Genomic DNA, 46,838 nt, shown 5'->3' on the forward strand with positions numbered 1-46,838 from the left:
AGGCTTGCAAAATGTACCTCAAGATATTCTTGAAGCATCCAGTGTAGATGGTGCAAATAGTTTAATAACTTTATTTAAAATTAAAATACCAATGATTGCTAATACATTTACAGTTTGTATATTCTTAACCCTTGTTAATTCGTTTAAACAGTTTGATTTAAATTTGGCAATAACTAATGGTGCTCCTAGTAGAATTCTAAGTGGTAATGTTGTACAATCTACAGAATTTTTAGCTTTAAATATTTATAATACTGCAATTGGTAAAAATCAATACGCTCTTGGTCAAACGAAAGCGGTTATATTCTTTATTATTTTGGCAATTGTATCATTAACTCAAGTATATATAAGTAAAAAGAAGGAGATAGAAGTATGATGAAAGTAATAAAAACGAAGACTTTAATCGGAGAAATTATTGGTATTATTCTTGCACTTGTAATTCTTTCACCTTTCATTTTGGTAATACTCAATTCAGCTAAGACTAGTGCTGATATTGTAATTAACCCTCTTTCTATACCAAGTAAATGGGGACAGATATTTACAAATTTTAATAATGTTATGCATAATGATAGTTTTAATTATTGGAAATCCTTTTTCAGCTCATTATTTATTACTATAATTTCACTGGCTGTAGTCTCAACATTCTCTGCAATGACAGCTTGGGTGCTTTGTCGTAATAAGACTAAATGGTCTGGTTTCATTTTTATGCTTCTTGTGGCCGCTATGGTTATTCCTTTTCAGGTAGTTATGCTTCCTTTACTTTCAACATTCAGAAGCATATCTGACTTTTTTGGAATTCAAATGCTCCAAAGTTATCAGGGAGTAATATTTGCATATCTAGGATTTGGCGGAAGCATGTCAGTATTTATTCTTCATGGATTTATAAAAGGTATTCCACGTGAATTGGAGGAAGCAGCATGGATTGATGGCTGTAGTCCAGAAGGTACTTTTTTTAGAATTATATTTCCGCTATTAAAGCCAGTGCAAATGACAATTTTGATTTTAAATGGTATCTGGATTTGGAACGATTATCTTTTACCATCATTGATGCTTGGATTAAATGGTAAAATAAAAACTCTTCCAGTAGCAGTAAGTGCTTTTGTAGGATCTTATGTAAAGCAATGGGATTTAATTCTTTCAGCTGCATTTTTAGCAATGATACCGATTATTATATTATTCTTATTTGCCCAAAAACAGATTATTAAAGGTATAGTAGACGGAGCAATAAAATAGGACCCTGGGTTTTTGATTAAATGATTGATGTAGGAGGTAACAAAATGGAAAAAGCATGGTGGATGGATAAGGTTGTATATCAAATATATCCAAGAAGTTTTAAGGATAGCAATGGAGATGGTATAGGGGATTTAAACGGAATTATAGAGAAATTAGATTATATTAAAGAATTAGGAATTGATGTTATATGGTTATCTCCAATTTATGAGTCTCCTAATGATGATAATGGTTATGATATTAGTAACTATCAAAATATTATGAGTGAATTTGGGACAATGGGGGATTTTGACAGGTTACTTCAAGAGGCCCATAAACGTGATTTGAAGATTATGTTAGACTTGGTTGTAAATCATACTTCTGATGAACATCTGTGGTTTGAGGAAAGCAGAAAATCAAAAGATAATGAATATAGAGATTATTATATTTGGAGAAATGGAAAAGGAAATAATCCTCCAAATAACTGGGGATCAGATTTTAGCGGCTCTGCATGGGAGTATGATAAAGCAACAGATATGTATTATCTACACATTTTCTCTAAAAAACAACCAGATTTAAACTGGAAGAATCCAAAAGTAAGAAATGAAGTTTACACTATGATGAAATGGTGGTGTGATAAAGGAATAGACGGTTTCCGTATGGATGTTATTAATATGATTTCTAAGGTAGAGGGATTACCAGATGGGGAGAAAAAAGAAGGGGAACTTTATGGGGATAAAGCTCCATATGTTATAAATGGACCTCATGTTCATGAATATTTGCAGGAAATGAATAAGGAAGTATTATCAAAGTATAAACTTATGACAGTAGGGGAAATGCCACTTGTTACGGCTGATGATGCAAAACTTTATACAGGATTTAATAGAAACGAATTAAATATGGTATTTCAATTTGAGCATATGGATGTAGACAAAGAGGGAAAAGAACGTTGGACAGATAAGAAATTCAAGTTAGTTGAATTAAAAAAGATTTTATCAAAATGGCAAACAGAGCTACATGGATGTGGATGGAATAGCTTGTATTGGAACAATCATGACCAACCAAGAACAGTATCAAGATTTGGAAATGATAAAGAATATAGAATAGAATCAGCAAAAATGTTAGGAACCTGTTTGCATATGTTACAAGGAACACCATATATCTATCAAGGCGAAGAACTCGGAATGACAAATGTGAAATTTGACAAAATTGAAGAGTACAATGATATTGAAAGTGTAAATGCTTATAAAGAATATACTGAAAAGCGAGGCGTGGATCCAAGTGAAATGCTTCGATATGTTCAGATTAAGAGTAGAGATAATGCAAGAACTCCAATGCAGTGGGACAATAGCGAAAATGCTGGATTTACCACAGGCAAGCCATGGCTTAAGATAAATCCAAATTATAAAGAAATAAATGCTGCATCACAGATAAATGATCCAAATTCTATTTTTAATTATTATAAAAAATTAATTGAGCTTCGTAAAAAATATGAAATTATTATTTTAGGAAACTATGAATTATTACTCCCAGAAGATGATAAGATTTTTGCATATAAGCGTCACTATAATGGACAAACAATGCTAGTAGTATGTAATTTTTCAAAAGAAATCTTAAGTTTCCCTTTCGATGAAGTAATAAATAAAAATTGTATTATAAGTAACTATGATAAGAATGATGATAAAAAATTAAAACCATACGAGGCAAGAGTGTATTTATACTAATAATAAAGCACATTACAGATTAACATTATTTGATATGGAGGTAAATAAAGGGGAGGTATTTGCATGAATAATAAATCCCGAAAACAAAGAATTTCCAAAAAAAATAATAAAAATATTAAGAAACGATTATTTAAAAATGTCACTATTATTAGAAGTTTTATTACCATTTGTGTTATTTCAATTTTGACAACATTAGCTATTGGAACAGTATTTTTTATCACTATTAATACTACGCATAATAATGTTAAGCTTATGTATGAAAATTGTCTTCAGAGACAAATGCTATTAAGTTCTGTTAATACACATTTAAGTGTCTTGAGGAATAACATACCGAGCCAATTAGAGTATCCAAGTAATTCAAATAGAGGTGTTATCAGTAAGGAACTTGATGGTATTTCTGCAGATTTAGATCAATATAAGTCATTAGAATTAATAAGTAATAGCACTAAAGCGGATGCTTCAATAGAGGAAGTTTTTGCTGCTTTTAAAAATAGTTGTGCTGATATTACAAATATTAGAAATAATGATAGTCCTGAAGATAATACGAAAAACGCATATAAAACTAATTTTGAAGCAAATCAATTTAAATTTTTAAATGCTATTTTTGCAGGAGTTATGCAGAATAAAAGTGATGCTCAGCAATTATTCAATCAAATTAATAAAGCGTATTCAAATAATATTATTATTTTTGCTGCATTATTTTTTATTTCAGTTATATTAATATTCTTAATTGCAGTTGTAGTTATAAAATTGTTAAAGAAATCAATTTATTCCTTTAGTGGAATCTTAAATACTTTAGCTTTAGGAGATTTTACAATTGATATTGAAACAGAGGAAAAGTCTGAAATAGGAGTAATGAAAAAAGAACTAGCTGCAACTATAAGCTCAATTTCTAATATTTTAAAATTAATTAAGGAAGGTGGCTTATTAACTTTAGGAAAGTCTAAATCCTTAGCATCAATTTCAAAAGAAGTGGATTCCACAATGCAGGAGCTTTCTGCCGCAGTGCATGATATAACTGATGGTGCTTTAATTCAATCAAATGAATTGATAGTGATAAATAATACATTTTCTAAATTAGGGGATGAAATTGAAAGTATATTTAAATTAATCAAAGATGTAGATAAAAATACAAAATCAGTTAATAATATGGCTCAAAGCAGCAATGATAATATGTCTACTTTGATTGAAGCAACTAATGATATAAGTAACGCTTTTAATAATGTTAGTGAAAAAATTCGAGAATTAGGCGTAAAAATTTTGAAGATTAATAAGATTGTAGATGTTATAAATAGTATTGCAGAAGAAACAAATCTATTGTCATTAAATGCATCAATTGAGGCAGCTAGAGTAGGTGAAGCGGGCAGAGGATTTGCAGTTGTAGCTGAAGAAATTAGAAAATTAGCAGATCAATCGAAGAGTTCGTCTAATGATATTAATAAGTTGATTAAAGATATATCTGAAGAAACAAACACTGTCGTAAATACTACAAATGAAGTTAATGAAGATTTAAAACAGCAAATAGATATTATAGAAAATTCAATCAATGATTTTAGGCAAATAATTAATGCTATTAATGCTATTCTTCCGCAAATTGAGGAGATAAATTTAACGGTTGAAAATATAAATAATGAAAAAAATCAAATTGTTGAAAAAATAGATTCAACAGCTAGCATAGCAGAAGAAAATTCAGCTTCATCTGAGGAAATAGCAGCTTCCATTCAAGAGGTTACTACATCAACTGAAAGCTTAGATAATACGGCACAATTACTTGAAGAGAACTCTAAAAAGCTTATTAATCAAGTGAATAATTTTAAACTAAAAGAAGATACATAATGCAGAAAAAATCTGCGTTTTTGATTAAGTTCAAATAAATACTGAATTGAGCAAGGAGGTTTTAAATCATGAAAAAATGGTGGCATGATAAGGTTGCATATCAAATATATCCAAAAAGCTTTTGTGATGCTAATGGGGATGGCATTGGAGATTTAAGAGGTATAATAAGTAAACTTGATTACCTTAAGAATTTAGGTGTAGATATAATTTGGATTTCGCCAATTTATTGTTCTCCAATGGCAGATCAGGGCTATGATATTTCTGATTATTATAATATTGATCCAAGGTTTGGAACAATGGAAGATATGGACGAATTACTTAGTGAAGCTAAAAAAAGAAATATGTATATATTAATGGATTTGGTGGTTAACCATTGTTCAGACAAACATGAATGGTTTAGAAAAGCATTAGAAGATCCAGATGGAGAATATGCAGATTATTTTTATATTCGTGAAGGAAAAGGGGACAAACCGCCTTGCAACTGGCGATCTTACTTTGGAGGAAGTGTATGGGAAAAGATACCTAACACTAATAAATATTATCTTCACTTTTTCGCAAAAGAACAGCCTGATTTAAATTGGGAGAATCCAAAGTTAAAAAATGAAATATATAAAATGATTAATTGGTGGCTTGAAAAAGGACTCGCAGGATTTAGAATAGATGCAATTATTAATATAAAAAAGGATTTAAGATTTGAAGATTTTCCAGCTGATAGAGAAGATGGTCTTTGCAGCATAGGTAGAATGTTAGAGACTGTAGATGGCGTTGGAGATATGCTAAATGAATTAAAGGAAAAAACCTTCAAAATATATGATGCCTTCACAGTTGGAGAAGTATTTAATAGTAAAGAAGGTGAACTTGATAAATTTATAGGGAAAGATGGTTATTTTTCTTCGATGTTTGATTTTGAACTTGAGCTTTTAGGTAAAAGTGAACTAGGTTGGTATGATAATAAGAGTTTTACACCAAATGAAATAAGAGACAGTATTTATAAAAGTCAACTAGAAGCTATAAATGTAGGCTTTAAGGCTAATATCATTGAAAACCATGATGAACCGAGAGGTGTAAGCCGCTTTATTTTAGAGGAAGATTTAAATAATGAAAGTAAAAAAATGCTTGGAGCAATATCTCTTATGCTTAGAGGTATACCATTTATTTATCAAGGGCAAGAAATTGGAATGACAAATAATCATTTTAAATCTATAGAAGAATTCGATGATATTGCCACAATAGATCAATATAATGTGGCAATTGAACAAGGATACAGTGAAGAAGAAGCACTAAGGATTATAAATACATATAGCAGGGACAATTCAAGAACGCCATTTCATTGGGATGATAGTGAAAGTGCGGGCTTTACAGTCGGAAAACCTTGGCTCAAAGTTAATAATAAGTATAAAACAATTAATTTAAAATCGCAAATTGGAGACGAAGATTCATTATTTAATTTTTACAGAAGCCTTATAGCGTTAAGAAAATCAGAAGAATTTAAAGAGGCTATTGTATATGGTGAGTTTATACCTATATTACAGAATTACGATAATTTAATTGCTTTTTATAGAGAAGGATCATTAAAAAAAATAATGTTAATAGCAAATTATCAAAAGAAAGAACAAACAATTAAGTTGCCTAAGCCATATAGTCAAGTACTTCTTAACAATTATAAGGATGTAAAATATGAAAATGATAGTATAATTCTACAAGGATATCAAGTGCTTATTCTTGAAATAATATAAAGAAAGACAACTATTTTAATAATTTAATAGCATGAAATTAAAATATAATTAATATGCTCCCTTTTTAGATGTGTTCTTATAAAGGGGGTATTTTAATTTTAATAAGAAAGTATTTTAAGCTAAAAATTAATTCTATATAGATTTGTAAAAAATGTTTAGTATAATTATATACAGGTGAGGTGGTGTTTTGAACGTTAATAATTATTTTAGTTTGACTCTTTTAGTGTCATCAGTAGTATTGATTGTTATAGGGTATTTTTCATGGAAAAGGAATAAACTATATGTATCTATGTGTTTATTTCCTGTATCAATCTATGAATTCGGATATGCCTTTGAAATATTAAGTACAAGCATTGAAACTGTGAAGTTTTGGATAAAAGTAGAATATATTGGAATAGCGTTTTTACCTGTAGTCTGGTTAATGTTTGCACTTAATTTTAATGGCTATGAAGAGAAATTAAAAAAGAGTAATTTAATGTTACTTTATATTGTTCCCGTAATTACATTAATAATGAATTATACAAATGATTCTCATCATTTATTTTATACAAATTTATATATGAATAATAGTGGGATTTTTCCAATAGTAGAAATAATAAAAGGTCCTTTTTACTGGATCAATATTGCTTATACATATGCGTTAATGCTTATAGGGTTAATAATTTTTATTTTGTCCTATTTTAAAGCAGTACCAATTGTAAGAAAACAAATAATGCTATTAATAATAGCGTGGATAATTCCATGGATTTCAGATATTATTTATATGCTTAAATTAATACCTTTTAATTTGGATTTATGTCCAATAGCATTTTCTTTTTCAGGAATAATTTCTAGTTATGCTATATTAAATTTTAACTTATTAAAACTTACGCCAATAGCTTTGGAAAAAGTTTTTTCTAATATGTTAGATGGAGTTATAATAATTGATTCTGAAAATAATATAGTTAACTTTAATAATTCATCTAAAAATATTATTTCGGAATTGAAATATATAAAGGTTGGTGACAAGAAAATAGATGAGGTACTGAAGGAGTATGAAGAAGTACTGAAAGCTTTAAATAAAAATTCTTATGATGAAAGTTTAATAACAATAAAAATTAATGAACAATTGAGATACTTTAAGGTAAATATAAATAATATATATAGAAAAAATGGTGACATTATTGGGAAGATACTGATTTTCAATGATGTTACTGAAATTGAGCTTCAGAGAAAAAAGATAAGCGATAATCTTAAGTTCCTTCAAACACTTATGAATGCTATTCCTCATCCAATATATTCTAAGGATGAGCATGGAGTATATAATCAATGTAATACGGCATTTACCGAATTTTCAGGATTAAGGAAAGATGAATTTATAGGGAATACTTCTTATGAAGTGTTTGGAAAGAATCTTGCAGAAATCTATAATGAATCTGATAGAAAGCTAATTAAGAATAATGGAACTCAAGTTTATGAATCAAAGCTTATTCATAAGGATGGTACATATCATGATGTGATTTTTAGCAAATCAGTTGTTGTAGATGATCGCGAAAATAATAAAGGTTTAGTTGGAGTAATAATAGATATTACAGAAGAAAAGAAAAATAGAGAAAAGGTGAATAAGCTATTAAAGTTAAAGGAATCAATAGTAAAGATCGGCTATTCTATTAATGAAATAACTGATATTAATAATTTGCTCCAATTAATATTAGATAAAGCCATTAATTGTATTGATGAGAGAAATAGTGGTTCTATACTTCTTTTAGATGAAGATAAGAATCTGAAAATAGCTGTAGCTAGAGGTTATGATCTAGAAGAGATTAAAAAATTTTCAATTAAGCTTGAAGAACATCGGTTATGGTTTAATAACGGAGAAAAAATAAATGAAACTGTTATTTTTAATAATATTGATAAATTTGAAAATATAAAGATGTTAAATACAATAGAAGAAAGAAAAATAAAATCTGCCATTAGTTCACCGATTATTATAGATGGAAGATTATATGGATTTTTAAATATTGACAGTATTCATAATGATGCATTTAATGAAGGAGATATAGAATTGATGGAGTATATGAGAAATCAGGCTTCCATTGCAATTGCTAAGCATAAGCTTTATGAAGAAACGTTGTATTTATCTAGATACGATAAATTAACTAATATATATAATAGAAGTTATTTTGAACAATTAGTTTATTCAAATATTTATAATGAAAATGCAGTTGAAAAAGAATTTTTTGTAGTAGTTTTTGATTTAAATAATTTAAAATTAGTAAACGATAGTTATGGCCATTCAAGCGGGGATAGTCTAATAAAAACATTTTCCAGAGGCTTAAGCAGTTTAACTGGGAATTCTGACATTATAGGAAGATTTGGAGGAGACGAATTTGTAGCAATTTTCTTTGATGTGGATTATAAAAGCCTAGTGAATAAATTTGAAGAATTGGCTGAAAACTTTAGGAATAATCCAATAGTAGTTGAAAATAAGACAATTGTTTGCAGCTATAGTTACGGAATTGTTAACTTCCCGGAAGATGGAATAAAATTTGATAGCTTATTAAAACTTGCTGATGAACGTATGTATGAATATAAGCGTATAGTAAAAAGTAGAGAAGGTGTAACTAAAATAACGTGAATTTGGGAATAATTTAAAAATAGTAGATCAATATGCTTGACTATTATTTTTAGGTGTATCTGAATCAATATTTTAGTTTTTAAGGAATGTAGTTTATGATGAAAAAAATCAAATTATATTTAATAGCTTTAACAACTGTGCCTACATTATTGTTAAATGGATGTGCAAGTAATCAATATAATGAAATAAAAGTTTTAAAAGAAAGCACGAATGGAATTAATAGAAATATTCAATCGAAAATAATTGATTGCATTGATGATTATTCTAAAGATAATGAATTTAGTGGGGCAATTCTCGTAGCACAAGGCAGCAATATAATATTAAACAGAGCGTTTGGAATGGCTGATTATGATAACAATATAGAGAATACAACACAAACAGTTTTTGAAATTGCATCCATAACAAAACAGTTCACAGCTACAGCAATTTTGATGCTTCAGGAAAAGAAACTTTTAAACGTTGAAGATTCCCTTGATAAATATATCCCAGATTACCCTAACGGTGATAAAATAAAAATTTATAATCTTCTTAACCATACATCAGGGGTTCATGATTACGTTCAGTTAGCTAAATCTATAGAAAGCGGAGAGCATACATATACGTTAGAAGAACTTATTGAATTATTTAAAAACGAACCTCTTGATTTTGAGACTGGAACAGAATTTGGATATAGCAATTCAAATTACATATTACTTGGATATATAATAGAAAAGGTATCAAAAATGAAATATGAAGCTTATATAAAAGAAAATATACTAAGGCCTCTGAATTTAAGAGATACAGGATTTTTAAGTGATAAAGCTGCTGTAAAGAACAAAGCAATTGGATATTATACAATAGATAAGAATAACAATGAATATGAAAAGGCAATTGATACAGAAGGTCCAATTATAGCTTCAGCTGGAGAAATATATTCAACAGCAGAAGATTTATATAGATGGGAAGAAGCTTTATTTTCTGAGAAAATAATTAATAAAGAATCTTTAAAAGAAATGTTTACTCCTGGTTTAACAAGTTATGGTTTTGGGTGGTCTATTGATGAAAGCTCCGAGGGAAATAAGATTGTTTCCCATGGTGGAAATCTACCTGGATATACTTCATATGTAGGAAGAAATCTTAATAAGAAATACTTAATTATTATTTTAAGTAATAGAGATGACGATCCGTATGTTAGCTATATTTACGAAGGAATAACAAATGTTTTAGAAAATAAATAATATAAGAAATAGATGATCTTGAAGGCTGTGCCTTGCAACATTAAACTAAAGCAAATTCTCGACAACACTAATGTAGTGTTGTCGAGAATTTTCTGTGTCTTAACAATAAATTTTTTCATTATTATCATTAATTTTAGATGAAGTGACCATGTACAATAATAATTTAAATTATGATACAATTAGATAAAAATGTAATTTATATTACAGATTACAAAAGAAATAATAATTTATATTTACATTATGAATAGCAGATGGAGGGCAATATGGATAATACAATATCATTTATTTTAGGGGCAGTAGCAGGGTTTTTTATTAATAAATTTCTTGAGGTTGGTACAAAAGTTGCTGCTAGTAAAATTAAGCTTAGAAGATTAAAGAAAAAATTAACAGGTATTCAATCAATTGATGAAAAATTAAATATAGTAACTCTTTCGTCAGGAGTGCCCAAATATAACTTAAAGGACTGCATTACTATTAAAAATTCTAATAAGAGTATATACATTGATTTTCCTGAAGATAAGAAACTATTACTAGATAGGGAGATTAGCTTTCATACAGATATTTCATTTAATGGTCAAAGTAACTTTGAAGATATAGTTAAACAAACAGGTATAGAAAATTTAGTAGAATTAATCAATAAGCACCGAAATAAAGTTGCTGATGATTTTATTAATAAAAAGAATGGATGTCATTTCAATGGTGAAAAATATGGGGTTTATAGTATAGAGACTAATGATAGAAGGGGAAATGAGGAGGAACCTATTGTTAATTTAAAGACATTTACAACAGATTATTTTACTCATAAGATTTTTAAAGAAATCTATAAGGAATTAGTAAGTAAAAATCACGATATTTCAAAAGTAAATGATGTTAGACAATTAGGAAGATATAATGTATTTAATACTTCACTAGGTGTCAATGGAATAGTTAAAGTTAATTCCCAAAAAGGTAAATCTTTTATTTTAACAAAGAGATCCAATAAAGCGACAACTAATAATGGTGAAGAGTGGTATGGAACAAGCTTTACTGAAGGAATTTCCCAAACAGACTATGATTATTCTAAAAATGTTGTGAGTCTGATAACAGGAATAAAAAGAGGATTAGAAGAAGAAATTGGAATACCTACTGAAGGATATTATAGTAGTGATAACATAGAAGTATATGACTTTTTCTTAGAAAAAGAATTCTTTGAAATCGGCGTAACTTGTAGTATTACATTAAATGAAAATATTAATTTTGAAGAGCATGTGAAAGATCTACCGGCTAAGGATAAGTCGTTAGAGACAAGTGAAATTTTCACAATAGAAAATTCAATGAAAAGTGTAAGGAGATTTTTAGAAGAAAGAAAAGATGAAATTTATTCTAGGTCAGCATATACGATCCATTCAGTAGCTATCAGAGAGTATGTGAATAACATATTTATTTAAAATTAATTTATAGCTGAAGGTAGAAATTTTGCTTGTTATCCATAGATTGATATTGTTGTAAGGTTATGGTAGAATTTTAATTAAATAAGCAGTTTACAGTATTTTGTAGATTGTAAACTAATAATTTATTTAGGAGTGATAACATGATTTTAATTATTCTGGTCTTTGTAGTGGGAGTTATTACAATGTTTCCGCTAAAAAAATTAGCTCAGAAGATTTACAACGAAACTGGCTATAATGGAGTAAAAGGATTACCTAAATTTTTAACAATTTTATTTGGAATAATAAATATATTTTTAGCGTTTGTTTTAGATGTATCAATTGAAGAAAAGTACTATAGCTTTGCAGCAGCTTCAGTAGCAATGTTTCTATTATTAATTGGTGTGCTTACATTAGTAAGCAAGAAAGCTGGCTTAAAAAATGCTATTTTATTAGCAATTTTACAAACTATCAGCGGAGCAATTATGGTAGTATTATTATTTGTTCATCGTTGTTTTGGCGGGCTTTTATCCAGCAGCGTCATTGATATTTTATCAATAAATGAAAAACCTAGCAATTAAATAGGATGAGCTTTAAGAAAACAGAGTGGGTAATAATAAATAAAATAGGAATGAGTAATATATTTTTGTATAAAGTTTCATTGGAGACTAAACAAAAGTATATTACTCATTTTAGTAAGTTATATTATAGTAAAGCTTTCACTTTATTTATCAATATATAAAATAAAAATCTTATATTCTACTGAGCCGAATCAACTTCTTTATGAACTGAAATATTAAATATTAATGAGGTTAGCAGAGCACCAACTAGAAAAAGCAGACCCGCTGCAATATAAAGAATAGTTAATGAAAATTGACTTTTAAGCCAACCTGTAATTGACATAGTAATGACCATGAAGCCCATAAACATAGGATTTAACACCCCATTTACTCTTCCTACGAATTCCGCCTTTGTAAGTTGAAGAATTAATGTATTAATTCCAATTTGAATACAAGGCATAAAAAATCCAGTAAGAAATTGAAATAAAAGAATTATAGCCCAGCTTGACGATAATCCGATTCCAACCATAGAAATGGCATTTACTAAAAGCCCTATTCCTAGAAGTTTTTGAGGAGCTATTTTTTTCGATACGGTCATAATTAGGCCGCCTCCTATAAACATAGCTGCTCCATTCACCATAAGTAGTAATTGAAGGTTTTCTTTAGGAAGGCCTAGTCTTTCAACTATTATAAATACTCCAAGTGGCTGAATAATTCCAACAGCAAGACCTGCTGCAGCGAAAACTGTGCCTAGTATAGTGAGTGCTCTTTCCTGCCAAACATAACTAAAACCTTCTTTCAATTCTTCCAAGAAATTCGTAGTTAAATTTCCTTTTTCAATTTTCTGATCAGCTGGTAAAAAAGTTAATACTGAAGCAGAGAAAAAGAAAGCTATTCCCATGATTGATATAGCTATATCAATTCCTAATTTTTGATAAACAATGGTGCCTAAGGCTGGTCCTATAATCATAAAAATAGACAAAAGAGTTTGAAAAATAGCCATTCCAGTCTGCAAAAATTCTTCTGGTACATGAAGTTTAAATAATTTCATTGCAGAAGGCTGTGAAAACTGAGATAAAATAGATGAAATAAAAGTTACAAAAAATACAGCCTCCCAGGTTGCAAATATTATAGTAAGTAAAACTGCAAAAACTGAGACAGAACTTAACAGGTCACACCAAACCATTGTACGCTTAGGTCTCCATCTATCGGCAAAGGTTCCTCCTATAAATGAGAAAATAAATATGGGAGCAAACTCAGCAACTGAAATTAAAGAAACAGCAACTGGATTGTTATTTGTTTTATCCATTACAAATAATAATATAGCAAAATTACGAACCCATATTCCTATTTGTAAAAAAACAGAAGATATCATAATTACTTGAACAAAACGGTTTTTAAAAAAGGTAGATAGTGACATCGATGATTCTTTCATATAAACTCCTTTTAAACTGTTAATATTTTCATTGAATATTGCACTATAATACTATATCACAAATTAGAATTACATCAAGTTAAACTATTATAAAGATATTCTAAAGATATTCTTAAGTTGTATAAATAGTTTGCTATATATATAATTATATAGTCTAATTAATGAAGAAAATGTAGGAATTTTATAAGGAAGTGATTTTAGAAAATGAATTCAAGAAAGCGAAATATAGTAATAGCATTAATGGTAGCAATGTTTTTAGGAGCAGTTGAAGGAACAGTCGTAACTACAGCCATTCCAACAATAGTAAAGGATTTGCAGGGATTTGAAATTATAAGCTCAGTTTTTTCAGTATACTTGTTAACTTCTGCAATTTCTACACCGATATATGGTAAGCTATCAGACTTGTATGGAAGGAAAAATATGCTTTCAATTGGAATAGTAATATTTTTAGTTGGAAGTACTTTGTGCGGATTATCACAAAATATGTATATGTTAATTGGAGCTCGTGCAATTCAAGGGATTGGAGCGGGTGCAATATTTACAGTTACCTATACAATTGTTGGAGATGTATTTACTCTTGAGGAAAGGCCGAAGATTCAAGGAACGATAGGTACAGTGTGGGGGATTGCAAGCCTTGCAGGACCATTCTTAGGAGGAATATTAATTGATATGCTGTCTTGGCATTGGATATTTTTTATAAATCTTCCTTTTGGGATATTATCTGTTATACTTATTCAAAGAAATTTAGATGAAAATTTCGAGAAGAAAAAACATACCATAGATTTTGCCGGAATTATTACATTATCATTAGCAATGGTTATATTTTTAAACATTTTTTTATCAGGAGAAAGCATAACTTCAAGCTATAATATATTTATTTCATTATCTGTTGCAGCAACAGTTATATTATTGATGGCATTTTATAAGATCGAAAGGAAGGCAAAAGAGCCAATTATTCCTTTTGATATATTTACAAAGACAAGTACAATTGTTAACCTGATAAGTTTTTTAGTGTCAGCCGTATTAATAGGTGCAGATGTATATCTTCCAATATATATACAAAATGTACTTGGATATAGTGCTAAAATATCAGGATTAGCACTAGCTCCAATGTCAGCTTCGTGGCTTTTAGCTTCAGTATTTTTAGGAAGATATATTGGAAAGCACGGAGGAAAGATAATAATTTTAATATCCAATGTTATTGTGCTTATTAGTACAATTCTGCTTCCTACACTAGGAATAAATTCTCCATTATTATTAGTATTAATATATGTTTTTATAATGGGATTTGGGTTTGGCGGAGCTTTTACTACATTAACAATAGTTGTTCAAGAGTCTGTAGAGTATAACAAAAGAGGTGTTGCAATGGCCACTAATTCATTGCTTAGGACGTTAGGGCAGACAATAGGAGTCAGCGTATTTGGAAGTATATTTAATCTATATATAATTAAATACTTTACTAATCTAGGGATAAATGGAGTAGACCCAAGTAATTTATATAAAGCTTCGACATATAATACAACAGTAACTGTTGAGCAGATTAAACTTTCACTAAGCAGTTCTTTACATATCCTATTTACAATACTTATAGGTATATCTATCCTATCGTTAATTTTATCAATAATAATGCCTAAGATAAGTGGGAAGCTGGAAACTTGATAGGTAAAAAGTTTTGGCTTTGCTGCCTATTATTAATTTTATGTAAAGGCTATTTGTGTTAAAAGTATCAATTAGAAAGAAGCATTATAATACATTAGTGATAAATTTGTAGATAATTTAAGGAGATTTCATACTATATTTATTATAAAAATTCATTTAGGGGAAAAAGTATGAAAAAAAAATTATCAGCAGTAGTTATAGCAGTGGCTATGGTGTGTGGAATTCTAGTAGGGTGTGGACAGAGTTCTACAAAAAATGATGCACCAGCACCTGCTAAAACCGCAGATAGCGGAAAAGAAGGCACAGATAAAGCAAAAGAGAATATTGATACTGGAAAAGAAAATACTAATAAAACAAAAGAAGATATTGATAGCGGAAAAGAAAATAATGATAAAGAAAATGAAAACAGCGATACGTCTAAAGAAAATAAGAATAAAGCAAAAGGAGCCAATAATGGAGAGAAAAAAGGCACTTCATCCACTAATTATAGCGTGGGGTGTTCAAAAGTCATTTCGCTATTATTTTATTTGTGTTGACATGGTAACAATTTGGTAGAAAAAGTATTTTTAATTGCGGTATAATATTGTTATAAATAATTATAAGAAAAATTTCTAAAAATGAATTTAATTAGTATTCTTTATTTATACTGAGGGAGGTTGCTTGAGTTGAGAATATTACATACAGGTGATTGGCATCTAGGTAAGAATTTAGAAGGCATAAGCAGAATGGATGAGCAAGAAGAATTCTTAAATGATTTTGTTAAAATTGTAGAAGAGAATAATATAGATTTAGTTATGATTGCAGGAGACGTTTATGATAATTCAAACCCTCCAGCAAGAGCTGAAAAAATGTTTTATGATACCTTAAAGAGATTATCAAAAGATGGGGAGAGGCTTACTTTAGTTATATCAGGAAATCATGATAATCCTGACAGATTAGTGGCAGCAGGACCTTTGGCTCGTGATCATGGAATTATTATGGTTGGAACTCCAAAGACTATAGTTTCTTGTGGAGAATATGGAAAGCATAAGGTCTTAGATTCAGGAGAAGGCTTCGTAGAAATTCAAATAAATAATGAAAAAGCTGTTATATTAACAGTACCTTATCCAAGTGAGAAAAGATTAAATGAGGTAATTTATAATGGAATGGATGAGGAAGAAGAAAAAGTTAAATCATACAGCGATAGAATATTTTCTTTATTTAATTCACTAAAAAAGTATTATAGAGAAGACACGATTAATTTGGTAATATCTCATTTATTTGCCATGGGAAGTGAAGAAAGTGGCTCAGAAAGAAGCATTCAACTAGGGGGAACTTATATTGTTGACGGAAATTGCTTTCCAAAGGAGGCACAATATGTAGCCCTAGGACACGTACATAAACCACAAATAGTTCCAGGAACAGAAAGAAAAGCACGTTATTGTGGTTCACCAATTCATTATAATAAAAAAGAAATTAGTTTTACTAAGAAATGTTTTATAATTGATGTTAAGGCAAAGGAAGACTGCAACATAGAAGAGGTTGAATTAAAAGTATATAAACCTATTGAAATTTGGAAGTGTTCAAGCATTGAAGATGCTATCTTAAAGTGTGAGGAAAACAAAGAAAAAGATTGCTGGGTTTACCTCGAAATAAGTACTGATAGATATATTAGAGAAGATGAAATAAAGCAAATGAAGGACTTGAAAAGGGATATCCTAGAAATAATGCCGAAGGTAAAGGGTATAGATGAAGATATTGAGTTAAATATAAGTGAAAAGTCCTTTGAAGAAATTTTTAAGGAATTTTATCTTAAGGAAAGAGGAACACCTCCAGAGAGCGAAGTTGTAGAATTACTTTTATCAATTATAGATGAAGAAGGGGAAGAATATGAGACCAATCAAGTTGAGGATTAAAGGACTAAATAGCTTTATAGATGAACAGACTATAGACTTTGATAAATTAACAGATAGAGGTTTTTTTGGTATCTTCGGTCCAACAGGAAGTGGAAAATCAACTATATTGGATGGAATAACTTTAGCATTGTATGGAAATGTGGCTAGAAAAAGTTCTAACTATATAAATACTAATTGTGAAAGATTAAATGTTAATTTTGAATTCCAAATCTCAGGCACTGAAATCAGAAGATACACTATAGACAGAGAGTTTAGAAGAAAAAAAGATGGCGGAATAAGCTCTGGAAAATGTAAAATAGTTGATATAACAGATGTAAAGGAAGAGGTTTTAGCTGATGGAGTTAAGACTATAAATAAAAAGGTTGAGGAAATATTAGGTCTTAACTTAGATGACTTTTCAAGAACTGTTGTACTGCCTCAAGGTAAGTTTAGTGAATTTTTAAAGCTTGAGGGAAAAGACAGAAGAGATATGCTTGAAAGATTATTTAATCTTCAACAGTTTGGGGATAATTTATCAAGAAAGCTTAATGCAAAGATAAGTAAAGAAAAAACTGATAATAGTGTGCTGCTTGGTCAGTTAAGTGGATATAGTGATGTAAGTGAAGAAAAATTAAAAGAAAAAGAAGAAGTGCTAGAAGCATTAAGAAGCAATTTAGATGCTTTAAAAAGTGAATTAGATGCTGCCCAAAAGAATTATAAAGAAAATGAGGAAATATGGAAGTTACAGCTTGATTTAGTAGAATATAAAAACAAAGAAAAGGAACTGAAAGAAAGAGAAGAAGAAATAAGAAATCATATAGAAAAAATAAATTTAGGGGAGGCTGGAGCAAAGGTCTTACCATATATAAATGCCTATGAGAATACCATAAAAGAGTTTAATGAAAATGAAACTGAATTAGAGAAACTAAAGTCAGCAATTGATAGAATAAAAGAAGAAAAGGAAAACATAGAAAAGCTATGGAGCATGGCTAAAAATAATAAAGAAAACAAATTACCTCAGTTAATGTTACAAGAGCAAAAAGTAAAAGATGCAATGGAAGAGAAAAAATTATTAGAACTCATTCAAATAAATATAGATAAATTAAAATCACAAATTGAAATAACTTCAAAAAAGTGTGAAGAAAGCCAAAGTGAACTTTTAAAAATAGATACAGAAATTAAAGCTAGAAATACCCAAATTAAAGAAGATGAAAAAGTTTATAATGAATTAAAAATTGATGAAGCTTTGAAAGAAAAAGTTCAAGAAGGAATAGTTTCAGAAGAAAAGCTGGTTAATTTAAGTTTAATCATTACTAGAGAAAAAGAAAAAAAGGCTTTTATTGAAAAAGAAAATGTTGAAACAATATCGCAAGGTAAGGCATTAAGAGAAATAGTAGATAAAGAAGTTAAAGAATTAGAAAATAAAGAAGGTCAATATGACTATTTGATAAAAAATCCACCAGGAGATCAAAAAGACTTAGTTAACTTAAAGCAAATTATGGTTGAATGTGAGCAGAGATATAAAATTTTTAACAGGCTGATAAATGAAATAGATTCTTCTAAAAAAGAAATAGAAAAATTGAATTCTGAAATTAATAGTAAAAAAGATGAAGAAAAGAAGCACGAAGAAGAGTTAGAAAAGCTGAAGAATAGTGTGAAAGAAATTATGAGAGAAAACTTGGCTCATACTCTTAGAGTTGAACTTATAGAGGGGGAGGAATGCCCAGTATGTGGTTCTACTCATCATGTTAAAGAAAATATAGCTTCAAGTATTGTAGATCTTAAGCCTATTGAAAATGAAATCAAAAATAAAGAGAATTTTATAAAAGTAATTAGTAGCAAAATAATTGAAAATGAAACTAAGGTAAAGAATTACAATGATAAAATAAAAAATAATGAAGAAGAAATACGCACCTTAGGTATCTCCAGTGAAGATAAGTCTTTAGAAAAACTGCAGGAGGAATTTCTTAATTTAGAAAAAGTTTTAGACACATATGCAAAAAATAAAGAGAATTTAGAAAAAGATATCAGTAAATTAAGAAATGAAGTCAGCATTAGAAATGGGGAAATAAACGAACTGAGAGCTGTAGTAAGAACTAATCAAAGGCAGCTTGAAGAATTAGAAAAAAGCATTAATGATCATGGTGCAGAGTTTAATAATATAAAAAGCAGGGTGGATTTATTAAAAGCAGAAACTTTAGTAGAAAATTTCATCAAAAAAAATGATGAAATAAAACAAATTGAGAAGAAAAGAGAAGAGTTAGCTAAAGCAGTTAAATTAAATAGGGATTCAGTTGAAAAACTCGAAAAGCAAAAAGAACAATTAAGTAATGAACTTATTTTAGCGAAAGAAACTCTTACTAAAGATAAAGCGGATTTACTAAGTAATGAAAAAAATAAAGAAGAAAAATTACAATCCATAAGAAATAAAGTTAATGATGAGGCAGACTTAAATATGCTTCTTGATGAAATTCAAAAGAATATACACATTATAAATGAAGAGTTTGAAAAACTTGAAAATAGCAAAAGTAAAATTGAAGTAGAATTTACTGAAAGTAATGAGAAACTTATATGTGCAATTAGTAAATATAAAGAATTAAGTAAAAGAAAAAATGAAGAAGAAGCACAATTGGAAGTTGCAATTGATAGTGAGGGCTTTAGATCTTTGCAGGATGTTAAGAATAATCTAATTGAAAAAGAAAAAATTAGTGAATATAAGGCAAGGGTGGAAGCTTACAAAGATAATGTATCAAAGGTTAAGGGTGCAATTGAAAGTTTACAGAGTAAAATTAATGGTAAAGAAATAACAGAAGAGCAGTATATAGAAGTAAAATTACTGAGGGATCAAAAAGAAAAAGAAGTTAGTGATGCTAATGAAACAAAAATTAAAATTGAGGAAGAGTTAAAAAATATAAAAACTAAACTGGAAGAGCAAAAAGATCTCTTGGAAAAGAAAGCGAAACTTGAACATAAATTAGCTTTACTTAGTGATTTAGAAAAGTTATTTAAAGGAAAAAAATTCGTAGAATTTGTAGCTGTTAATAAATTAAAATATATTTCTATTGAGGCGTCTAAGAGATTAAAAGAAATAACTCATGGAAATTATGGTTTAGAAGTCGATGAAGATGGTAAATTTATAATTAGAGATTATAAAAATGGTGGAGCTAGAAGAGATGCAACAACCTTATCAGGAGGTGAAACCTTCCTAGCATCATTATCATTGGCTTTAGCGTTATCAGCTCAAATCCAATTAAAAGGAACAGCACCTTTAGAATTATTTTTCTTGGATGAAGGTTTTGGAACCCTAGATGATGAATTATTGGAAGTTGTTATGAATTCCTTGGAAAGAATTCATAATGAAAAAATGAAGGTGGGAATTATCAGTCATGTGGAAACTATAAAAAACAGAGTCCCAGTAAAGCTAATGATTACACCGGCAGAATGTGGTATGGGTGGAAGTAAAGTTAAAATTGAAAGAAATTAATAAAATTTTATAGGAATTTCATCCAAAATTATTATATAAAAAAGCATAAATGTTGTATTATGTGACAATTAATGAAAAAAGCTATTTTTTGGTTTGTATATGTGCATAATATTATAATAAAATAAATATGCGGAAAATTTAATTCATTTAATATATATTTAAAACTAATCTATTATAATAATATAAAACTGTTTTTTAATAGCGGTAAATATTGTATAATGGAAAAGAGAAAAACATGGAGAGGGGACTAAAAATGAATTACAAAGAAAAGTATAACACTTGGATTAATTCTGACATTATTAATGAGGAAACAAAAAATGAATTGAGAGCTATATCTGATGAAAAGGAAATTGAAGATAGATTTTATCAAGATTTAGACTTCGGAACTGGTGGTTTAAGGGGCGTAATAGGCGCTGGAAGTAATAGAATGAACATATACACTGTTGCAAAGGCTACACAAGGATTTGCAAACTATTTAAATGAAAACTTTAAAGATCCTTCTGTTGCAATAGCATATGATTCAAGAAATATGTCTAAAGAATTTGCAAAGGCAGCTGCGCTTAATTTATGCGCAAATAACATAAAAGTATATTTATATGAAAGCTTAAGACCAACACCAGTATTATCTTACACAGTTAGAGAATTAAAATGCAGTGGTGGTATAGTTGTTACTGCGTCTCACAACCCTAAAATATACAATGGTTATAAAGTTTATGATGAATTTGGTGGGCAAGTAACAGATGAGAAAGCAAATATAATCATTGATAGAGTTAATGCTGTAGATGATTTTTCAAAAATCAAAGATATGGATGAAAGCCTTGCTTTAGAAAAAGGTTTATTAATCTATATTGGAGAAGATGTAGATAAACTTTATTATGAAAAAGTTAAGGGATTAACAATAAGAACTGATTTAGTTAAAGAAAAAGCTAGTAATTTAAATGTTATATATACTCCAATACATGGTTCAGGAAATGTTCCAGTAAGAGCTGTATTAGAGCAATTAGGATATAGCAATGTTAAAGTGGTTAAGGAACAGGAAGCTCCAGATGGAAATTTCCCAACAGCATCTTACCCTAACCCAGAAAACCCAGATGTATTTGAATTGGCAATGAAAATGGCTGAAACAGAAAATCCTGATATAATCTTTGGAACAGACCCAGATTGTGATAGAATAGGTCTTGTTGTTAAAGACAGTGCTGGCGAATATAAAGTATTAACTGGTAACCAAACTGGTTTACTTTTAACTCATTATGTATTAAGCTCATTAAAGGAAACTAATAAGTTACCTCAAAATGGTGTTGTAATTAAGACTATAGTTACAACTGAAGGTGCTAGAAGTATTGCTGAAGACTTTGATATTGAGCTTATGGATGTATTAACAGGATTTAAATACATTGGTGAAAAAATAAGAGAATTCGAAGATGCAGGAAATAAGACTTATCTATTTGGATTCGAAGAAAGTTACGGATATCTTGCAGGAAACTTTGTTCGTGATAAAGATGCAGTAATTGCTTCCATGTTAGTGTGTGAAATGTGCCTTTACTATAAGGAACAAGGAAAGAGCCTTTATGATGCATTAATAGAATTATATGAAAAGTATGGATACTTTAAAGAAACTTTAGTATCTTTAGAGTTAAAAGGAAAAGAAGGTCAAGAAAAAATTGCTAATTGCATAGAAGGATTAAGAAATGATCCAATAAGCAAAGTAGATACTGTTAAAATTGTTACAAGACTAGATTATAAGTTAAGTGTTGAAGAAAATACTGTAAATAATACTAAAACTACTATTGACTTACCTAAGTCTAATGTATTAAAGTACATCTTAGAGGATGGTTCATATTTCGTAGTAAGACCATCAGGAACAGAGCCAAAGATGAAAATTTATTTAGCAGTAAAGAGTAACAGTTTAGAAAATGCAGAAAAAGATATTGCATCATTCAAAGAAAAAGTAATGGAAATAATTAACGCAAAGCTAAACTAAATTTCTAAGGTAAAACACACTAAATAACAAGTTTAAGATTAATTTGTTAGTTTTTGAGTGTATTGTAATTGCTATCATCTTTTAGGTGGTAGCAATTTTGCTAGTTAACAGTTAACAGTGAACAATTAACAGTTAAGGAACAAAGTCCTGCGGACTTTGAAATAATTGGTAGTTATTAAAGAAAGCTTAAGCTTCCTTAATTGATTGTTTAGTGTTAAATGTTAACTATAAATTATAGTTAACTATAATTTATAAAGAAAATCTAATAAAAACTGTTAACTGTTACCTGCTAACTGTTAACTGCTTTCCAGGGGTGTAGTATGAATAATTACAAGACAATGTATAAAGATAAACTAAGTAAATTATTATTTTTAGAAATTAATAAAGAAGGTTTTAAACGAAATCTTAATATACCAAGTGATGTAGAATTTAAAAATGATGATTTATATATGCCTATAAGTGCTGAATATGTCGTAAGCAATGTAAATGATGAAATAAAGTTAAGTAATTTACCTATATATTATTTTGTTGAAGGTATGTTTATTACTTTTGGTGCAGATAAAAATGTAAGATATATTGATGATTATGGAATAATTCTTTCTTATATTCCAGATGCAGAAGAGTGCGTAAAAAGTCTTATTGCAGATAGGATAAAGAAAGATAGATTAGAAGATGCTTATGTTTTACTAAAAGGATACTATAGATATACAAAAGAAGAAGATATACTAGTAAAACTATTATCTGTAGGAGAAACAATAAGAGAAAAAGATTCAAGCTTTGCTGAATTAATGTTAGAGGATATTGATGAATGCAAAGAAAAATTTGAAAAATCACCAGAACCTTATCTCTACAATTCTTTAATACTTAAAGATAATGGTGATTATAAAGGTGCAGAAGTGGAAATAAATGAATACATAAATAAAGGTGGAAAAAGAACACCTGAAATTGAACAAATAATAACCGATATTACTAATGTAAGTCATTTTGAAAAAGCTGTTGAATGTTTAAAGGATGAACCTAAAAAGGCAATTGATTTATTACTTCCATTAGGTGAAGAGTTTAAAGAAAATCCTTTAGTTTATTATTATTTAGGAGTTGCCTATAGAAGAATTGAAAACTACAATAAAGCTATTTATTACTTAAGCAAGAGTCTTGAAATTGAATCTGGAAGTCTTGAGACAGTAAATGAGCTTGGAATGAACTATGCATGTATTGGAGAGTATGAAGAGGCGATAAAATATTTTAGAAAAGCCTTTGAAGCATCTAAAGAAGTAGAGATTTGTACGAATATTGTAATGTGTTATATTAACCTAGGGGATAAAGAGCAGGCAAAACTTCATCTAGATATTGCTAAAAAGCTGGCTCCAGAGGATGAAATTGTTATAGAAATAGATCAAATGCTAAATAGAGTTGATAAATAGGAGATAACATGTTTACTAAAATACTTGATTTTGAAATTTTTAATAAAGATAAAAGAGCATTAATGGATTATATAGATAATTTTGAAAAAGTAAATATAATATCTGGAAATCCAGAGGTTTTATTTAATGGACTAAATAATTCTATTCTTAAAGAAAATTTTAATAATAAGGATTCTATAATAATACCAGATGGAGTTGGAACTGTTATTGCATCAAAACTTATAAAAAATCCTGTTAAAGAGAAAATTGCTGGAATAGATGTAGTTAGAGAAGTTTTAAATAAAGCAAATTTGGAGAGACGATCAATTTACTTATTAGGAGCAAGAGAAGAGGTTCTTAAAAAGTGTGTGGAAAACATAAAAATGGAATTTCCAAACTTAAAAGTGTCGGGATATCATAATGGTTTTTTTGATTTAAATAATTGTGATGATATAATTGAAGATATAAGTAAATGCAATCCATGGGCAATGTTTGTAGCAATGGGTTCTCCAAGACAGGAGATATTTATAGAAAAAATTATGTATAAGACAAAAACACACATATTCATGGGAGTTGGAGGAGTATTTGATATATTTGCTGGTGAGCTTAAGAGAGCACCAAAATGGATGATATCTATAGGACTTGAGTGGTTATATAGAGTCATAAAAGAACCCTTTAGAATAAAAAGACTAATTGCTATACCTAAATTTTTATTACTTGTATTAAGATATAGGAATAAATAATTTAGTATTATAAAATAACGCATGGAAATAAATAGGTGATAAAATGAAACAGGGAAGTAGTTTAATAAAATCTACATTTATAATAATGATAGTATCATTGATAAGTAGATTTCTGGGATTTGTCCGTGATATGCTCATTGGAAAGAATTTTGGAGCAGGCGTTTATACGGATGCTTATAATATAGCTGTATCAGTACCAGAAACAATATTTACTTTAGTTGGACTTGCAATATCAACTGCCTTTTTGCCAACACTTAGTAAAATTAAAGCTAAAAATGGTAAAAATGAAATGTACGAGTTCGCAAATAATGTGATAAATATACTCTTTGCTGTATCGCTGATTATTTTCCTTATAACTAGTATTTTTTCAAAGGAAATAGTATATTTATTTGGACCTTCAGAAAAAACAGCATTAATTGCCATTGGTTTATTAAGAATTACTCTTTTAAACATATTATTTTTATCGGTTAATGCATGTTTTACAGCATTATTACAAGTAAATGAAGATTTTGTGATTCCATCCATATTGGGTTTGTTTTTTAATTTACCTATGATATTATATTTATTATTCTTTAAAAATTACGATATTTTAGGATTAACCATAGCAAATGTAATAGGAAATTTCTTTAGAGTAGCTGTTCAAGTACCATCACTAGTTACTCATGGATATAAATATAAGTTTTTTATTAACTTAAAAGACGAAAGATTAAGAGCTATTGTAATATTAATAATTCCAGTAGTTATTGGAGCAGGAGCTAATTCACTAAACATGGTAGTTGATAAATCTATTGCTTTTAACTTTCCATCTGGGTCAGTTTCAGCTTTGGATTATGCTCAAAAGCTGATAGTTTTTATTAATACTATTATCACAACATCAATTACAAGCATTGTTTATCCTCTCATGGCGAATATGAGAAATAATGACGATAAAATCGGATTTATTAATATGTTAAAAAAATCAATTTTATTTTTGGCCATATTATTAATACCTATTACTATTGGAATTGCTATATTTAATGTGGATATAATAAGAATCGCTTATGCAAGAGGAGCATTTGACGAGCATGCTGTTCAAATTACAAGCCCTGCATTATTTGGATATGCATTTGGAATATTTTTCACAGGAATAAGAGATGTATTAAACTCAACTTTATTTTCTATGGGAAAAACTAAGGTTACTACCATAAATGGAGTTATAGGAGTTATAATTAATATAAGCTTTTGTTTAATTTTATCTAGATATATTGGAATAATGGGCATAGCTTTGGCTTCAGTTATAGCTATGGCAGTAACTTCGATGCTTCTATTTAGAAGCATAATAAAACTAGAAAAAGGCTTTATTATAAAGGATATAATAGATAAGGTAGGATTAATCACAATAAGTTCTTTAATTATGGGATTAATAATAATTATTATGGTAATGAATTTAAGAGATAGATTAAGCTCGATACCACTTGTTTTACTCGGAGGAACTGTTGGAGTTATAGTGTATTTTACTTTATGTCATATGTTTAGAATTGAAGAAATCATTGAAATAAAAAGTTTAATTTTAAAGAGAATTAAAAGATAGGAGGGTATATGAAAATATTATTTATTGCCTGCTACTCCCCATTAATAAATAATTCGGCTGCTATAGAAACTTTGCAGTATTTAAATAAATTAAGTGAAATTAACAATAATGAAGTGCATCTTTTAACTGTTAATTTTCCTAAGGATTCAATATACTATGATGAAGCATTAAAAGCTATGATTGATGATAAGATAAAAATTCATATTATTGATGGTGGGATTGTCTTCAAGAAATTAATTCCTAGAAATAGCAGTGATTCTAATAATTCGTCTTTAAAAAATAATGGAGGCAGTAGAAAAATATTAAGAAAAATAAAAAATGCATTGGTAATTCCAGATATGTATTATGGATGGGCAAAGAAAGCTGGAGAATACGGAATACACTTAATGGAAAAAGAAAAATTTGATGTTATATTTTCAATGCATGAACCTCCATCATCTCATTTATGTGCCTATTATATAAAGAAGAAGTATAAGGATGTTCCATGGATTACCTACTGGAGTGATCCTTGGCTTAAAGATTCTACAAGAGAAAAATCTTTTATAGTTAAGAAAATACTAGAAAAGAGTATGGAAAAGAATATTGTAAATTTAGCAGATAGATTTATATTTGTTACAGATGCTAACAGGGATGAATATTTAAAAGATTATGAGATTTTAAATGATAAAAAGAAGACTTTTATTTTAAATAGAGGTTTTGATGCTAAATTATATGATAAGTTATCGCATGAAGAGACACCAAAGCTTATAAGTAAAGATAAAGTTAACATAATTTATACAGGTGAAATATTTTCTAAACTTAGAGATATAAAACCTTTTATTAAGGCTGTTGAAGAAATAAAGGAAGAGAGCCTCGAAGCCTACAACTTATTGAACATTTTGTTTTTTGGAAATATAGATGATATAGAGGGAAAAAAGAGATTGCAGAGTTTAGAAGCAGCTAATGTATCACCTAGAATACCATTTGATGAAGCTCTTAAATATATGCTTAATGGAGATGTGCTACTTTTATTTGGAAATAAGAATTCTAAACAAATACCAGCAAAGATTTATGATTACTTTGGGGCTAAGGGGAGAATATTTGTAATATATGGTGATAAAAATGATCCAATTAAAAGAGTAGTAGAAAATAATAAAAAATGTATTGTCACTGAAAACAATACTAAAGAAATAAAAGATAGGATTTATAAATTAATTGAAATGCATAAAGATAATAAATTGCATTGTGATTCTGATAATAAATATGAATGGAATTCAATAGTAGAGAGGTTAAATAATATATTAGAGGGAAGTGATTAAATGCATATAATGGTCATTCCGTCTTGGTATTCTTCATCAAGAAACAAAGTTCATGGCAGTTTTTTTAAGGAACAATTTAAGGCTTTGGCAAAGAGTGGTGAAAAGATAACTGTTGCTTATAATGAAATTTGGCCAATTACCATGTTGGGTAAGATACATGAAAAGAGAAAAATAAATTTTAATATTGAAGATAATTTGAGGACTTATAGATATAAAGATTATAATTACTTTCCTAAAAATCCGCTTATGTTTAGAAGTTTTAATAAAAGAATGGATATGCTCTATAAAGAAATTGTTAAGAATGAGGGAAAAGTGGATATAATTCACGCTCATTCAGCTTTTTGGGGAGGAATTGCAGCTGCTTATATAAGCAAAAAATATAATATTCCTTTGGTTTTAACTGAGCATTCATCTCTTAAATATGCAAAGTATGTTAAAGATAGTTATAAAAAATATATTTATGAAGCTTATGAGAAAGCAGATTATTTAATTGCTGTTGGAAGTGGATTAAAAAAAGAGCTTTTAGAATATATTAACAAACCAATCGACATTATCCACAATATGGTTGATTTGAATTTGTTTTCTGTGGATAAAAATGTAATTAATGATAAAAATATGAATAAAGGCTTTGGATTTTTTTCCTGTGCCTTCCTTGAGGAAGGAAAAGGTATGGAAGATTTAATAAAGGCATTTGCAAAAACTTTTAAAAATGAAAATGTAACTTTAAGAATAGGTGGTGATGGAACCATTAAACCATCATTGGAAAAACTTATTAAAGAATTAAACATGGAAAATCAGATAAAGCTCTTAGGAGCTTTATCTAGAGAAGAAGTTTCTAATGAAATGAAGAAATGCGATGTTTTTGCTCTGCCATCGGAGCATGAAACTTTTGGTGTTGTATATATTGAAGCTCTTGCATGTGGAAAACCAGTAATTGGAGCTGATAATGGCGGAGCTGAAGATATAATAAATAAAGATAATGGAATAATAGCTAAAAAGAAAGATGTTGAGGATTTATCCAAAGCGTTAAGAAAAATAAGAGAGAATTATGAATTTTATGATAAACATAAGATAATTGAAGGAACTATTTTTAGCTATTCAGAAAAAGTGCTAGTTGATAAGCTAAAAGGAGTGTATAAAAAAGTATATGAAGGAAATAATTAAAAATATATATGATTTTTTAAATAAAAAACTTTACTTTAAATTACTTTATTTATTTGTAAGTTTAACATATGTAACTATTTTAAAGCCTGCTGTACCTAAAATTTTATTGTTGGGAAATGTAGCACAAGTTTGGGGAATTCTTTTAATAATATTTTTGGTATTTGAAAATTATAAAAGAAGAAAAATATATAAATTTGATATACCTCTAGGAATATTCATGATCTTAACATTTATATTTACCATGATTGCGTACAGAAACATTGAAAATATTAAGATATGGATAGTTAATCTGCTTCTTTTTACAATAATCTTTAGTGTTGATGTTTTTAGAAATAGAAAAGTCTTAATTAAAGAGTTAAACATAATTACAGGTTTTTATGCAGTCTTTATGTTTATTGCGTCTTTAAGTTCTTTAATTATGAGATTTACAGGAACGACTATTGAAATGGGTCAAGTTATATATGGAGGTACAAAAGGTGTTTTTGAAAATGAAAATGCCCTTGCAATAGCTTCTGCATTAGCACTTGTTATGTGTATATATCTTAACAGTATAGCTCAGAACCATAAACCAAAAATGTTTTGGACGGCTAATATGATCATACAGATAATCAATATGGTAGGAATAACTATGATAGGCGGTCATGATGGAAGAAGTGCATTTCTAATTGTAGGTGGTGTTTTATATGCATTTATTTTTATGTTAAATAAGAGCAAATATTTTAGAATTGCATGTATATTAATACCAATAATTGCGGGAGGAGTTTTTTTAACTCATCAAAGTAACGTTAGGAATTTTACAAGCGGAAGAACAAGCCTTTGGCAGTCAGCAGCTATAGTAATAGAAAAGCATCCTTTAACTGGAGTTGGGTATAATGATCTTGTAGAAGCAGTAAGAAATGCTAGAGAAACTGATGATTTACCAGGATTAGATGCTGGAAGATTGCACAACGTATATGTAGAAACAGCAGCGGAAAATGGAATCATTTCATTGCTATTATTACTTACTTTTATAGTAATGATATTAACATTTATTATACAGCATTTAGATAAATTACTTAGGAAGGAAAAACTGCAAATGACTACCTTGACTTCACTTGTAGTTGGAATTCTTATAGTAAATTTGTTTGAAAGCACTTTAATATATATAGTAAGCTTTATGTCAATGATATTTTGGATATACCTTGGATACTTAGTATCGATTTTAGATAATAAAAATATTGAATAATTTAAAATGATATGAGGCTATATATTTACTAAAATGCGAGGTCTCATGTCTTTATTAAGCTTGATTTAATTATTTTTATTTTAGTAGGATGTATAAATCATGAAGGATAATAAGCAAAATATATTTAATGAAGAAAAATCTAATATGATAGGGGCACAATAACATATGAAATTTTGTGATGAAAGTATTAATCAGTTTTTAGAAGAATTAGGATCAGATTTATCTGCACCAGGTGGAGGAAGTGTGGCTGGACTTATTGCTGCGTTATCTGCTGCACTAAATTCCATGGTGTATTCATTAACAATAGGCAAAAAAAGTTATATGAGTTTAAGCGGTAGTGAAAAAGAACTCATTGCTAATTTTGAAAAGGAATCTAAAGAATTTACTGCAAGAAGTTTAGAACTTATGGAAGAGGATAGAGAAAACTTCTTGAAATTAATGGATTCTTACAAACTTCCTAAAGATAGTGAAGAAGATAAGGAAAAAAGGAATTTAGCAATAACGGAAAATACAATAAAATCAATGGAAGTACCATTAGTATTAGCAAGGGAATGTTTAGAATTTTATCAAAATCTAAATATCATGGCTAAATACGGGAATAAAATGCTGCTATCAGATTTAGGTATTTCAGCTATTTTATTACACAGCGCAATAGAAAGCTCTATAATAAATGTTAAAGTAAATTTAAATGGACTAAGAAACGAGGAATTCTTTGAAAAGATTGATAATGAGTTAGTATGTATTATGAAAAAGTCAACTGAGGAAAAGAATTTAATTACCGAAGTTGTAAATAATATAATCTATCCAAATTCATAATATTAATTAAGGAATGTAAAAGAGGTATTTAGCAATGAATGTAACTTAGCTAAATACCTCTTATATTTTTACTTTTATTGTATTGGTTCACCATCAAAATTTTCGTATTCAGGATTATTTTTAGGATCTCCAACATTATCTTGATTAGCATGAAGCCGTTGTCTTCTTACACCTTTTTGCATAGGATTGCTTGATCCAGGTTTATGTGGTCCATCTTTACGTGGCATTAAATGCACCTCCTTTACTTTAGGCACACTCAAATAAATAACAAGTCCATCTACCAAGCCTATTTTCCATCATACTGCGTCAGCAGATTGCCCTAATATGCCCGCTATGAAACCAATCTACTTCCTTGTCTGATGAAAAATAATCATGGCATTTTGGACCTGTTATTTATTTTCATGTGCCTTATTTATTTTATGTTTATATGAAGTTTTGATACATTTTATTGATAAATATTGTAGGTATAATGTATAATGTTTAGTATAATAAGATATATTAAAAAAATGCATAGAGAATTATATATTGTTTTAATGATTCTAAGGAGGAATTGATATTGGAAAATACTAAATTTCCTATTGTTATAAAGAAGAAAAATGGCATGATGATAGGTGTATCAATAATTGAAATAGTCATAGGAATAATTTTTGGAGCTACCCAGGGTGGAGTAAAAAGTGTTCTTTTGTGGGTATTTGTATTTACAGGAGTTGTAACTGCACTTTCGGTTTTAGTTGAATACAATCAAGATATAATAATTAAAGAAGATAAGATAGAATTTTATAAAAATAATGATTTAATAAAAGAAATTAAATATAGCAGCATTAAATCTATTTTTATTGGCAGGGGAGAGGAAACTAAGAACAAAAAGAAGGATTTTTTTGCAATCGGTTTTAGTAGTGATAATAAAAAAAGTAGTAAGAATTCAAAAGAAGATACTTACTTAATTAATCCTATGTCTTACTCAGGACAAGATTTAAAGATGATAAAAAATATCATTACAATGAAAAATTCTTCTGTAGAAATAGGAGAAGATGTTGAGAAATTTATAAAATAAATATGTAATTGAAAACCAGATATAAATAAGGAAAATCAGTTTCTTTATCTCTATCTGGTTTTTTTGCTATTGTGGTAAATCATTAAGTGATTTAAATTCATATCCTTCAGATTGCAATGTTTTAAGAACTTGCCCAAGTACTTTTGCATTGGTATCTGAAACTGCATGTAATAACATTATTGAACCAGGATGGGCACCTTTGCATATTTTTTCAATAGCATAAGCTTCAGATGGCTGATCTTTAACTAGCCAATCCTTGTATGCGAAGCTCCAAAAAATAGTTTTGTAGCCTAAATCTTTTGTCATTTTCAAAGATTTTTTTGAATATTTACCCATTGGAGGTCTAAAGAATTTAGGCATATCTTGCCCAATGAGTCCTTTATATGCATCTGCAACTCCATTAAGTTCAGCGTCGAACTTATTTTTATCAGAGATCTTAGCAACTGATGGGTGATGAACAGTATGATTAGCAACGATATGTCCTTCATCAACCATTCTTTTAACCAAATCAGGTTGGGTATCAATGTATGGCTTAACAACAAAAAAAGCAGCTGGTACTTTGCATTCTTTAAGCACATCTAGAATTTTCCCAGTATTACCGTTTTCGTATCCTTCATCAAAGGTGAGATATAAAACTTTTTTTGAAGTATCGCCTAAGTAATAGGCAGCATTTTCACTAAGAAAACCTACTGATTCCTTTGGACCTTCAGCGACTTTGTCCTTTCCCTTCCCTACATAATACCAGTTAAGTTCGCCTTCATCAGTAAAAGAAGAAAAAATTTCTTTTATATTATCAATGTCAAAAATATCACCAAGAACACCATCTTCTTGAAAGCATTCGTCTGAATCAACATTTTCTCCAATGGCTGCATTAACATATCTTGAAGGAGAAAGAGCAGCTATATTTAGGGCTAAAGAAAGAGCGGCTATAGGTTTTATTATTTTTTTCATTTTCTAACCTCCAATCTAAAAATATCTGAAATAGATATTATAATAGCACTTAATCATTCTTATTATTAGAAGTTTATTAAAGAATAATCGTGGTAAATTATACAAAGTGATTAACTTTGTTTTTAGTAAGTTGAAATAAAAGCGGTTCTAGAGTATAATTTTTAAAGGTATACTAAAAGTTAGAAGTAAGAAAGGAATGTACATAGATGAAATTAGGTATGGTAGGTTTACCGAATGTAGGTAAAAGTACGTTGTTTAATGCAATAACAAAGGCTGGAGCTGAGTCAGCTAATTATCCATTCTGTACAATTGAACCAAATGTTGGTGTTGTAAGTGTTCCAGATAAAAGATTAGATGTTTTAGAACAAATGTATAATACAAAGAAAAAAGTATATACAGCAATAGAGTTTTATGATATAGCAGGATTAGTAAAAGGAGCTTCAAAGGGTGAAGGTTTAGGAAATAAGTTCTTATCTCATATTAGAGAAGTTGCTGCAATAGTTCATGTTGTTAGATGCTTTGATGATGGAAATGTTGTTCACGTTGAAGGTTCAGTAGATTCAATAAGAGATATTGAAACTATAAATTTAGAATTAATCTTTTCAGATTTAGAAGTTTTAGAGAGAAGAATGGAAAAATCGTTAAAGCTTGTAAGATCAGGAGATAAGACTGCTAAATTTGAATATGGAGTTATGGAAAGAGTTAAGGAACAGCTAGAAGCGAATAAGCCAGTTAGAACTTTAGAAGTTACAGAAGAAGAAAATGATTTTATAAAAGGTTTGTTTTTAATCACTTCAAAGCCTGTTTTATATGCATGTAACATTTCTGAAGACGATGTTATGGAAGGTAACTTTGATAATGATTATGTTAAAAAAGTAAAAGAATATGCAGCAGCTGAAAATTCAGAAGTAATGGTAATAAGTGCAAAAATTGAAGAAGAATTATCTGGACTTGAAGATGAAGAAAAAGCTGAAATGTTATCAGAATATGGTTTAGATGAATCAGGATTAGATAAGTTGGTAGAAACTAGTTATAGATTACTTGGACTTATGAGTTTCTTAACAGCAGGAGTTCAAGAAGTTAGAGCTTGGACAATCAGAAGAGGAACAAAAGCACCTCAAGCAGCAGGAAAAATTCACTCTGATATTGAAAGAGGATTTATTAGAGCAGAAGTAGTTGGATATGATGATTTAGTTGAATGTGGTTCTGAGGCAGCAGCCAAGGAAAAAGGAAAATTTAGACTTGAAGGAAAAGAATACGTAATGCAAGATGGAGATGTAGTTAACTTCAGATTTAATGTCTAGAAAATAGTATCATTATTACATGGTTCAACAAGAAAGTGAGATTTTAATTAATCTTACTTTCTTTTTTTAAACAAAAGTAGGTATTAACAAATTTAAAATTATAATCTAATTATTAATATATAATTACAATTGTATGAATCTTATACAAAATGTAGATTTTTGTAGCAAAGTTTGTTAAAATAGAGGGCAGTATAAGTTAATTACGAAAGTAAGGTGTGATATATTAGTGGGTAAAAAGGTTAAGGATTACATAAATGCTTTAAGAGAACATGAGTATTTTCCTAAAACTATGGCTATAATTAGGATACATATAAGAAGCTTTAAGAAAAATAAGTATTTTATTCCAACAATGGCTATAGTCCTTTTCTTAATTGTAACATTAGGCATTACGATGATTTTAAAAAATTTTAAGGGAACAAAGAAGTTTGAAGGAACTATAGCAACTAATGCAGCTGAACAGGATTTTTATGATAAAAAATATGACCTAGCTATTGCAGACTACACTAAACTTCAAGAAAAAGATGAGTGGCCGATATATAATTTAAAGATTGCTGAAATTTACTCCATGGAAGGAGATTTTATTAAGTCTAATGAACTCCTTAAAAAGGTATACGAAGCTAGAAATAAGATTATAGATACCCAGAAAAAAGATTTAGACAAGCTTCAGATTAAAGATAAGGAATTAACTAATTACATAGTATTTACATCCTTGTTAAATGGAGATTATAAAAAGGCAATAGAATACGGAGAATTATTTTTACAAACATATCCTAACGATAAGAATCTAATGAAAACAATGTTTACTGTTTATATAGCAAATGGTGATAAAGACAAAGCGAAAGAAATAATTGGGCAGTATTCTCAAAATGATGAAAATGCCAGTGATTTAGCTTCTATAGCTAAGATGTATATGCTACTTGATGATTATGATAAAGGATTTGAGTCGTTAAAGGAAGCATGGGATAAAGACAAAAATGAAATATCAGTATTTGATGTTATAGCTCAGATTGCAGATTATGATGAAACTGATATATTAGATAAAATTTCTAAGCTTGAAAAAAAAGATCCAAATGAACTTGCTTATAAAATGTGGGAAATGAAAATTTACTCAATGAGTAAAGATTCTGCTAAAAAAGCAGAGGAACTAGCTGATAAGTTAGGTGGCGAAGATGTGGGAAATGAAAATCTATTACTTATCAAAGCAAGCATATATCAAAATTTAGGAGAGACTGAAAAGGCAAAAGAGGTATCAGATGAAATAATAAAGAATAATCCTAATTCCTTTATAGGATATCATGCTGCTGCTTGGCAGGCTTTTAATAATGAAAATTATGATGAAGCATTTAAAGATTGCGAAAAGAGTGTTCTAGCAAATAGGGATTACTCAGATAATTATGGATTTTTAATACCTGAAATACTTGAAAAGCAAAACAAAACTGAAGAATCAGAGCCATATTTTAGAACTGCTTTATATAAAGATCCTTTAAGTTTCAATATTGTAATTAAAACAGCAGAGTATTATGGAAATACTATAAAGGATACTTCCAAAGCCTTATATTATTATGATTTTGCGTCTAAATTAAAGCAAAATGATGCAGAAATATATTATAATATGGCATTAATACAAATTAATAATCAAAGAGCTGATGATGCAGCACAATTATTAAAGAAATGTGTATCAATAAATAACAAAGAACCTAAATACCACAGAGCTCTTGGAACTGTTTATTTAAATAGTGAGAAAAACGACGATGCTCTTAAAGAAATAAAAAGTGCATATGCAATTGACAAGAATGATATCTTAACATTAAATAATGCAGGATGCTATTATATTGCTGTTGATGGTGATATAAATAGAGGGCTAGTAAATTTGAAAGCAGCATATGATGGAATAAATGAAAAAACTAGTGCAGAAGACAAAGATACTATAACTGCAAATTACAATAGGGTTAAGAACCTCTCAGATGCATATAATAAGAAGAATGGGGCAACATTAAAAATACCAGATCTTAAGTTGTTTTATTAAAATATAATAGTATTATAATTTAAAATACACAATTAATCTTGCTTATAGGGGGAGTTACATGTATCCAATTAAATTCGGAAATTTATATTATGAAAGAATATGGGGTGGAAAACACCTGGAGAAATTTAGAAATAATGTTCCTGAAGGAGTAATAGGTGAAAGCTGGGATATCGCTTGTCATAAAAATGGTACAGGTAAAGTTGAAAATGGAGAATTAAAAGGAAAAAACTTTCATGAAATAATAGAACTTTTTGGAGAAGAGCTTGTTGGGACAAAAATGGATACGAAAGAATTTCCACTTTTGATTAAGTTAATAACTGCAGATGATAAACTTTCAGTTCAAGTTCATCCAAACGATGAATATGCAAATAGAGTTGAAAAAGATTCTGGGAAAACAGAAGCTTGGTATGTAGTAGATGCAGAAGAAAATGCCTCATTAATTGTAGGAACAAAAGATTGTGATAAAGAAAAATTTAAAAAAGCAATTGAAGAGGGGAATTTAGATAAATATTTAAATAAAATTCCTGTTAAAAAAGGTGACTTCTTTTTTGTACAAAGCGGATTGGTTCATGCTATATGTGAAGGTGTTTTAATTGCTGAAATCCAACAAAATAGTGATACAACATATAGAGTTTATGATTACAATAGGGGAAGAGAAATACACGTTGAGAAAGCATTAGAAGTAATTGATTTTTCCTTAAAGGGAGCAAATTCAAAAGGGATTCTAATAGAAAAAGAAGATTATGAAAAGACTTATCTTTGCTTAGATGAATACTTCACTATACAAAAATATAAAATTAATACGTGTATAAAAGAAAAAAGTGATGATGAGAGATTTTATTTATTTACATGTGTTGATGGTAATGGTGTAATAAAATATGATGGCGATAAAGAAGAGAAAATTCTTATGGGGGATAGTGTCTTTATTCCAGCAACTCTTGGAGATTATGAGTTAGTAGGTAACTTTACACTATTAAAGAGCTATGTACCAGATCTAAAAAGTGAAGAAAAAGAAATATTAGGTATAATAAAAAAATAATAATAAATACTAGGGAGGAACTAAATAGTTGCTCCTTAATTATTGAAAGTATGACCAATAATGAATTAATAGACAACTAAAATAATATTATAAATATGTGGACAAGTTATGTAATTTATTGCGAAGGATTTAAATATAGAAAATAGAATAGTGGCAATAATTAAAATAACTTTACATTGTAATAAAATTGAAAGAAATTTGAATATGAAATTTGTATAAAATTATTTATAATTAAAGAAGTAAATAAGAAATTAGAAAGAGAGTGAAGTTTAGGTGGGAATAGATATATTATTTATAATTAAGGCGATTATTATGGGAATAGTTGAAGGGCTTACTGAATTTATCCCAGTATCTTCAACAGGACATTTGATACTTACCGGAAGTATTATTAATTTTACAGGGGATTTTCCAGAGATGTTTGAAGTAGTAATACAATTAGGTGCAATACTTGCAGTTGTTGTATTGTATTGGGAAAAAATACGAAATAGTGTGGTCGACTTTTTTGCTTATATAGCTTCAAGAGGAAAAAGAGGGGAAGTCGGTTTTAGATTTGGAGTTAATATCATTGTTGGATCAATTCCAATGATGATATTAGGAGTAATTTTTTATAAAAAGATTAAAACAGTTTTATTTGGACCTTGGCCTGTTGTTATTGCATTTTTAATTGGTGGTATGCTATTAATTGTGATTGAAAATAAGTTTAGAAAAAATAAACATGCTGTAAGGGATATTGATAAAATTACACCTATAGAATCATTAAAAATTGGATTTTTTCAATGTCTTGCCATGTGGCCAGGAATGTCAAGAAGTGCTTCCACAATAATGGGAGGATGGGTTTCAGGTCTTTCAACTGCCGTTGCTGCTGAATATTCATTTTTTCTAGCTATCCCAGCTATGGTTGGTTCATCAGGAATGGATTTACTAAAATTTAATTATTCAGAGATGAATATGACTAATGCAATAGCATTGGCTGTTGGATTTATAGTTTCATTTATAGTTGCGCTTATTGTTATGAAAAAATTTATAGATTATCTAAAGAAGAGACCTATGAGAGTATTTGCAGTTTATAGGATTGGTGCAGGTATAGTATTCGGAATACTTATGTTATCAGGAATATTAAAGATGTAAAATAATTAAGAAGAATTGAGGTTATATATTTTATATAGCTCAGTTCTTTTTTTATGTCGAGGAAATTATAGAATTTTTAATTATTGAAATCTAGTGATATCAACGCTTGTCAGATTTTTTTGCGGTGAGAAATAAATAATGAATGATTAAGGGATAAAAGCCTGTGGCTTTTCAAAAAATAAGAACGATTAAATTAACCCCTCATTTAAAAAGCACGGTATAGGTGCGTTATTTCAACCTTAAAATATAATTTTTAAAATTACGTGGAGTATATTTCCTTTATAAATGAATGTCTGGGAAATTAAATATATTAGTATTAATATAAATAAATGAGCAAAAATATAATAGTAAGAAAATAAAAATTAGAATTCTTATTTAAAGAATGAATATATTGTAAATTTATACTTTTCAGAAATTAAAGTTTGTGATATCATTTAAATAAATAGTCAGAAAATAATGATAATTTAATTTATTATTTCAAAAGAAGATTATGGTATAGGGGGATTTAGAAATGTCCAAAGAAATAAAAAAAATAGCGTTATTAACTGGAGGAGGAGACTGCCCAGGATTAAATGCAGTAATAAGTTCTGTAACAAAAACAGCAATATTAAACTATGGATATGAAGTTATTGGATATAAATTTGGGTATAGAGGATTGTACAACAACGATTTCATTCCATTAGATTTATCAACTGTATCAGGTCTTATATCGCGTGGAGGAACAATACTTTATAGTTCAAACAAAGATAATTTATTTGACTATAGTATAGAAGAAAACGGAAAAATGGTCAAAAAAGATGTTTCAGATGTAGCAGTTGAGAATCTAAAAAAGGAAGGTGTAGACGTTTTAATAGTTATTGGTGGTGATGGAACATTAACATCAGCTAGAGATTTTTCTCGTAAAGGAGTAAAGGTTATAGGAGTTCCAAAGACCATAGATAATGATTTAGGGTCAACAGATATAACATTTGGATTTAATACATCGATTGCTATTGCAACAGAAGCGTTGGATAGGCTTCATACAACTGCAGAATCACATCATAGAATTATGATATTAGAAGTTATGGGAAGAAACGCAGGATTTATAGCATTAGAATCAGGAATAGCTGGATCAGCTGATGTTATTTTATTACCTGAAATCCCATATGATATAAATAAAATCGTAGATAAAATTGAGGATAGAAAGAAACATGGAAAACTATTTACTATTATAGTTGTAGCTGAAGGTGCAAAACCTAAAAATGGTGAGGTTATGGTAGCTAAAATAGTTGAAGATAGTCCAGATCCAATTAGACTTGGTGGTATTGGAAATAAATTAGCTAGTGATTTAGAAAGATTAGTCAAAGATAGAGAAGTTAGATGTACAGTCCTTGGTCACATCCAAAGAGGTGGAATGACAAACACCTATGATAGAATATTATCTACAAGATATGGTGTTGGTGCTGTAGAGCTTATTAATCAAGGTAAATTTGGAAGTATGGTGTGCTTAAAGGGTAATGAAATTACCTATGATAGTCTAGAAAATGTTATAGGAAATAATAAGCAAGTAGATCCAAATGGTGAGTTGGTTACTGTAGCAAAGAAAATAGGCATATCATTTGCTGATTAATTAACTTAAGAAGAGTACTAAAATAATTATTAATGATATTTTAGTACTCATGGGATACCTAATGACATTAAGAGTATTTTTAGAAAGCGGTGGGTATTATGAAAGAAATAAAAAGATATTTAGAATCTAGAATCGGAACATATTCATTTTTCTTTGAGGATTTAGAAAGTGGTTTTTCTTATGGATATAATGAAAATGTGCAGATGACAGCAGCTGGGTGTATGAAACTACCGATAGCAGTATCTGTAATAAAATATGTTCAAGATGAAAAGGGTTCATTTTTAGATAAGATTAAAATTGAAGAAGAAGATAAAGTTTATGGAACAGGAATTCTTCATGAGTTTGATAATAGAGAATATACCCTATTTGAATTATTAGTTGCTATGCTTATACAAAGTGATAACACAGCAGCAAATAAGCTTATTGATATAGTTGGTATGGATAACATAAATGAAGACATAATTGCTCAAGGACTAAAAAATACTAAGCTCAATAGAAAGACTTCAGATGAGAGGGCAGCAAGTAGTGGAATTGAAAATATAACTAGTGCTTTAGATTTGGCGAAAATATGGAAACACTTATATAGCGCAAGTTATTTAGATAAGAAAAATAGCACAATGCTTATAGATATACTTCAACGTCAACAAATGAAAAATAAGTTAGCACTGTATATACCTGATGATTTGAAATTTGAAATATCAAGTAAAACTGGAGATAAAGCAAGTGTTGAAAATGATACAGCTTTAATTCATGTTCAAAAAGGGTCATTTACCTTTACTGTTCTTTCAATGGGAATTCCTAATAGCGTATATGGAACCGTTACTCTTGCTAAATGTGGTAAGATGATGTGGGATAGTATAATGAATAATTTTTAGGTCTCTAATCTAATAACTCCTAGAAAACTAGGGGTTATTTTTTTAGACTGCAATTTTAATGTGATAATTTAAACAGTAGGGTGAAATTATTTATATTGACAGAGTCTCAAAGAAGTGTTATCCTTACACAAAGAATAACCTTTAATTTGATTCAGAGAAATCAATAAGGAAGTTATGTAATAACAGATATTTAGGTTTATTATGCCTTCCTTTGAATAAAAGGAAGCTTTTTTATTATAGTATTATATAATTTCCTCCCTTTAAATTAACACAGAGAGGTTAACAAGGAGTGATGTAAAAATGACAAAAGATATTAGACATCTAATAGAACCTATGGACTTTACAGTAGAGGAATTAGATGAATTATTTAACCTAGCACATCAAATAATGGCACATCCAAAAGAATTTTCACATATTTGTGATGGGAAAATTCTAGCGACTTTATTTTACGAACCAAGTACTAGAACTAGATTGAGCTTTGAAGCTGCAATGATGAGACTTGGAGGTAAAATTCTTGGGTTTTCAGAACCAAATTCAACATCAATTTCAAAAGGAGAAACCTTGGCTGACACAATTAAAATGGTATCTATATATTCAGATATTATTACCATGAGACATCCAAAGGAAGGTGCGGCAAAAGTTGCAAGCCTTTATTCAAATGTACCAATAATCAATGCAGGAGATGGAGGGCATCAGCATCCTACTCAAACTTTAGCTGACCTATTAACAATTACAAGTTTAAAGGATGGATTAAATAACCATGTGATTGGAATTTGTGGAGATTTAAAATTTGGTAGAACAGTACATTCGCTTATAAAAGCAATGTCACGATATAAAAACAATAAATTCGTACTGATATCGCCTAAAGAACTTACTGTGCCACAATATATAAGAGAAGAAATTTTAGAGAAGAATAATATTGAATATATAGAAGTAGAAAAATTAGAAGATGTAATTGATAATTTAGATATTTTATACATGACAAGAGTCCAAAAAGAAAGATTCTTTAATGAAGAAGAATATTTAAGACTTAGAGATAGCTACATATTAGATAAAGCAAAAATGAATCTAGCTAAAAGCGATATGATTGTAATGCATCCACTTCCAAGAGTAAATGAAATAGCATATGAAGTAGATGAAGATAGCAGAGCTTCCTACTTTAAGCAAGCTGAATATGGAATGTATGGAAGAATGGCATTGATGATTAAGCTTTTGGGGGTGATGTAGTATGCTAGAGATTACTAGTATTAAAAACGGAATAGTAATAGATCATATTCAAGCTGGAGTGGGGATAAAAATATTTAATTATTTAGGTTTGGATACTAATAACTGCAGCGTTGCATTAATTATTAATGCTGATAGTAAAAAGCTTGGAAAGAAGGATATAATAAAAATAGAAAATTGCAATGAACTTGATTATACAGTATTGGGATTACTTTCACCTACTATTACAATATGTGAGGTAAAAGATGAGATGATAACAAATAAGGTTACTCCAACACTGCCTAATAAAGTAGAAAATATAATAAAGTGTAAGAATCCAAGTTGCATAACTAGCCAGGAAGAGTATGTGCCTCATTCATTTGTTTTAGTAGATAAGGAAAATGGAAGATACAGATGTGAATACTGTGACGAAATAACAAAGCTTTCAGAAATATAGCAATTACAAAATGTACTTCTAACAGTTAACTGAATAAAGGGGTGTTTATATGGAACTTTTAATAAAAAATGCCAGATTTATAGATGTAACTCAAGATTTTATAGGAGACGTTTATATAAAAAATGGATTAATAGAAGAAATAGGAAAAGAAATACACAAGGATAATGTGGAGACACTTGAATGTGAAGGCAGGATTTTGATGCCAGCATTTATAGATACTCATGCCCATTTTAGAGATCCAGGGCTTACTTGGAAGGAAGATATTGAAACAGGCTCTAAGGCGGCATTAAGAGGCGGATATACAGGAGTCTGCCTGATGGCAAACACTAATCCTATTTGTTCATCTAAGGAAACCTTAGAATATGTAAGAAATAAATCAAAAGAAGTTAATCTTATAGATATTCATCAATGTTTATCAGTTACAAAGAACTTTGATGGAACTACATTAAGTCATTTAGAAGAACTTTCAAGTGATACGGGAATCAAAGCTATTTCAGATGATGGAGTAGGAGTATCTAATTCAAATACTATGCTTGAAGCAATGAAGATAGCAAAGAAAAATAATTGGGTTATAATGTCACATGCAGAAAGTCCAGAATTCTCAAAAGTCGACATGAGAATAGCTGAAAATATGATGACACTTAGAGATGTTGAATTAGCTAAATTAAGTGGAGCTAGATTACATATGTGCCATGTAAGCACAAAAGAGGCTATTAAATACATTATAGATGGTAAAATGAGTGGTGCGAATATAACATTGGAGGTTACGCCTCACCATATAGGACTTACAAGAGATATTAATGACTACAGGGTTAATCCTCCAATTAGGGAAAAAGAGGATGTAGATGCAATAATTGATGCAATAAAATTAGGAATGGTTGATACAATAGGAACTGACCATGCACCGCACACAGCAGAGGAAAAGAAAAAAGGTTCTCCTGGAATGGTTGGTCTTGAAACAGCATTTTCAATATGTTACACAAAACTGGTTAAAGAAAATGATATTACATTAAATAAACTAAGTGAATTAATGTCTTATAATCCAGCGAAACTTTTAGATATGAATAAAGGAAAAATTAGCATAGGAACAGAAGCAGATTTAGTTTTAGTAGATGTTAATAAGAAAATAAAAGTTAACCCAGAAGAATTTAAATCAAAGGGAAGAAATACTCCTTTTGATGGTATGGAGTTTTACGGAGAAATTCTGGTTACAATAAAAGGCGGAGAAATAAAATTTAATTCGGTTAGTAAATAATAGTTAATATTAAAGAAATTCCGTAGGAATTTCATCATTAACTGATAACTGTTAACTCTTAATTGTTAACTGAATGAAAGGGTGATTTAAATGACAAGTTACATAATAGATAAGTTATATAATAGAGTTGAAGACAGAGGAGTAGTTTGTGTAGGTTTAGATACAGCACTAAGCTATGTACCAGATCATATAAAAGAAGGCAGAACTGATAGTGAAGCTATATTTGAATTTAATAAACAAATAATAGATGCAACTGCAGATGTATCCGCATGTTTTAAAGTTCAGATTGCTTACTATGAAGCATTAGGGCTAGAGGGATTAATTGCTTATAAGAAGACATTAGATTATCTAAGAGAAAAAGATGAAATAATAATAGCTGATATAAAAAGAGGCGATATTGCAGCAACAGCAACAATGTATGCAAAGGCTCATTTTGAAGGGGATTTTGAAGCGGATTTTATAACTTTAAGCCCATATATGGGGATGGACAGTATTGAACCATATTTACCTTATCTAGAACAAGGGAACAAAGGTGTGTTTTGCTTAGTAAGAACATCAAACCCTGGAGCAGAAGATATTGAATATTTAGATACAACTGAAAATAAAAAGGTTTATGAAGTTGTAGCAGATAAAATAACTGGAATAAGTAAAAATATTGTAGGAGAATGCGGGTATAGTGCAATTGGTGGAGTTATTGGCTGTACTCATGTTGAAGAAGGAAAGAAAATAAGATCAAATTATAATAATATGTTTTTCCTTATACCAGGATATGGAGCACAAGGTGGTAAAGCTGAGGATGTTGCCTTATACTTAAACAATGGAAATGGTGGAGTTGTAAACTCTTCAAGAGGAATACTCCTTGCTTATAAAAAAGAAAATAGAGAAAAAGAGTTTGCTTTATGCGCTAGAGAAGAAGCAATAAAGATGAGAGACGCAATTAAAAACAGTTAACAGTTAACAAGTTACAGTTTACAGTTAAGGAACAAATCCTCTTTAGAAGATTTGAAAAAATATTTTTAAGAAATCCCTATTAGGGATTTCCTCCTTAACTGTAAATTGTGAACTGTAAACTGTAAACTGAATTAAAGGAGGATAAACATGGCTATAACTTACAGAAATGCAAAAGTTGTTTCAAATAAAGAAATTTCAAAAGATATATATAAATTGGTCGTAGAAGATGATTCGGAAATAAAGGCTGGACAATTTTATATGTTAAAACTAAACGGTACTACATTTTTGCCAAGACCAATAAGTATATGTGAAAAGATTGAGAATAAATTAACATTTCTATATGCTGTAGTAGGAAACGGAACTAAGGAATATACTAAGCTTATAGAAAATGATGAAATAAGCTTAACAGGGCCTCTTGGCAACGGATTTGATTTAGATCAAGAATATAAAAAAGTCGCATTGGTTGCAGGTGGAATAGGAACAGCACCAATGCTCGAGCTTGCGAAAAAATTAAGACAAAAAAATCCAGATGAAAAAATAGATTTATATGCAGGTTTTAGGGATGATATTTATTTAATAGATGAATTAAAAGAATACGTTAATGATGCTTATGTATCAACAAATACAGGAAAACATGGTCATAAAGGATTTGTTACAGATCTTTTAAAGCCGGAAGAATATGATACAGTCTTATGTTGTGGACCAGAAATCATGATGAAAAAGGTTATAGATATGTGTAAAGAAAAGAATGTTGCGGTATATGTATCTATGGAAAAACATATGGCATGTGGAGTTGGAGCATGCTTAGTATGTACTTGCAAAACAAAAGATGGCCATAAGAGAACTTGTAAAGATGGCCCAGTATTCGATGGATACTATGTTGAATTATAATAACCAAAGGAGGAGAAGAATATGATGAAAGTAACTATTAATAACGTAGAATTTAAAAATCCAGTAATAGCTGCATCAGGAACCTTTGGTTTTGGTGAAGAATTTAATAACTTTTATGATGTTGGAATTCTTGGCGGGATATCTTCTAAGGGGCTTACAATTAATCCTAAACAAGGGAATGAAGGCATAAGAGTATATGAAACTCCATCAGGCATGATGAATTCAGTTGGATTACAAAATCCGGGAATAGATGCATTTATTGAAAATGAGCTTCCTAAAATGAAGAAGTATGGAACAAATGTAATTGCAAATATCGGGGGTGGATGTTTAGAAGATTATGAAGCCGCTGTAAGTAAAATAGATAATAGTGATGTAGATATGATTGAACTTAATATTTCATGTCCAAATGTAAAACATGGTGGAATGGCATTTGGAATTAAATCAAAAGTGGCATACGATGTTGTTAGAGAAATTAAAGGTATGACTAAGAAACCGCTAATGGTTAAATTATCTCCTAATGCAGAAGACATAGTGGATATGGCCTTAAAATGCCAAGAAGCAGGAGCTGATTCTATTTCGTTAATAAATACTTTAAAGGGAATGGCTATAGATGTGTATAAAAGAAAGCCGGTATTTAATAATATAACAGCAGGTCTGTCAGGCCCAGCTGTAAAACCAATTGCTCTTAGAATGGTTTATGAAGTGGCTAAGGCAGTAGATATTCCTGTAATAGGACTTGGTGGAATTTCAAATGGTAAGGATGCTATAGAATTTATGATGGCAGGGGCTAGTGCAATACAAATAGGAACTATTAATTTTGTAAACCCTATGGCTGGTAAAGAGATAATCGAGGAAATGGAAAATTTTCTAAGAGAACAAGGAATTAAGGATATTAATGAAATTGTAGGAATAATATAAAATTTGGACTTGGAGTACTAGTGGTGAACTGGATAAAGATGATATAAAAAAAATTTATTATTAAACAGAAAAAGTAAATAGTTACCCTCTCAGCTTAAGTTGAGAGGGATTATTTTTTTATTCTTTAGGAATTTATAATGCAGTAAAATCTGTGGATAACTTATTTAAAGAGCTGTTTAATTAGGTTTTGTATGGAAAAAGAATAAAAAAGAAATCTTATTCGCCT

37 protein-coding genes (1 of these 37 only partly in view) are annotated in these 46,838 nt (G+C 29.2%); 34 read left to right on the forward strand and 3 right to left on the reverse strand.

Going from position 1 to position 46,838, the window contains the following annotated elements; translation table 11 throughout:
• The 9 genes from COL3_RS16130 to COL3_RS16170 all read left to right on the forward strand — a co-directional run.
• Positions 1–373, forward strand: partial view of a sugar ABC transporter permease gene (locus tag COL3_RS16130; RefSeq protein ID WP_008425248.1) — the 3' portion only. It extends 734 nt beyond the left edge of the window; 373 of the gene's 1,107 nt are visible here — the last part of the coding sequence; its start codon lies beyond the left edge, outside the window; the stop codon is at positions 371–373.
• Entirely contained in the window at positions 370–1,230 is an 861-nt protein-coding gene (locus COL3_RS16135) for a carbohydrate ABC transporter permease (protein WP_008425245.1), read from the forward strand. Before COL3_RS16130 ends, COL3_RS16135 begins: the two co-directional genes overlap by 4 nt.
• Positions 1,231–1,274: 44 nt before the next feature.
• Positions 1,275–2,930, forward strand: a complete 1,656-nt coding sequence (locus COL3_RS16140; RefSeq protein ID WP_008425243.1) for an alpha-glucosidase — start codon at positions 1,275–1,277, stop codon at positions 2,928–2,930.
• Positions 2,931–2,993: 63 nt separating this feature from the next.
• Entirely contained in the window at positions 2,994–4,766 is a 1,773-nt protein-coding gene (locus COL3_RS16145) for a methyl-accepting chemotaxis protein (RefSeq protein WP_008425242.1), read from the forward strand.
• A 68-nt stretch (positions 4,767–4,834) separates the two neighbouring features.
• Positions 4,835–6,502, forward strand: coding sequence for an alpha-glucosidase (locus tag COL3_RS16150; RefSeq protein ID WP_008425240.1), 1,668 nt, complete (start codon positions 4,835–4,837; stop codon positions 6,500–6,502).
• 187 nt (positions 6,503–6,689) lie between these two features.
• Positions 6,690–9,119, forward strand: a complete 2,430-nt coding sequence (locus COL3_RS16155; protein ID WP_008425238.1) for a histidine kinase N-terminal 7TM domain-containing protein — start codon at positions 6,690–6,692, stop codon at positions 9,117–9,119.
• A 95-nt stretch (positions 9,120–9,214) separates the two neighbouring features.
• Entirely contained in the window at positions 9,215–10,336 is a 1,122-nt protein-coding gene (locus COL3_RS16160) for a serine hydrolase domain-containing protein (protein WP_008425235.1), read from the forward strand.
• 263 nt (positions 10,337–10,599) lie between these two features.
• Positions 10,600–11,763, forward strand: a complete 1,164-nt coding sequence (locus COL3_RS16165; RefSeq protein ID WP_008425232.1) for a hypothetical protein — start codon at positions 10,600–10,602, stop codon at positions 11,761–11,763.
• Positions 11,764–11,906: 143 nt separating this feature from the next.
• The gene (locus COL3_RS16170; RefSeq protein ID WP_008425230.1) at positions 11,907–12,323 is read left to right on the forward strand and encodes a hypothetical protein; all 417 of its coding nucleotides are present in this window, start codon (positions 11,907–11,909) and stop codon (positions 12,321–12,323) included.
• 178 nt (positions 12,324–12,501) lie between these two features.
• Here COL3_RS16170 and COL3_RS16175 read toward each other — a convergent pair whose 3' ends face one another.
• The gene (locus COL3_RS16175) at positions 12,502–13,737 is read right to left on the reverse strand and encodes an MFS transporter (RefSeq protein WP_008425228.1); all 1,236 of its coding nucleotides are present in this window, start codon (positions 13,735–13,737) and stop codon (positions 12,502–12,504) included.
• 204 nt (positions 13,738–13,941) lie between these two features.
• Between COL3_RS16175 and COL3_RS16180 the strand changes: the two genes are divergently transcribed.
• From COL3_RS16180 to COL3_RS16235, 12 genes are all read left to right on the forward strand, one after another.
• Positions 13,942–15,396 (forward strand): MDR family MFS transporter, encoded by a 1,455-nt coding sequence (locus COL3_RS16180; protein ID WP_008425226.1) that lies wholly within the window; start codon positions 13,942–13,944, stop codon positions 15,394–15,396.
• 170 nt (positions 15,397–15,566) lie between these two features.
• Positions 15,567–15,932, forward strand: coding sequence for a hypothetical protein (locus tag COL3_RS16185; protein ID WP_008425224.1), 366 nt, complete (start codon positions 15,567–15,569; stop codon positions 15,930–15,932).
• Between the two features lie 129 nt (positions 15,933–16,061).
• On the forward strand, positions 16,062–17,291 hold the full coding sequence (locus tag COL3_RS16190) for an exonuclease SbcCD subunit D (protein WP_008425223.1): 1,230 nt from the start codon (positions 16,062–16,064) through the stop codon (positions 17,289–17,291).
• On the forward strand, positions 17,266–20,754 hold the full coding sequence (locus COL3_RS16195) for an SMC family ATPase (protein WP_008425221.1): 3,489 nt from the start codon (positions 17,266–17,268) through the stop codon (positions 20,752–20,754). The genes COL3_RS16190 and COL3_RS16195 overlap by 26 nt, the downstream gene beginning before the upstream one ends.
• Before the next feature lie 253 nt (positions 20,755–21,007).
• The gene (locus COL3_RS16200) at positions 21,008–22,735 is read left to right on the forward strand and encodes a phospho-sugar mutase (protein ID WP_008425219.1); all 1,728 of its coding nucleotides are present in this window, start codon (positions 21,008–21,010) and stop codon (positions 22,733–22,735) included.
• A 320-nt stretch (positions 22,736–23,055) separates the two neighbouring features.
• Positions 23,056–24,156: a tetratricopeptide repeat protein gene (locus COL3_RS16205; protein WP_008425217.1), complete on the forward strand. Its 1,101-nt coding sequence runs from the start codon at positions 23,056–23,058 to the stop codon at positions 24,154–24,156.
• Positions 24,157–24,164: 8 nt separating this feature from the next.
• A complete protein-coding gene (locus COL3_RS16210) occupies positions 24,165–24,878 on the forward strand; it encodes a WecB/TagA/CpsF family glycosyltransferase (protein ID WP_008425215.1) in 714 nt (237 codons plus the stop codon).
• 43 nt (positions 24,879–24,921) lie between these two features.
• The gene (murJ, locus tag COL3_RS16215; RefSeq protein WP_008425213.1) at positions 24,922–26,448 is read left to right on the forward strand and encodes a murein biosynthesis integral membrane protein MurJ; all 1,527 of its coding nucleotides are present in this window, start codon (positions 24,922–24,924) and stop codon (positions 26,446–26,448) included.
• 8 nt (positions 26,449–26,456) lie between these two features.
• On the forward strand, positions 26,457–27,746 hold the full coding sequence (locus COL3_RS16220; RefSeq protein WP_008425211.1) for a hypothetical protein: 1,290 nt from the start codon (positions 26,457–26,459) through the stop codon (positions 27,744–27,746).
• On the forward strand, positions 27,747–28,910 hold the full coding sequence (locus tag COL3_RS16225; RefSeq protein WP_008425209.1) for a glycosyltransferase: 1,164 nt from the start codon (positions 27,747–27,749) through the stop codon (positions 28,908–28,910).
• Positions 28,894–30,135, forward strand: coding sequence for an O-antigen ligase family protein (locus tag COL3_RS16230; RefSeq protein ID WP_008425208.1), 1,242 nt, complete (start codon positions 28,894–28,896; stop codon positions 30,133–30,135). Before COL3_RS16225 ends, COL3_RS16230 begins: the two co-directional genes overlap by 17 nt.
• A gap of 165 nt (positions 30,136–30,300) precedes the next feature.
• Positions 30,301–30,951, forward strand: coding sequence for a cyclodeaminase/cyclohydrolase family protein (locus COL3_RS16235; RefSeq protein WP_008425206.1), 651 nt, complete (start codon positions 30,301–30,303; stop codon positions 30,949–30,951).
• A 74-nt stretch (positions 30,952–31,025) separates the two neighbouring features.
• Here COL3_RS16235 and COL3_RS28850 read toward each other — a convergent pair whose 3' ends face one another.
• Entirely contained in the window at positions 31,026–31,178 is a 153-nt protein-coding gene (locus COL3_RS28850) for a clostri-philic family protein (RefSeq protein ID WP_008425205.1), read from the reverse strand.
• 329 nt (positions 31,179–31,507) lie between these two features.
• Between COL3_RS28850 and COL3_RS16240 the strand changes: the two genes are divergently transcribed.
• Positions 31,508–32,005, forward strand: a complete 498-nt coding sequence (locus COL3_RS16240; RefSeq protein WP_008425203.1) for a hypothetical protein — start codon at positions 31,508–31,510, stop codon at positions 32,003–32,005.
• A 66-nt stretch (positions 32,006–32,071) separates the two neighbouring features.
• Here the strand turns inward: COL3_RS16240 and pdaA are convergent, their stop codons facing one another.
• Positions 32,072–32,956, reverse strand: coding sequence for a delta-lactam-biosynthetic de-N-acetylase (gene pdaA, locus COL3_RS16245; RefSeq protein ID WP_008425201.1), 885 nt, complete (start codon positions 32,954–32,956; stop codon positions 32,072–32,074).
• A 206-nt stretch (positions 32,957–33,162) separates the two neighbouring features.
• Here pdaA and ychF point away from each other — a divergent pair, with 206 nt between their 5' ends.
• The 12 genes from ychF (at position 33,163) to COL3_RS16305 (ending at position 46,612) form a co-directional block, all read left to right on the forward strand.
• A complete protein-coding gene (gene ychF / locus COL3_RS16250) occupies positions 33,163–34,260 on the forward strand; it encodes a redox-regulated ATPase YchF (protein WP_008425200.1) in 1,098 nt (365 codons plus the stop codon).
• A 226-nt stretch (positions 34,261–34,486) separates the two neighbouring features.
• Positions 34,487–36,286: a tetratricopeptide repeat protein gene (locus COL3_RS16255; protein ID WP_008425198.1), complete on the forward strand. Its 1,800-nt coding sequence runs from the start codon at positions 34,487–34,489 to the stop codon at positions 36,284–36,286.
• A 58-nt stretch (positions 36,287–36,344) separates the two neighbouring features.
• The gene (locus COL3_RS16260; RefSeq protein ID WP_008425196.1) at positions 36,345–37,325 is read left to right on the forward strand and encodes a type I phosphomannose isomerase catalytic subunit; all 981 of its coding nucleotides are present in this window, start codon (positions 36,345–36,347) and stop codon (positions 37,323–37,325) included.
• A gap of 273 nt (positions 37,326–37,598) precedes the next feature.
• Entirely contained in the window at positions 37,599–38,453 is an 855-nt protein-coding gene (locus COL3_RS16265; protein WP_008425195.1) for an undecaprenyl-diphosphate phosphatase, read from the forward strand.
• Between the two features lie 511 nt (positions 38,454–38,964).
• On the forward strand, positions 38,965–40,062 hold the full coding sequence (locus COL3_RS16270) for a 6-phosphofructokinase (protein ID WP_008425193.1): 1,098 nt from the start codon (positions 38,965–38,967) through the stop codon (positions 40,060–40,062).
• A 98-nt stretch (positions 40,063–40,160) separates the two neighbouring features.
• Positions 40,161–40,937, forward strand: a complete 777-nt coding sequence (locus tag COL3_RS16275) for a serine hydrolase (protein WP_008425191.1) — start codon at positions 40,161–40,163, stop codon at positions 40,935–40,937.
• Positions 40,938–41,237: 300 nt separating this feature from the next.
• Entirely contained in the window at positions 41,238–42,164 is a 927-nt protein-coding gene (pyrB, locus tag COL3_RS16280; protein ID WP_008425188.1) for an aspartate carbamoyltransferase, read from the forward strand.
• Position 42,165: 1 nt separating this feature from the next.
• Entirely contained in the window at positions 42,166–42,597 is a 432-nt protein-coding gene (locus COL3_RS16285) for an aspartate carbamoyltransferase regulatory subunit (protein WP_008425186.1), read from the forward strand.
• Between the two features lie 49 nt (positions 42,598–42,646).
• Positions 42,647–43,852 carry a dihydroorotase gene (locus COL3_RS16290; RefSeq protein WP_008425184.1) on the forward strand — a complete coding sequence of 402 codons (1,206 nt, stop codon included), beginning with the start codon at positions 42,647–42,649 and terminating at the stop codon, positions 43,850–43,852.
• A gap of 90 nt (positions 43,853–43,942) precedes the next feature.
• Positions 43,943–44,803: an orotidine-5'-phosphate decarboxylase gene (gene pyrF, locus COL3_RS16295; RefSeq protein ID WP_008425181.1), complete on the forward strand. Its 861-nt coding sequence runs from the start codon at positions 43,943–43,945 to the stop codon at positions 44,801–44,803.
• A 147-nt stretch (positions 44,804–44,950) separates the two neighbouring features.
• Positions 44,951–45,694, forward strand: coding sequence for a dihydroorotate dehydrogenase electron transfer subunit (locus COL3_RS16300; protein WP_008425179.1), 744 nt, complete (start codon positions 44,951–44,953; stop codon positions 45,692–45,694).
• A gap of 21 nt (positions 45,695–45,715) precedes the next feature.
• Complete coding sequence (locus tag COL3_RS16305) at positions 45,716–46,612, forward strand: dihydroorotate dehydrogenase (protein ID WP_099716662.1); 897 nt, start codon at positions 45,716–45,718, stop codon at positions 46,610–46,612.
• Positions 46,613–46,838 lie beyond the last annotated feature (226 nt).

This window comes from Clostridium sp. LS (assembly GCF_002760435.1).
Lineage (GTDB): Bacteria > Bacillota > Clostridia > Clostridiales > Clostridiaceae > Clostridium.

Coding starts and splice junctions, on each gene's coding strand:
- COL3_RS16135 (WP_008425245.1), top strand. CDS start 370: ATGATGAAAGTAATAAAAACGAAGACTTTAATCGGAGAAATTATTGGT.
- COL3_RS16140 (WP_008425243.1), top strand. CDS start 1,275: ATGGAAAAAGCATGGTGGATGGATAAGGTTGTATATCAAATATATCCA.
- COL3_RS16145 (WP_008425242.1), top strand. CDS start 2,994: ATGAATAATAAATCCCGAAAACAAAGAATTTCCAAAAAAAATAATAAA.
- COL3_RS16150 (WP_008425240.1), top strand. CDS start 4,835: ATGAAAAAATGGTGGCATGATAAGGTTGCATATCAAATATATCCAAAA.
- COL3_RS16160 (WP_008425235.1), top strand. CDS start 9,215: ATGATGAAAAAAATCAAATTATATTTAATAGCTTTAACAACTGTGCCT.
- COL3_RS16165 (WP_008425232.1), top strand. CDS start 10,600: ATGGATAATACAATATCATTTATTTTAGGGGCAGTAGCAGGGTTTTTT.
- COL3_RS16170 (WP_008425230.1), top strand. CDS start 11,907: ATGATTTTAATTATTCTGGTCTTTGTAGTGGGAGTTATTACAATGTTT.
- COL3_RS16175 (WP_008425228.1), bottom strand. CDS start 13,737: ATGAAAGAATCATCGATGTCACTATCTACCTTTTTTAAAAACCGTTTT.
- COL3_RS16180 (WP_008425226.1), top strand. CDS start 13,942: ATGAATTCAAGAAAGCGAAATATAGTAATAGCATTAATGGTAGCAATG.
- COL3_RS16185 (WP_008425224.1), top strand. CDS start 15,567: ATGAAAAAAAAATTATCAGCAGTAGTTATAGCAGTGGCTATGGTGTGT.
- COL3_RS16195 (WP_008425221.1), top strand. CDS start 17,266: ATGAGACCAATCAAGTTGAGGATTAAAGGACTAAATAGCTTTATAGAT.
- COL3_RS16200 (WP_008425219.1), top strand. CDS start 21,008: ATGAATTACAAAGAAAAGTATAACACTTGGATTAATTCTGACATTATT.
- COL3_RS16205 (WP_008425217.1), top strand. CDS start 23,056: ATGAATAATTACAAGACAATGTATAAAGATAAACTAAGTAAATTATTA.
- COL3_RS16210 (WP_008425215.1), top strand. CDS start 24,165: ATGTTTACTAAAATACTTGATTTTGAAATTTTTAATAAAGATAAAAGA.
- murJ (WP_008425213.1), top strand. CDS start 24,922: ATGAAACAGGGAAGTAGTTTAATAAAATCTACATTTATAATAATGATA.
- COL3_RS16220 (WP_008425211.1), top strand. CDS start 26,457: ATGAAAATATTATTTATTGCCTGCTACTCCCCATTAATAAATAATTCG.
- COL3_RS16225 (WP_008425209.1), top strand. CDS start 27,747: ATGCATATAATGGTCATTCCGTCTTGGTATTCTTCATCAAGAAACAAA.
- COL3_RS16230 (WP_008425208.1), top strand. CDS start 28,894: ATGAAGGAAATAATTAAAAATATATATGATTTTTTAAATAAAAAACTT.
- COL3_RS16235 (WP_008425206.1), top strand. CDS start 30,301: ATGAAATTTTGTGATGAAAGTATTAATCAGTTTTTAGAAGAATTAGGA.
- COL3_RS28850 (WP_008425205.1), bottom strand. CDS start 31,178: ATGCCACGTAAAGATGGACCACATAAACCTGGATCAAGCAATCCTATG.
- pdaA (WP_008425201.1), bottom strand. CDS start 32,956: ATGAAAAAAATAATAAAACCTATAGCCGCTCTTTCTTTAGCCCTAAAT.
- ychF (WP_008425200.1), top strand. CDS start 33,163: ATGAAATTAGGTATGGTAGGTTTACCGAATGTAGGTAAAAGTACGTTG.
- COL3_RS16260 (WP_008425196.1), top strand. CDS start 36,345: ATGTATCCAATTAAATTCGGAAATTTATATTATGAAAGAATATGGGGT.
- COL3_RS16270 (WP_008425193.1), top strand. CDS start 38,965: ATGTCCAAAGAAATAAAAAAAATAGCGTTATTAACTGGAGGAGGAGAC.
- COL3_RS16275 (WP_008425191.1), top strand. CDS start 40,161: ATGAAAGAAATAAAAAGATATTTAGAATCTAGAATCGGAACATATTCA.
- pyrB (WP_008425188.1), top strand. CDS start 41,238: ATGACAAAAGATATTAGACATCTAATAGAACCTATGGACTTTACAGTA.
- COL3_RS16285 (WP_008425186.1), top strand. CDS start 42,166: ATGCTAGAGATTACTAGTATTAAAAACGGAATAGTAATAGATCATATT.
- COL3_RS16290 (WP_008425184.1), top strand. CDS start 42,647: ATGGAACTTTTAATAAAAAATGCCAGATTTATAGATGTAACTCAAGAT.
- pyrF (WP_008425181.1), top strand. CDS start 43,943: ATGACAAGTTACATAATAGATAAGTTATATAATAGAGTTGAAGACAGA.
- COL3_RS16300 (WP_008425179.1), top strand. CDS start 44,951: ATGGCTATAACTTACAGAAATGCAAAAGTTGTTTCAAATAAAGAAATT.
- COL3_RS16305 (WP_099716662.1), top strand. CDS start 45,716: ATGATGAAAGTAACTATTAATAACGTAGAATTTAAAAATCCAGTAATA.